Below are 57,192 nucleotides of genomic sequence, written 5' to 3' on the forward strand. Positions count from 1 at the left end.
TAACCGGCACCCGTCCACCGGGCACGGCACTCCACCCCGGTGCGTGCCGGAAGTAACCGGCACCCGTCCACCGGGCACGGCACTCCACCCCGGTGCGTGCCGGAAGTAACCGGCACCCGTCCACCGGGCACGGCACTCCACCCCGGTGTGTGCTGGAGGTGATCGGCGCCGGTTCGGCGGGTCGTGGTACGGCGATGCCGGCGCCGACTACGGTGCCCGACCGGGCGCACGTGCGACGGACAGCCCACCAGCAACCCCCCTGACCCGCTCGACGCCGGGCTTGGCCGTGAAAGGCCGCCGACCCGGTGCCCAGGGGCCCGCCGCGATCGCGACGGGCCCCCTGGCCGGGTGGTTCAGACGCCCAGGGCCTCCGCTGCCAGGGCGGTGCCCTCGACCCGGGCCGCGATCTTGGCGAACGCGGTGTCGCGCGAGGTGGAGGTGTCGTCGGCGAACGGCGCGAACCCGCAGTCGTCGCAGGTGCCGAGCCGTTCGGCGGGCAGCCGCCGCGCGGCCTCCAGCACCCGGTCGCGCACCTGTTCCGGGGTCTCGACGGCCGGGTCGATGGGGTCGGTAACGCCGACGAAGATCCGGGCCTGCGCGGGGAGGTGCGCGGCGATGAGGTCCAGCACCCGCCCCGGGTCGGCCTCGCCGGCGAGCTCGACGTAGAAGTTGCCGGCCCGCAGGGTGAACAACGTGGGCAGCAGAGCGGCGTAGTCGACGTCCGCGCTGTGGGTGGAGTCCTGGTCGCCTCCGGGACAGGTGTGCACGCCGATGCGGGCGCGCTCGTCGTCGGTGAAGCGCTCGAGCACCTGGTTGTTGAGGGCCACGAACTGCTCCAGCAGCCCCCCGCTCGGGTCAAGCTTGAGCGACAGCCGCCCTTCGGTGAAGTCGAGCTGCACCACGTGCGCTCCGGCGTCCAGGCAGCCCCGGATGTCGGCCTCGGCCGCGGCGACCAGGTCGTCGACGAAGGCCTTGCGCGGATAGCCGGCGATGCCGTCGGCCGGGTAGAGCAGGCTGAGCGCCGATGGGGCGATGACCGCCTGCTTGACCGGCAGGGCGGTGTGGCGGCGCGCGGCCCGCAGGTAGGTCGCGGCGCGCTCGCCGTAGCGGAACGGCCCGGTCGTCAGGCGGGGAAGCTGCCGGGTGTGGCCGTCGGCGAACGGGATGACCGCCCCGTCCGCGGCCAGGCCGTCCAGCCCGGCGATCGGGTAGGTGGCGAAGCTCGGCTTGGACTGCTCGCCGTCGACCAGGACGGGGCTGCCGATGCTCTCCAGCCTCGCGAGGGTGTCGGCGACGGCCGCATCCTGCGCCGCAGCCAGGTCGTCATCTCCTAAGCGGCCCGCCGCGTGGTCCGCCATCGCGGTCAGCAGGGCGGAGGGCCGGGGAATACTGCCAATGGGTTCGGTGGGGATGCTCATTTCGCGAGCGTAGATAACGATCGCCCCGCCGATCAATGATCGGTCCGGAACCGGACGCCCGCCGACACCCGCCCCGCCCGCCACCCATCGGCGCCCTGAACGGCGGCCCCGGCGAAGACCGCGGGAGCCCCTGATGCGCCGTCCAGGAACGTTCACCGGCTCGGGCGCCGTAACCGGCGCCGGCATCGCCGTACCACGACCCGCCGACCCGGCGCCGATCACCCTCAGCACATGGCCAGGGGTGGGAAAGCGTCCGGTGCGGGGCACTACAGGGACGGGGCAGGACGTCGGGGGCCAGGGGTGGGAAAGCATCCGGTGCGGGGCACTACAGGGATGGGGGCAGGACGTCGGGGGCGAGGGGGAGGGTCACGCGGAAGGTGGCGCCGGCGCCGGGGGCCGTGCGCAGGGCCACGGTGCCGCCGTGCGCCGCGACGAGGCCGGCGACGATCGCGAGGCCGAGGCCGCTGCCACCCGCGGTCGCACTACCGTGCGACGCGCCGTTGCCGGCCGCGCGGGAACCCGCCGCGCCCTCGCCGTCCGAAGACCCGGCACCGTCCGAAGACCCGGCACCGTCCGAAGACCCGGCACCGTCCGAAGACCCGGCACCGTCCGGAGACCCGGCACCGTCCGGAGACCCGGCGCCGTCCGGAGACCCGGCGCCGTCCGGTGAGCCGGCGGGCGTGTCTTCCCGGGGGCCGGGTGGGAGGGGGGTACGGGTTCTGGCGGGGTCGGCGCGGTAGAAGCGTTCGAAGACGCGTTCGGCCTGTTCGGGGGCCAAGCCGGGGCCTTTGTCGGCGACCTCCAGGAACGCGGCGGCGCCGTCCGTCCCCGCGCGCACGGTGATCGGCGTGCCGGCGGGGGTGTGGGTGAGGGCGTTGCCCACGAGGTTCCCGATGATCTGGCGCAGCCGCACCTCGTCGCCGGAGACGATCGGGGCGACGTCACCGGCCACCTCCAGCACCAGCTCGCGGTCGGCGGCGAGGATGCGGGCCTCCTGCACCGCGTCGGCGGCCAGGGCGAGCAGGTCGACCGGGCTCATGGTGAGCGGCCGCTGCTGGTCGAGGCGCGCGAGCAGCAGCAGGTCCTCGACCAGGACGCCCATGCGGGCGGCGGCGTCCTCCACCCGGCGCATGAGGCGGGCCGGGTCGCCGGCGGGATTCTGCCGGTAGAACTCGGCGAAGCCGCGGATGGAGGTGAGCGGCGTGCGCAGTTCGTGCGAGGCGTCGGCGACGAAGCGGCGCATGCGCTCCTCGGAGGTGCGGGCCGCCGCCTCGGAGATCTCCCGCGCGTGGAACGCGGCCTCGATCTGGGCGAGCATGCCGTTGAGTGAGGCGGCCAGGCTGCCGACCTCGGTGCGCGGGTCGCGGTCGGGCACGCGGCGGGCCAGGTCCCCGGCGGCGATGGCGGCGGCGGTGTGCTCCATCTCCACCAGCGGCCGCAGGCTCCTGCGGACGATGACCACGCCGAGGACGGCCAGGACGACCATGACCAGGCCGCCGCCCAGCAGTTCGGTGAGCGCGAGGCGGGCGGTGATCTGGGCGACCGAGGACATGTCGATGGCCACGACCACGCTGCCCACGCCCGCCACCGAGGCGGCGCGCAGCCGCCACTCGCCTCCGCCCGACTCGGCGGGGACGGTCTGCGGGCGCCACGCCGAGGCGGCGAGGTCGGGCAGCACCGGCCCGGGCCGGTGCTCGGCCTCCAGTCCGGCGAGGGTGGCGACGACCCGCCCTTCGCCGTCGCGGAGCTGGATCAATCCGTCGGGGGGCACGCGACTGCCGAGGCCGGGCCCGCGTTGCAGGCGGTGGGCGACGTCCTGGACGAAGGTGGCGAGCTGCTGGTCGACCCGGTCGACGAGGTAGCCGCGCAGCACCGACACGCTGCCCGCGCCGATGCCGGCGAGCGCGATGGCGACGAGCGCCAGCATGGTGGCGATCAGCTTGATGCGTAGCGGGGTCCGGGCGAACAGGGACGCGACGACCGCCCGCCGCCGGGCGAGCGCGGACGCCACCGCCCCGCCGCCGCGGACGGCCCGCGAGAGGGGCGGCGAGGAGACGGGCGGAGGAGAGGCGGGCGGAGGAGACGCGGGCGGTGAGGAGGCCGGCGGAGGGGAGGCGGGCGCGGTCATGGGGGCGGGGTGCGCAGGACGTACCCGACGCCGCGCAAGGTGTGGATGAGCCGGGGGGTGGTGTTGTCGATCTTCCTGCGCAGCACGGAGACGTACGACTCGACGATGCCGGCGTCGCCGCGGAAGTCGTAGTCCCACACGTGGTCGAGGATCTGCGCCTTGGACAGCACCCGTCCGGCGTTGGCCATGAAGTAGCGCAGCAGCTTGAACTCGGTGGGCGAGAGCGGGACGACCGTGCCCTGCCGCCACACCTCGTGGCTCTCCTCGTCCAGCTCGATGTCGGCGAAGGTCATCCGGGGCGGCGGCGCGGCCGGGTCGCCGGCGGTGCGGCGCAGCACCGCCCGGATGCGCGCGACCACCTCCTCCAGGCTGAACGGCTTGGTCACATAGTCGTCGCCGCCGAGGGTGAGCCCTCTGATCTTGTCCTCGGTGGCGTCCCGCGCGGTGAGGAAGACGACCGGAGTGTGCGCCCCGCCGCCCCGCAGGCGCCGCACGACGTCGAAGCCGTCCATGTCGGGCAGCATGACGTCCAGCACGATGAGGTCCGGCCGGCGGCGCTGCGCCGCCTCCACCGCCTCGGCGCCGTTGCCGGCCGGGGTCACCGAGAACCCGGCGAAGCGCAGGCTGGCGGACAGCAGCTCCAGGATGTTCGGATCGTCCTCGACGACCAGCAGGCGGGCTTCAGGCGATTCGCTCACCTTCCTATAGTGGCCTGCCCGGATTAAGCCGAGATGAAAGAAACGATGTGCCGGGCGATGGCCAGGCTGGACGTGGCGGCCGGCGAGGGGGCGTTGCGCACGAGGATCACTCGGCCGTGGACGTCCACGACGAAGTCGTCCAGCAGGCTCCCGTCCCGGCCGACGGCCTGGGCGCGCACCCCGCCGGTGGTCCGCACCAGGTCGTGCGGCGCGAGGACGGGCACGTAGCGGCGCGCGGCGGTGAGGAACGCCCGCTTGGCGAGCGAGCCGTAGACCTCGGCCAGGCCGGTCCTCCAGTGCCGGGCGGCCATCCGCCGGGTGCCCGGCCAGGTGAGGATGTCGCGCAGGTCGCCGGGCGACACCTGCCGCCAGGAGTAGCCTTCGCGGGCGAGCGCGAGCACGGCGTTCGGCCCGACGAGCACCTCGCCGTCGATGCGGCGGGTCAGGTGCACGCCGAGGAAGGGGTAGCGCGGGTCGGGCACCGGGTACACCAGCCCGCGGACCAGGCCTTTGGCGGTGCCGGCGAGCTTGTAGTACTCCCCGCGGAAGGGCACGATGCGCACGTCTCCGGCGTATCCCCCCATCGCGGCGACGGCGTCGGACTGCAGGCCCGCGCAGGCGATCAACCGGTCGAAGACCAGCCGCGTCCGGCCCGCCAGCACCTCCACGCCGCTCGCGGTCTCGCGCAGCGCCCGCACCGGCCGCCCCAGGCGCACGCTGCCGCCGCTCGCGGCGACGTCCTCGGCCAGGCGACGGGCGACGGCGGGGAAGTCGACGATGGCGGTGCGCGGGGAGTGGACGGCGCCGACGCCCACCGCGTGCGGCTCGATCTCGCGCAGTCCGAGGGCGTCCAGTTCGGCGACGTCCGGCACGCCGTTCTCCCTGGCGCGGGCGGCGATGCGCCGCAGGCCCGCGCGCTCGGCCGCGGTGGCGGCGATGACCAGCTTGCCGATCTCCTCGTAGGGGATGTGGTGCTCGGCGCAGTACTCCCGCAGCAGCGCGGCGCCCTCGCGGCAGAGCCTGGCCTTGAGCGAGCCGGGCGTGTAGTAGATGCCGGCGTGCACGACGCCGCTGTTGCGGCCGGTCTGGTGAGCGGCGACGCGGTCCTCCTTGTCCAGGACCGTCACCGTGGCACCGCGCGCGGCAAGCTCACGGGCCACCGCCAGCCCGAGGATGCCCGCACCGATGATTCCGATTCGCTCGCTCACAAGCGGATATTTTGCTCTGTTCGCGCAGGCCGCGCCAGACGACCGGCGTCCGGCCGGGGCCGGCCTCCGGACATGACGCGGGCAAAGGTTCGGGAAGGTCCAGGAAAAGCGGCATAACGGCCAGCAGACTCTCGAACAGACATTCGATACACTTTCTGGCGTGTACCTACCACCGGGATGGCCGCCCGAGGTCCGCCCGCCGGGGAGCCCCGACTGGGAGACCTCGGCCGTGGCGTGGCTGCTCGACGCGGTCCCCCCGGACTACCGGGCCTACGGCGTGCTGCGCCGCCACCCCGTGGCGCTGGCCCGCATGGCGTCGCACCACGTGAACGCCACGGTGGAGGCCGCGCGCACCGGCTACCGGCGCGCGGCGGTCGAGCTGAAGGAGTACCTGCCTCCGCACGCCGTCGAGGCCGTCCTTGCGGCCTACCGCCGCGAAGGCCCTCGGCTCGTGAGCCTGGCCGCCTCGATCGAGCTGGTCGAGCACGCCCTGCGCGGCGAGCCGTTCGTCGCCCGCATGGACACCTCGGGACAAACAAGATCGTCCAGGTAAAACCCTGGGGCGCCGCGGCCCAAGAGTCTTCCCCTCCCCTCGGTTCGGTGTTTCCGCAGGGCATACCACGACAGGCACGCCGGCGTGATCCGCACTGATGTTCCGGCGTGCCCTCCGGCCCCGACCTCCCGGGGCATGTCATCGGATCGAGGGGAAGTTCATGAATTCAGCCCATGCTCTGGCGTCCCTGCCACAGCGTGTCCTCCTTGCCGGCGCCACGGCGCTCCTCACCGTCCCCGCCCTGGGGATCTCCTCCGCATCGGCGCAGTCGTCCCCCTCCGCGCCCGCGGCGCTCCCGGCCACCCCGCCGGCGCCCGCCCCCGCCTGCGTGATCAGCAACGGAGGGTTCGAGGAGCCCACCGGCCTGCGCGGCGCCGGCAACATGCGAACCGACATCCCGAACTGGCGGACCACCTCCACCGACCGGACCATCGAGGTCTGGGGGCCCGGCAACGCGCAGGCCACCGGCAGCGAGGTCCCCGCCGACTCCGGCACCGGTTTCGCCGCGATCAACGGCGCGCAGGCGTCCAGCCTCTACCAGGACATCGCCACCACCCCGAAGACCGTCCTGGTCTGGCGGCTGGCGCACCGCGCGCGCAGCGCCGGTCCCGACCAGAAGGACGTCATCCGCGTCAGGATCGGCACGCCGGGCGGCACGACGGCCCAGATCCCGCTGGGGCAGACCGGCACCGACATCGCCGACGGCGGCGACTCGTGGGGCCACCACACCGGCATCTACCGCGTCCCCAAGGGCCAGAAGCTCACGCGGTTCTCCGTCGAGGCGGTGTCGTCGGCCGAAGGCACCCCGAATCTGGGCAACTTCCTGGACTCGGTGGAGGTGACCTGCAGCCCGCCGTGCCCGAAGGGCCGGCTCCTGCACCGGGCGTGCGACGCCTGGGGCCTGCCGCTGTACCGCACCCCCGTCGCCCGGCCCTGGCACACTCACCACGGGCGCCCGTCGCGTCCCGAGCCCGTCAGCCCCGTTCCCGGGCCCATCGGCGCCGACTCGATCCTCCCGCGCCCGGCGCGGTGAGCCGGCGCCGCTCCGCGACGGCTCCATGGACGCGTAGCGGCTGATCCCGGCGCGAGAGCCGGGGGCGCCCTCCGGGACCGCGTGCACCGGCCCCGGCGGGCGGCCCCAGGGCACGGGCCCGCGCGGCGGGTGCGGCCCGCGCGGGCCGCGGCGAGTTCTCCCGACGCGGCGAGTTCTCCCGACGTTGCGAGTTCTCCCGACGTTGCGACTTCAGCCGACGCGGCGGGTTCGGCCCGACGCGGCGGGGTTCAGCCGACGCGGCGGGCGATGACCGCGATGATGCCGGTGGCGCCCAGGGCGACGCCGAGCCACAGGACGATGAGCTCCGTGGGCACTCCCCCGTCGTCGCCGTCGCTCGCCGCCGCGTGGGAGGCGGCGACGTCGGGCGCGGTCGCCGCCTCGGACGGCGTGACGCTCGCCCGGGGCGACGCCGTGCGCGCGGGCCCGCCCGCTGCCCTGCCCGGCAGGGCCGCCGCCGGGAGCGGCACCTGGTACACCGGGCTGCCGGCCCCCTCGGTGCCGGTGAGCAGCGACTTACCGTCCCTGGTGTAGGCGATCGACTCGGCCTGCTGCAACGACGGCATGGAGACGCGGGTGATCAGATCGCCGGGCGCGCGGTAGACCGACGCCGAGAAGTAGGTGCGGATCACGAAGCTCGACCCGTCGGGCGCGTAGGCGGCGTCGGTCGCCATGATCGGCGCCGGTGCGACCCGGCGCAGGATGTTCACCCTGTCAGTGCGCAGCTTGGCCGGCGCGGCGTACACCGAGCCGGCGAACTCCTTGCTCACGACGTACAGCCGGCCCGTGGTGGGGTGGACCATGATGCCCTCGGCGTTGCGGTTGCCGTCCTTGTACCGGAAGCGGTAGCGGGTCGCCGGCAGGGTGGCGTCCCGCAGCACCTTGGGCTCCTCGACCTTGTAGATCGAGTAGTCGGGCCAGCCGCCGTTGAGGTTGTCGCCGATGTCGGCGAACCACAGCACGCTGCGCCCGGTCGCCGGGTCCACGGAGGCGGCCATGGCCTCCCAGTCGCGGGCCGCGGCGCCGGCGACGGTGAACGTCGCCAGCGTGCGGCCGTCGGTCCCGACGGCGTAGAACTGCGGCCCGGCCCCGCTGTCGTTGTGGGTGTAGACCACGTTCTTGTGCGTCGGGGAGACCGCGAGGCCGCTGGACTCGCCGATGCGCGGGTCCTTGAAGCGGAACAGCAGGCGCGGCCTGCCGTCCTCCGGCCGGTCGCCCCCCGTGCCGCGCGGCCGCGCGGCGCCGTGCTCCGCGGTGTCGGTGGCGGTGGAGGTGGAGGTGGTGCCGGTGGTGGCGGCGGCGGACGCCGCGAACGGCCCCGCCACCGACATCCCGAACGCCGCCAGGACCGGAACCACCGCGGCCACCCGTCTGCTGCTCCCCATTGGCACATCATGCCCCGCGGTTCCCACCGGCGCGCCGCAGCGACCGCGCGGTTCGGTACTGAGTTGGGATAGGTCTGGTCGGGACACCGTCTAGGCCCGAGCACGGCACAGGGCACGGGCACAGGGCACGGGCACAGGGCACGGGCACAGGGCACGGGCACAGGGCACGGGCACAGGGCACGGGCACAGGGCACGGGCCCGAGCACGTCACGGGGCACGGGGCTGGGCTGGAGTGCACTCCAGGTGTTTAGGGTGAGTGATATGGAATACGTACACCTTGGACGCGCCGGACTGTCCGTGAGCCGACTCTGCCTCGGCACCATGAACTTCGGGCCGGTCACCTCGGAAGAGGACTCGTTCGCCATCATGGACAGGGCGCACGAGCTGGGGATCAACTTCTTCGACACGGCCAACGTCTACGGCTGGAAGAAGGGCGAGGGCGTAACCGAGCAGATCATCGGACGCTGGTTCGCCCAGGGCGGCGGCCGTCGCGAGAAGACCGTCATCGCCACCAAGCTGAACGGCGCCATGGGCGACTGGCCCAACGACGGCAAGCTGTCCGCGCTCAACATCCGGCGGGCCTGTGACGCCTCGCTCAAGCGGCTCCAGACCGACTACATCGACCTCTACCAGATGCACCACGTCGACCGGAACACCCCGATCGACGAGATCTGGGAGGCCATGGAGGTCCTGCGCCAGCAGGGCAAGATCGTCTACGTCGGGTCGTCCAACTTCGCCGGGTGGCACATCACCCAGGCGCAGGAGGCCGCCAAGCGGCGCCACTTCACCGGTCTGGTCTCCGAGCAGTCGCACTACAACCTGCTCACCCGGACCGTCGAGCTGGAGGTGCTCCCCGCCTGCGACGAGTACGGACTCGGGGTGATCCCGTGGAGCCCGCTCGCCGGCGGCCTGCTGGGCGGCATCCTCCGCAAGATCGACAAGGGCCGCTCCGCCTCCGAGCAGGTCACCGCCGCGCTCGAGAAGCACCGCGACAAGATCGAGCGGTACGAGGCGTTCTGCGACGAGCTGGGCGAGCAGCCGGCCGACGTGGCGCTGGCCTGGCTGCTGCTGCAGCAGGCCGTCACCGGGCCGATCATCGGGCCGCGGACGGCCGAGCAGCTCGACGGCAGCCTGCGCGCGCTGGAGATCGAACTGGACGACAAGGCGCTCGCCACCCTCGACGAGATCTTCCCCGGCCCCGGCGGCCCGGCCCCCGAGGCCTACGCCTGGTGACCATCGGGGAGCGCGCCACGGCGCCGCTCACCATCACGGGCCTCCGGCGCCGCGCGCCGGGGGCCTGTCGCCGTTCCCCCACCGAGGACTCTCGCCGTACCGCCCACCGAGGCGGAGGACCGCAGGCCCCGGACCGGTGCCCGCTAGGACAGCAGCGCGCCGATCACCACGATGACCACGAGAAGCGCGAGCACGGTGGGCAGCAGCCAGCGACGGGGACGGTCCACGCCTTGGAGCCTAGCCGCGTCCGGTGAGTGGCCAGGCCCCGAGGGGCTCGTAGCGCACCGACGGCCCCTGGTGGCTGCGCATGAGATGGACGGCGTCGGCGCGCCACGGCGTCCCGGCGAAGGAGGCGAGCGCCTCGACCAGCGGACGGACGTCGGCGCCCGTGCGCGGACGGGCCCGGGCCAGGGTGAGATGAGGGCGGAAGGGCTTGTCGTCGGGCGGCCCGGCCCCGGCGCGCCGGGCGCCGGCGGCCAGCGAGGCGGCCAGGCGCGACAGGCCGGGGCCGCCGCCGTGCACGCCCAGCCACACGACCTTCGCCCGCGCCGGGGAGGAGAACGCGCCCGCGGCCCCGAACGACAGCCTCATCGCCGGGTGGCGTCCGGCGGCCCGCGCCAGCCGCGCCGACAGCTCGGGCACCACCTCCCCGGAGACCTCGCCGAGGAAGCTCATCGTGATGTGCCACAGCTCCGGCGCGACCCAGCGCAGCTCGGGCCAGCCGTCCCGGTGAGGCTCGACGGCCGCGGCGACCTCAGCGAGCGCCTCCGGGGGCGGCGACAACGCCACGAACAGCCGCATCGCGCGTCCTTCCCTCGGCGAACCGGGTGAGCAGCATCGCCAGACCGACGCCCAGCAGGCACATCACTCCGCAGATCACCACTCCGAGGCGGGGCCCGGCGAGCTCGCCGACCCAGCCGATCAGCGGTGCGCCGATGGGGGCGCCACCGGTGAACACCAGGACATAGATTCCCATGACCCGGCCGCGCATCTCCGGTGAGGCCGCGAGCTGGACCGAGGAGTTGGCGGCGGTGTTCGTCGTGATCATCGCCATGCCCGCCGGCATGAGCAGGAGCAGGAACACCGGGTAGGCCGGCGCGAGGCCCGCGGCGATCTGGGCGACACCGAAGCACACGGCGCCGCCGATCAGCAGGCGGCGGCTCGGCCGGGCCCGCCGGGCGGCGAGCAGCGCCCCGCCGAGGGCGCCGACCGCGAACACGCTGGAGGCCACGCCGAAGGAGGAGGCGTCCTGGCCGAACACCTGCTTGGACATCAGCGCGATGCTCATGGAGAAGCTCGTCGCGAACATCGCCACGAACGCCACCAGCAGGATCGGCATCAGCAGCTCCGGCCGGCCCCAGACGTGCAGCAGTCCCTCGCGCAACTGCCCCTTGGCCCGGGCGAGCGGTTCGGGGGTGCGCAGCTCCGAGCCGCGCATCATCACCAGGCCGGTGATCACCGCGGCGAAGGACGCCGCGTTCACCAGGAAGATCGGCCCCGTCCCGCCCAGCGCGTAGATCAGCACGCCGGCGATCGCGGGCCCGACGACCCGGGCGAGGTTGAAGGTGGAGCTGTTCAGCGCGATCGCGTTGGACAGGTCCTGGCGGCCGACCATCTCCACCACGAACGACTGGCGCGTCGGGACCTCGACGCACGAGACGCAGCCGAGCATGAAGGCCATCACGTACACGTGCCACACCTGGGCGTGCCCGGTGATGGTCAGCACGCCCATCGTCAGCGCCAGCAACCCCAGCAGGGACTGGGCGACCATGAGCAACGGGCGCTTGGGGTAGCGGTCGGCCAGCATGCCGCCCCACAGTCCGAACAGGACCACCGGCAGGAACTGCAGGGCGGTCGTCACGCCGAGCGCGGCCGAACTGCCGTGGGCCAGTTCCAGCACCAGCCAGTCCTGGGCGGTGCGCTGCATCCAGGTGCCGACGTTGGACACGACGCTGCCGGAGACGAACAGCCGGTAGTTGTGGTTGCGCAGCGAGCGGAACATGCCGCCGCCGGTCCGCGGCACGGTCTCGGCGCCGCGGGTCTCCTCGGCCTGGACCTCGGCGAGCTCCGAGCGGCGTACGGCCTCCGCCCGGGAGCCGGCTTTCGACCGGCGTACCGCTCCCGACCGGCGCACGACCTTCGCCCGGAGGCCGGCCGCGAGGCGATCGGGCGCCGCGGCCGGCGTGCCGGGTTCCAGAGGGTCGGCGGACCCGTCGTCCGCGGCCTTGGGTTCGATCACATCTGCGAGAGCTTCTCCAAGATCGGCGCCGCGGCCCGCAGAGCCGCCCGTTCCTCCGGCGTCAGCTCCATCAGCCGCTGGGCGAGCCACGCCTCCTTGCCCCGGCGCTCCTGCTTGAGCAGCCCTCGCCCGGCCTCGGTCACGCTGACGGTCACCTGCCGCCGGTCGGTCTGCCGCGGAGCCCGGGCGACCAGGCCCCGCTCCTCCAGCGCGGCGATCACCCGGGTCATCGAAGGGGGTTGCATCTTTTCGAGCTCGGCCAATTCGCCAGGGGTGATCCCTGAGTGTCGTTCTACGGCGGCGAGCGTCGCGGCCTGCGTGGGGGTCAGCTTGTGGGCTCCGCCCTGACGCCGGAGCCGCCTGGTCAGCCGCGCCAGTGACACGCGTAGCGCGGACGCCAGTCCGGCGTCGCTGCGCAGGTCCAACTGGCGCTCCGTCTTTGGGGTGTTCGTTAGCATAGGTCATTACCTTCGCTAACTATATACGACAACACATGATTCCCGATGGCTAGGAGGGATTTCGAGACGCGCGTCACCACGGAGAGCGCCGAGCGGCCGTGGCCGCAGGTCAGAGGGAGCAAGGACGGCCGACCGCCACGGGGTGGTGAAGGCGGGAGCGGCCGGCCATCACGGCGCGGTGGAGGCGGGAGCGGCCGCCAGATCCTCCGCCGCGATCCCCTCGGAGGCGCGCATGGTGCGCACCTGGCGCGAGAGCAGGGTGAGCGCCGAGGCCACGACGATCAGCGCCGCGGCGCCGTACTGCGTGGGCGACAGCCCGATGTGCTCGGCGATCGGCCCGGCGAGCAGCGCGCCGAGCGGCATCGCCATGACCGAGCCCAGCGCGTCGTAGGCCGAGACACGGGCCAGCCGCTCGGTCGGGATCCTGCGGGCCAGGGCGACGCTCCACTGCACCATCATGACCTCCATGCCGAGGCCGAGGAGCCCCGCGGCCACGCACACCACGGGCAGCGGCCAGTGCATGGCCAGCGACAGCGGGGCGACGGCTATCGACGCGCCGATGATGGCCACCGCCAGGATGGGACGCCGCGGGGTGTAGCGCAGGGACACCACGCCGCCGAGGATCAGGCCGAGCGCCTCGGCCGAGTTGATCAGCCCCCACGCGGCCGGACCGCCCATCTCGGCCTTGGCCACGGCGGGGCCGAGCACCATGAAGCCGCCGTACCAGGCCATGAGGACGACGCAGAACTGCACCACGATGGCCCACAGCCAGGTGTGCGAGACGAACTCCGACCAGCCGTCCCGCAGGTCGCCGATCATGCTGCCGCCCCCCGCGCGCCCGTGCCCGGTCGCCCGGATGGAGAGCAGCATGGGGATCGTCCCGAGCAGCCCGACGCCGCAGACGGCGAGCGCCCACCCGGGCCCGGCGACCGCGACGACCACGCCCGCGACCGCCGCGCCGCCCATCTGGGCGAAGTTCATCGCCAGCCTGCTCACGGCGTTCGCCTGCTGGAGAACCCCATCGGGCACGATTTTGGGAAGCAGTGCCTGCGAGGCGGGGTAGAAGACGGCCAGCCCCACGCCGGTCAGGGACTCCAGCACGATCATGTGCCAGAGCCGGACCTGGCCGGTGAGCACCAGGATGCCGAGCAGTCCTTCGGCCACCGCGATCATGACATTGGCCGCGACGATGACCCGCTGTGGCGGGACGCGGTCGGCGATCACCCCGCTGATCAGCGTGAAGACCAGCGACGGCGCGATCTGGGCCGCGAGCACGTACGCCAGGTCGGCGGTGGACCCGGTGAGGTCCAGCACGGCGAACGAGACGCCCACCAGCGAGAACGCCACGGCGGCCGGCGCGAGGAAGCGATCGGCGAGCAGCAGCCGGAAGTCGCGGATCTCGAACACCGGAAAGCGGCGGGCAAGGGCGCGCCAGAGCATGACCACGGTCCGATCGGGTTGAAAGCGACTTTCGACGGTAACCGGGCCCGCGCGCGGCGGGCAATCGATTTACCGCCCGGTGCGTCAGCCCAGCCGGGCGGCCCGCGGACCAGACGATTCACCGCCCGGCACGCACGTCAGCCCAGCCGGGGGGCCCGCGGACCAGGGTACGCGCCCCGCATGAGCAGCGGTTCCTCATGGTGCCGGTCTCCGTCACGCGGCCGTCCCGCATCGGGCGGGCGTCCAGTGCGGCGCCCGCGCGGCCGGCGGGCGGTTCCGCCGGCTCACTCCTCCCCGCGAGCCATCGCGCGGAGACCGGCCAGCATGACCGCCAGCCCCTCGCCGAACTCCTCGGCGACCGGGACGCGGCGTCCCTCGACGGCCGTCTCCGCCAGCAGGGGGAACTCCTCGCGCGGCAACCCGGCCATCCGCGCGGTGCCGGCGCCGGACAGCGGCCCGAGGTGCTCCATCTGGATGGAGCCGATCAGGTAGCCGAGCAGGGCGCGCAGGGCGACGACGCGGTGGCGGCCGGTGAACCCGGCGCCGGCGAGCACGGCGAGCACCGCCTCCGACCAGCGCAGCACGGCGAGGGAGGTGTGGCGGTGGGTCAGGGTCAGCGGCACGACCTCGGGGTGGGCGCGGACGGCCGCGCGCACCCGTTCCACCAGGGCGGTCAGCTGCCGCGTCCACGAGCCGTGCGGCGGCCGGACGTCCACGCCGGACAGCACGAGCTCGACCACCAGCCCCTCCAACTGCTCGCGGTCGGCGACGTAGCGGTACAGCGACATCGTGCCCATGCCGAGGTGCACGGCGACCGCGCGCATGGAGAGCGCCGCGAGGCCGTCCCGGTCGATCACCGCCAGAGCGGCGGCGGCCAGGTCGTCCTGGGTCAGCGAACGGGGTCGGGGCACGGCTTGACAGCGTACAACATACGCTCATAGCGTCGTAGGCGTACACCGCACTCCTACGATCCCCGGCCTTCCCCTCGGCGCTCGCCTCGCCCCCCAACGGCTACTCGGCCACCTCAAGGGCCCTCGGGCCCGCATCCCGCTTCTGAGAAGGTGCACCATGTCCCGACCCGCGAACCCCCGGCGCGTCACGCCCGGCATGTCGATCACCGGGCGCCGCCTGGCCACGGTCACCGGCGGACCGGTCGCCGTCCCGGACGCCGGACGGCTCACCCACCTGCAGTTCCGCCGCTTCGCCGGCTGCCCGGTGTGCAATCTCCATCTGCGCTCGGTGGTCGCACGGCACGACGAGATCCTCGCCGCGGGGATCCGCGAGGTCGTCGTGTTCCACTCCTCAGCCGAGGACCTCCGCCCCCACGTGGCCGACCTTCCCTTCGCCGTCGTCCCCGACCCGGGAAAGCGGCTCTACGCCGAGTTCGGCGTCGAGGCCGCGCCGCGTTCGCTCCTGCACCCCCGCGCGCTGTGGGCGATCATCCGGGGGGTGCTGCGCGACCTCGGCCCCGTCCTGCTCCGGCGCCGCCCCGCTCCCTCCCTCGTCCCGTCCGGCGGAAACCTGGGCCTGCCCGCCGACCTCCTGATCGACGGCGAGGGCCGCGTCCTGGCCGCCAAGTACGGCGACCACGCCTACGACCAGTGGCCCGTCGACACCCTCCTCACCCTCGCCCGCGCCCACTCCACCACCCCTCCCTCCAGCGCGCGGCCGAACCGGTGACCCCTTCCCCGCGCACGGCCACACCGGTGAAACCGCTCTCCTAGCAGGGCCGCACCGGTGAACCGTTCACCCGCGACCAGCGCGTCCGCCGCCGCGACCGGTCCGGCCCTTTACGCCCCGCCGAAGCCGCCTCACGCTCGGTGCTGACACCCACGGGCCGTCCTTGACCGACAGGGGAACGATGAGATTCCGCACACCGCCCTTGTGCGCCGCCCTCGCCGCCGTATTCCTCACCGCCGTCCTGGCGGCCACCCCCGCGGTACAGGCCGCCGCCTTCACCAGGACGTCCGCCGAACGCGCGGCCGCCACCTCCGCCGAGAGCGCGGCCGGCGCCCTCACGGCACGCGCGGCCGACACCACGCCGCCGTCCCGGCCGACCGGGCTGGTCAACTGCCCGGTGCCGAGCGCCACCACCGGGTACGTCGCGGTGTGCTGGACCGCCTCGACCGACGACCAGGGAGTCACCGGCTACGACATCTACCGGCTGGAGACCGGCGGTTTCGTGCGGGCGAGCAGCACGACCGGCACGGTGGGCGGGTTCTCCGGGGTCCTCGGCCGCGCGTACACCCTGTACGTCGTGGCCAAGGACGCGGCGGGCAACATCAGCCCGCCCTCCAGTCTGATCACCGTCGGGGCGAGCACCGGCATGACGCCCAGCCCGGGGCCCTCGCCGAGCCCGACGCCCACCGGCGACGTCGTGCCGCCGTCCCGGCCGACCGGGCTGCGAGAAGGTTGCCTGGCCGACTTCCCCGGCGTGGCGTTCTGCTTCGACCCCTCGACCGACAACGTCGCGGTCACCGCCTACGACGTGTACCGCGAGACCGCGACCGGGTACCTCAAGGCCGGGACGGTCAACCCCTCGTCCTACCTGATCTTCACCGAGGGCGGCCTGGTGACCGGGACGCGCTACACCTATGTGGTGGTCGCCCGGGACGCGGCGGGCAACCTCAGCGCGCCTTCGGTCCCGATCGTGGCCACCGCCCGTCCGGGCCTCCCAGCTCCGACCCCCACGCCCACGCCCACCCCGAAGCCCACCCCCACACCGACGCCGACGCCCACCCCGACGCCGAGTCTGTCGTGCGCCGTGACCTACGCGGCCACCGTGTGGAACACCGGGCTCAGCGCCTGGCTGTCGATCAAGAACACGGGCGCCACGCCGATCGACGGCTGGACGCTGACCATCGAGTACGCGGCGCCCGACCTGACCCTGACCACGGCCCATTCGGCGATCTGGGCCCAGACCGGCTCCCGGATCACCGCGACGAACCTGCCGTGGAACAAGGTCATACCACCGGGCGGCTCGGTGCTGATGGGATTCAACGCCACTCACAACGGACATCCCCCGGTCCCCACGCGATTCCTGGTCAACGGCGTTCCCTGCGCCACCGTCTGACCGGCTCCGGCCCGGCCGTCGCCTCCCGGAGGTCCCCCCGGGAGGCGACGGACCGCCGCTCAGTCGACCAGGTCCGCCTGGTCGTCCAGCCCGCCTGTCAGAGGGAGCGGAGGCGCAGGGACGTCCGCGCCCGGGTACCGGTCCTCCTCCGCCGCCTCGGCGAGCGAGCGGCCGACCCTCTCGACGTTCTCGACCGACTCCTCCCGCACCGCGACGCGCAGGATCGACCGGGCCCGCCTCAGCAGATCGTCCGGCCTCAGCATGAACAGCCCGACACCGGCGACGGCCGCCATCTCCTCGGCGAGTTCGTACCGGGGACCCCGCGGCTCGCCGCCCTCCCGCCGCCACCAGTCCTCTTTCAGGTCGCCGGTGACCAGAAGCACGTCCACGCGCCGGCGTCGCGCCTCGCGGAGCGTCTGGACCCAGATCAGGTAGTCGCCGGCCGCCGCCTCGGGGTCCTTGGCCGCGTCCATGTACCCCGGCGGGATCCTCGCCTGCCCGCGCCGCCGGGCCTCGGCCAGCGCCTCGGCGTGCTCATCCTCGCCCAACGGGGCGCCCACACGGCCGCGCAGGATCTCCTCCAGAGCGCTGAGCACCCAGTCGTCGCTGGTGTTGCCGACGAACGCGGCGGCCTCGGCGTCGTCCAGTTCCCCCACCGCGGCGATCACCGTGCCGAACGCCCGCGAGAGCCCGTCGATGAGTTCCGCGCAGCGCTCGTGCGGCAGATCGACCCGCCCGGCCCAGCCGCGCAGGACGCGAAGAGCGCCCTCCCGCCTCTGCTCCAGGTCCTCCGTGGTCTTGGCGGACTCGCGCGGGTCCGCCAGCACGGCCTCGCGGTTGCGCCAGAACTCCACCACGACCTGCCGGGGCACCCACAGGGTCTTCCCCAGGCCGCGCAGCACGTCCAGCAGATCGTGCCGGGTGCGGTCGTTGTACCGGTACAGGTTGAGCAGGACATTGGTGTCCGGCACCACCAAGCCGGTCGTGAGCAGGTCGCGATGATCCTGCTCGGTCGGAGTGCGGTAGGCCTCGAAGCCGTCGAACAGACCGAACGGCGTGCCGACGTCGGCGGAAGGCGCCTCGGCCTTCCCGGCGGTGCTCTCGGGAGTGGTCACCGAGCCATAATGACCTCCTGCCCGGCTCAGCCGCCGGTGTTCTGCGCGTACTCCTTCGGCTCGACGAGCACCAGCCAGTTGCCGGAGTTGTCGCGCATGACGGCCTCCACGCCGTACGGGCGCTCGGACGGCTCCTGGAGGAAGGTCACGCCCTTGGCGGTGAGCTCCTCGAAGGTCTTGCGGCAGTCGTCGACCCGCAGGCCGAGGCCGCCCATCTGCCCCTTCTCGAGCTGGCGGCGGACGAAGTCGGCGGCCTCGGTGTCGAGCGGGGGGCCGGGCTTCATGAGCGTGACCTGCAGTTCGGGGTGGTCGGGGTGGATGACGGTGACCCAGCGGAAGTCGTCGCCCATGGTGACGTCGGCATTGGCGGCGAAGCCGAGGACGTCCACGTAGAAGTCGCGGGCCTGGTCCTGGTCGAGGCAGTAGACGGTGACGAGATTGACGTTCGTAATCATGCCGAGAAAGTTACTCCCTGCCCCTCACCAGGGACTTCTCCAATATTGCACAAATCGCGATCTTGCTCGCGCGGGGCCACGGTGCCGGCCGGATCGAGCGCTCCGGACATGAACAGGTAGCACCCAGGGACCGTCGGGGCCCCGTGGGCGGCCCACCGGTCGCGGTAGGCGCTCGGGCTCTCGCCGACCACCTGGGTGAACTTGGAGGAGAACGAGCCGAGGCTGGTGAAGCCCACGGCCATGCAGATCTCGGTCACCGTGAGGTTGGCGAAGCGCAGCAGATCTTGCGCCCGCTCCAGCCGGCGGCGCAGGACGTAACGGTTGGGCGTCTCACCGTAGGCCGACTCGAAGCAGCGGACGAAGTAGAACTTGGAGATGCCGGCGACGGCCGCGAGCCGGTCGAGGTCGAGCTTGGACTGGTAGTGACGGTCGATGTGGTCGCGCGCCAACCGCAGCCGGGGCAGCAGTTCCACCGGCACCGTCCGTTCCCCCTTGGCGGCCACCCGCCGACACTAATCGACGGCCCCGACACTTTTCGTCATGGCATGGTGCGACCGGAACGTCACCGGACGCGCACGCCGGTCGCCTTCGGCGCTCCCACCCTCGGCTGTTGATCGACCTCGACCGCCACGTGCATCCATGTACACAATTAATTGACTATGAAACGGGACAAGTAATCAACTGCGCGTTATCGTGATGCCATGTCGTTGCGCCACGCGGTGATGGCCGCGCTTCTCGAAGGCGAAGCGTCCGGGTACGACCTGGCCAAAGGGTTCGACGCGTCCGTGGCCAACTTCTGGATGGCCACCCCGCAGCAGCTGTACCGGGAACTGGACAGGATGCAGGTCGAGGGCCTGGTGCGAGCACGCGTCGTCCAGCAGGAACGCCGCCCCAACAAGCGGCTGTTCTCCCTCACCGAGGCCGGGCGCCGGGTGCTGCGCGAGTTCACCGCCGCGCCGCCGCGCCCCGGCGCGATCCGCGACGAGCTGATGGTCAAGGTGCAGGCCGTGGACGCCGGCGAGACCGGCGCCGTGCGCACCGCCATCGAAGAGCGCATGGCCTGGGCCGAGGCCAAGATCGCCCGATTCGAACGGCTCCGCGCCCGGCTGCTCGACGGCCGCGACGAGGAGGAGTTCCTCGCCCACGCCGAGCGCATCGGCCCCTACCTGACGCTGACACGCGGCCTCGCCTTCGAGCGCGAGAACGCGCAGTGGTGCCGGTGGGCCATGGCCGTGCTGGAGCGGCGCTCGGCCCCCGCCACCTGACCCGCCTTTCCCGGCATCCCACCCGCGTTCCGTTTCTGACGATGAAAGTGGACTGATGAGGTACCTGAGATACGTCGCGGTCGGCGACAGCCAGACCGAGGGCCTCAACGACGGCGACGAGCGGACCGGCTACCGCGGCTGGGCCGACCGGCTGGCCGAACTGCTGGCCGCGCAGGAGCCGGAGTTCCGCTACGCCAACCTGGCGGTCCGCGGCCGGCTCGCCGCGCGGATCCGCGCCGAGCAGACCGGCGCCGCCCTCGCGCTGGAACCCGACCTGGTGACCGTCATGGCAGGGATGAACGACCTGGTGCGGCCCGGGTGCGACGCCTCCGCCGTCGCCGCCGACGTGGAGGCGATGCTGGCCGCCTTCACCGCCTCCGGCGCCCGCGTGGTCACCTTCACCTTCCCCGACGTCGCCGCGATCTCCCCGCTGACCCGGCACCTGCGCCCCCGGGTCGTGGACTTCAACCAGCGCGTCCGCGACGCGGCCCGCCGCCACGGCGCCCTGGTGGTGGACACCTTCCCCCACCCGGTGACCACCGACCCCCGGCTGTGGAGCCCCGACCGTCTGCACGCCGGCCCGCTGGGGCACGCGCTCATCGCGGCGGCGGTGGCCGAGGCGCTGGCCCTGCCCGGCAGCGACTCCTCCTGGACCGCCCCGCTCCCCCCGTTGCCTCTCCCGCCGGCCTGGCGCCGCGCCCACACCGAACTGACCTGGGCCGCCGGCTTCCTCGGCCCGTGGCTGGTCCGCCGCCTGCGCGGCCGCTCCTCGGGCGACGGCCGCACCGCCAAACGCCCGGACCTCCACCCCGTGTACGGCCCCGGCCCCGACCGTGCGGCGGAGCCACAACCCACAGAAGGCGCTTGACCGAAAACCTACGGGAGACGGCGGGACGAAGGCCGCCATGAACCGATCAGGCCGGACGCAGATCTCCACAGGATCTCGACAAAGGCCCCACCCGGTCGCCATGCCGTCCGTTCATGCTTGGCCGCATGCGCGTGAAGATGATCCTCCCTGCGCTCACGGAGGCGACCAGTCCGCTGTTCCGCCCGGTCAAATACTCGCTGTTCCCCCCGCTCGGCCTGGCCACCCTGGCGGGTTACCTCGGGAACGAGGACGAGGTCACCCTCGTCGACGAGCACGTGGAGAAGGTCCGCACCGACGACGAGCCCGACCTGGTCGTCATCCAGGTCTACATCACCTCGGCCAGGCGATCCTACGAACTGGCCGACCACTACCGGGCCCGCGGCGCCCACGTCTGCCTCGGCGGCCTGCACGTCACCTCGCTGCCCGCCGAGGCCGCCGAACACGCCGACACGATCTTCACAGGGCCGGGCGAGGACACCTGGCCGCGGTTCCTGGCCGACTACCGGGCCGGACGGCCGCTCGCCCGCTACGACTCCCGGGAACGGACGCTCGCCGCCCTGCCGCCCGTCCGGCGCGACCTCATCAGGCGAGGCCGCTACCTGGTGCCCAACTCGATCGTGGTGTCCCGAGGATGCCCCCACGTGTGCGACTTCTGCTACAAGGAGGCGTTCTTCGAGGGCGGCAAGTCCTTCTACACCCAGACCGTCGACGCCGCGCTGTCCGAGATCGACCGGCTGCCCGGACGGCACCTGTACTTCCTCGACGACCACCTGTTCGGCAACGCCAGGTTCGCCTCGGCGCTGTTCGACGGCATGCGCGGAATGGGCAGACTGTGGCAGGCCGCAGGCACCGTCAAGTCCGTCCTGGCCCCCGACCTGCTGGAGAAGGCCGTCGAGTCGGGGCTGCGCAGCCTGTTCGTCGGCTTCGAGACGGTCAACGCCGGCAACCTGGCCGCCCAGCGCAAGTGGCAGAACATCGACCGCGACTACGACGCGGTGGTGCGGCGCCTGCGCGACCTCGGGGTCATGGTGAACGCCAGTTTCGTGTTCGGCATGGACTCCGACGACGCCTCGGTGTTCGAGCGCACCGTCGAATGGGCCGTCGGCCAGGGCGTGGAGACCGCGACCTTCCACATCATGACCCCGTACCCCGGCACCCGCCTGTACGAGCGGATGGCCGCCCAGGGACGCCTGCTGCACAGCGACTGGGATCGCTACGACACCCGGCACACCGTCTTCCAGCCGGCCCGGATGACCCCCGCCGAACTGGAGGAGGGCTACTGGCGGGCGTACCGCGACTTCTACCGGTGGAAATCGATCTGGAAGGGCGCGAGCGTCAAGCCGACCCTCCGCGGCCAGGCCAGGCACCTGGCCTACGCCGCGGGATGGAAGAAGTTCGAACCCCTGTGGGACCTGCTCATCCGCGCCCGCCGAACCAACCAGGCCCTCCCCCTCCTCGAAGCCATCCTCTCCCGCCGCTCAGCGATTCGACCGACCCATGTCGGCATGCCCAGCGCTTCAGACGGCGGCGTCCGCTCCCGGTGACCGGACCATGTAGACGTCGATCGGGTCCTGCGTCTCCACGGTGAACCCGTGGCGCTCGTACAGCCGGCGGGCGGCGCTGCCCTGCAGAACCTGCAGACGGACGGGCACGCCGTCGGCGTCGGTGCGGCTCAACAGGCCGCGCAGGACGGCCGAACCGAGCCCCCTGCCCTGGAGGTGCGGCGCGAGATAGAAGTGCTCCAGCCACCATCCGTCCTCGGCCGGTCGCAATGTGACACACCCCGCGAAAAGGCCATCGGCCGAGACGACCGAGGTGTACTGCGGGGTGAAGGCATCCCGCAGCCGCTGCCGCACCCGGTGCTCGTCGAACCGGCCCAGCCGCTCCAGATCAGGACGCATCACCATGGCCCGCAGCTCCGCGATCACCTCGACATCCCCCGGCTCCGCAGGCCGCATGGCCCATCCCGTGGACCGACCCGACCCGCGGCCGGCCACCACTCCCCCGGCCGGCACCCCGTCCGCCCGCGTCCTCACATCCACGATCGAATCATCTCAACAAGCCATCGCGATGACGCCACAGCGCTGCGAGATGACCGAACCGGTCAGGAATGGAGAAGCGCCGGATCAGGGGGCCTTCGTAGCCTGAGCCGCATGTGCACGATCCCTTATGCACCAAGGAGACAAGGCATGAAAGCACACGTCAGCTCGATTCTTCTCGCTGTCCGCGACATGGACCGGGCCAAGCGCTTCTACACCGAAGGGCTCGGCTGGAAGATCCAGAACGACTACGGCATCTCGGTGTTCTTCGAGTCGGACGGAGCCTCGCCCGTCGGCTTCTACGGCCGCGAGGGCCTGGCCGGTCAGGTGGGAACGAGCCCGGAAGGCAGCGGCTTCAGCGGGCTCGTCCTCACCTACGTCGTCCGCAGTGAGGCGCGGGTCGACGAGATCCTCGCCGAGGCCGAGAAGGCCGGCGCCACGATCCTCAAGCCCGCCGGCGCTCTGCCGTGGGGCGGCTACGGCGGCACCTTCGCCGACCCGGACGGCTACATCTGGAGCCTCGGATACAGCGCCCAGGGAAAGGACCAGCCCTACGCCGAGTAGCCGCCGGAGGTCGCGGGGCCGTCGTCGAGCGTGTGCGGGTGCTCACTCGGAGAAGGTGAACAGGCGGTAGCGCGTCACCGTCTCGAAGCCGATGTTCCGGTACACCGGTTCCCCTTCGCTGCTCGCCTGGAGAGTCGCGACGCGCCGGCCCGACTCGCGGACGATCCGGAGCGCCTCCCGGGTCAGTGCGGTCGCGATCCCACGCCGGCGGTACGCCGGGTCGGTGGCGATGCAGTACAGGGCGCCCACGTCGGCGGTTCCGAGCGAGACGGTGCAGGTGCCGACGGTCTCGCCGTCGACGATGCCGGCGAGGCGGATGACGTTCGGGTAGCTGAACCTCAGTTCCCGGTCGACCACCAGGTCGAGGTCACCCTCGAGGCCGAGGGGGCCGGCGTAGGCGTACACGTAATCGTGCACCTCGGAGTCGCCGGCCGCGGGCCGGATGGTCAGCCCCTCCGGCATCCGGGCGTCGCGAACGGTCGTCACGTCGATCGCCATGACCGGCATGTCGCTGATCAGCTCGCCGCCGCGAGCGACCAGGCCGTCGGCGGTGCCCTCGTCGCTGTCCGCGCTCACCCACCAGCTCCACCGGGTGCCGGCCAGGTGCTTCTTCGCCTTCTCGACCGCCTGGTCGAGCGGTTGGTCGCATACTCGCAGCACTCCATTGAAGAGCACGTGATCGACGTCGGTGCGGTAGAGGGTCAGATCGGTGTCGGGCCGGTCACCGGCCCAGCCGCACCAGAACCGCCGGTTGGCGGCGAGCTGCGGTTCCAGATCATGGATGGAAAGTGTCGTCATACCCTCAGGACTTGGGGCGGCGGGCGAAAGTTCGATCCGGCGGACCACCGATTTCCGGACAGGCCGGGCGCGGCGCGTGGAGCAGGCGCACCTCGCTCACCAGCCCCTTGTTCTCCCGCAGCAGGAAGGTACCGCCGGGCGGGCAGTGGTCGGGGTCTTCCGGCGGGTTGACGAAGACGTTCTCCCACACGGTGATGCCACGCCCGGCGACCAGCCCGGTCAGCCGGGCGAGCACGCCCGCGTCGTAGTCGCGTCGCATCACGGCGAACAGCGACGCCAGTCCGGTCAGCCGCGCGCCGCTGGGCCACCAGATGGTCACATCGTCGGCCCAGCGTCCGCTCACCTGGCCCAGCGGCACGCCGTTCACGATCGCGGACAGGATCGTCGTCGCCTCATCGCGGCGTTCAGCGACCAGGGCCGCGGCGCTGTCGTGCCGCTCGTCCCGCACCCGGGGCAGGACGACGGCGAGCTGCCGCCGCGCTTCGCTCAACCGGCTGCGCACGGTGCCGACCGGGATCCCGCACAACATCGCGATCTGCTCGTAGGAGTTCTGAACCGTGAAGTAGCGCAGCAGCGCGACGGTCCGCGCGGCCGGCGAGAGCTGCTGGAGGCCGTGCCAGATCCAGTCGCGCTGGGCACTGCGCTCGACGTACGCGGCCGGGTCGTCCAGCTCCGGGGCGAGGAGATCCATTCCGGCCACACCGACCGGGATGGGCCTTCGTGTACTCAGCATCGTGCGGCAGTTGTTGCGGACGATCGCGTGCAGCCAGGGTCGCACCGCGGCGAGGTCGCGCAGTTCGCCGATCCGGCCGAACGCCGTGATCGCCGCGTCCTGGCAGGCGTCCTCGGCGTCGGGCCCGTAGCCGAGGATCCGATAGGCGACGGCCAGCATCCCGGCATAGTGCTGCTCGAACAACTCGGCGAAGCTTGCGCGATCGCCGAGCTGGGCGGCCCGGACCGATGCCTGAGTCTCCCATTTCGATTCGAGCGACGGCATGGCACGACTCTAATCCGCCCGCTGGACAGGTTCTTCCGCGCCACGAACATGAGTTCGATCACTCACCGCCCAGTCGTCAGCGCGAGAGTCATCGCATGCGGCTCAGCGTAGGCAGCCCTAGCCTCACAGTCACTCCGAGCACTCATATTTGAGTACTCTCTCTTGACCGTCAGATGGTGCTCGTGTTTGAGTACTCATATGCGAGCAACACGCCTATTCATTCTCGGCGCCCTGGCCGACGGCGGCCCCATGCACGGGCACAAGATCCGGGCCGCCGCGCAGATGGACCGGGTGGAGCTGTGGGCGGACATCAAGCCCGGATCGTTGTACGGCGCGCTGCGCCGGATGGCGGACGAAGGCAGCGTCGAGGTGGTCCGCACCGAACAGGAAGGCAACCTCCCTGCCCGCACCGTGTACGGCATCACCGACAAAGGCCGCACCGAGTTGGTCTCGCTGATCAGATCCATCCTCGCCGACACCAGGCTCCGGCCGGATCCGATCCAGGTGGTGCTCCTCCACGGCGGCGCGATCGGCCCCGGCGAACTGCACACGGCCATCCAGCAGCGCCGCGATGCCTACGCCACGCAACTCCACTTCTGGCGCACCTTGCGCGTCGAAGCCCAGCCATACCTGACCAGGCTGGAGGCCATCGCCTTCGACTACACCCTGATGCGGCTGGAGACGGAGCTGACCTGGCACGACCGCCTGCTCGCGGAACTCGCGGACACGGCCGAGCCGGCCTGACAGCACGGGCACCGCGAAGAGGCGCCCTCTACCAGAAAGCGGAAACCAATGTCACCTGGGCGTTTACACGTCGCCGTCATCGGCGGCGGCGTCGGCGGGCTCTGCTTGGCACATGGCCTGAGGCAGGCCGGCGTCAACGTCACCGTGTACGAACGGGATCTCACTCCCGACTCCCGGCTCCAGGGCTTCCGGCTCAACATCGAGCCGGCCGGGAGTCTCGCCCTGCACGCCTGCCTACCGCCCGCGCTATGGGAGGTGCTGGTGGCCAGCGCCGGCGACCCTGGGCCTGGGATCAGCTTCCTCGACGAGCGGATGCGACCGCTCGTCCGCATCGGCCAGGACGGCCGGGTCCCGGACCCGCTGGACCCCGCGACCGGCCGGCACGCGGTCAGCCGCGTCACACTGCGCAAGCTGCTGCTGGCCGGCCTGGGGGACGTCGTCCGCTTCGGCAAGGAGTTCACCGGTTTCACCCGGGTGGACGACGGGACGGTCACGGCGGACTTCGCCGACGGCACCACCGCGACCGCCGACGTGCTCGTCGCGGCCGATGGCGCCAACTCCCGGGTGTGGGCGCAACTCCATCCCTCGGCCGGCCGGACCACACTGCCGGCGACGGCCGTCGCCGGCAAACTCTTCCTCACCGAGGAGAACCGGCGATGGCTGCCGGAGCGGTTGCTCGCCGGCATGAACGTCTTCTGGCCACAGCAGGACTTCCTGTTCACCGCGATCTTCCGCAGACGCGAAGACCCGGCGGCGATCACCGCCAGGCTCGGTGACCGGTTACGTGCGCTCGGACTGGAGCCGGAGCGACTGCTGGCGAACTCGCATGACGACGACTACGTGTTGTGGGCGTTCATCGCACACCGTGACTCCCTTCCGGGCGACTTCACCACCAAAGCCCAGGCCGACCCGGCCGCGGTGCGGCGGATGCTGGCCGAACGGACCGCCGGGTGGCATCCCGACCTGCGCCGGTTACTCACCGAATCAACACCGGACACCCTCTACCGGACCGAGTTCACCGCCGCCGAACCACTCCGACCGTGGAAGACGGGCAACGTCACCGGACTCGGGGACGCCGTCCACCACATGCCCCCGGTCGGCGGACTCGGCGGCAACACGGCGCTGCGCGACGCGCACCGACTCTGCGCCGCGCTCACCGCGGCCGACCGCGGCGAGGAGCCGTTGCCACAGGCGTTGCACGCCTACGAGGCGGACATGCTGCGCCACGGGTTCCGCACCGTCCGCGACGTCGTCCGGAACACCAACGCCGCGATCATCCGCAGCCCTCTCAAGCGGTCGGCGACCCGGTGGTTCTTCCGCACCTGCGGAGCCATCCCACCCCTCGGCCGAGCGGTCTTCGGAGAGCGCTGAGGGGGTAGTGGGCATCCGACTGATCGCGGATTTCTAGGTATTGAAGCGAGAGGCCGTCACGCTTCCGAGTCCATTACTCCCCCCGTCTGTCAGGTACGCGGTTATCCCATCGCCGTGGAGGTTGATCCACGAGTAACGGTGTTCGGAGGTGTCTTTCGCATATATGAATTCGGTGTACACGGCGCCGGTTTTCACGCCGTTGAGGCTGGCCATGTCTGCGAAAAGAGCGCCCCGATTCTGCGAGTCTCCTGTCCGCCGTACGGTCACCCCGCCCTGGAGGAAGGCGATCCCTCCCTCGCCGCTGTTCGGTCCCACTACCAATGGGGTGATGACGGCGACCTTGGCGGTGAGGGATTCCAGGACAGGGTTGCGCACCTGAACGGTCGTGGTGAGGACGTGTTCTCGCTTGGGCGTGGTGCGGGAGGTGGCGACCAGGGTGTAGGTGGTGGCCCGCTTGGGGGCGTCGTCGGCGGCCGGTGACCAAGAACCGCCCGAGAGGTTGGTCGCCTGCCCGTCCGGGAACAGGATCTTGTAGTCGAAGTCGTCGGACCCCTCCCAGCGCAGCGTGATGTTCGCTCCCGCGGCCACCATGGCGTCATCCGCGCGGAAGTCGCGCGGCGCCGGGATCTCCTTCGGGGCGGTCTTCACCACCGCCAGCGCGGCCGAGCGATCATCGAGGCGCAGGTTCCCTCTTTTGGCATGCTCTTTCACTCCTAGCACGGCCAGCCCGGCGGTGGCGGCTACGGTGATGTTCTCCAGCGTCAGCACCAGGTGGTCCCCGGGCGCGAAACTCGCACCGGCGGGCGCGGTGACCAGGAAGGCGTCGGGGTCCTGCCGCTGGACGTCCACCGGCTTGGTGCCTGACGAGGTGGTGTACCGGCCCTGGGCCGTGACCGTAGTGATGTTCGGGGTGAGGTGGCCGGCGCCGTCGCCAACGGGCACCTGCACCCGGAACGTTCGCCAGGAGACCGATACCTGCCCGGTGTTGGTGACGACCAGATACACCGTCCCCGTGGACGGGGAGCGCCCGGCCGCTGACGCCTCCAGGGGCGCCGGGTCCGTGAGGAGGGTGTAGGTCAGCAGGGTCATGGTCACGACTCCTTCTCTTGCAGGACGGCGCACACCGATGAACGGCGCACAACGAAAGGACCGGGCCGGACAGGCGGTGACAGAGGAGATGCATCCGAGACCTGACGCCTGTGCCCCGCCACAGAAGTTCGCCTCCCTAGATCCAAAGCGCCGACATAGGGGCATTACAAGAGCACTAAAGGAGGCCAATTGGCGATATTCTCACCGTCTTGACAAACATTCGGACCACGCGTCACCGGCCGCCCAGCACCACCGCGGTAGGGTCCTCGCGGCGTTGGGTCCGGGCCTGGCAGGGGCGACGATGAAACGACGTGAGGCCGTCGCGGGTGACCGTTCAGGTCATCGCGACGGCCTCACGGGCATCGTCAGGCGAGCCCCAGCAGGATCTTGACGGGGCCGATGGCGAAGTAGATGACGAAGAGGGCGGCCACCAGCCAGAGGAGAGGGTGGACCTCGCGGGACTTGCCCTTGACCAGCTTGATGAGGACGTAGGTGATGAAGCCGGCGCCGATTCCGTTGGAGATGGAGTAGGTGAAGGGCATCAGGACGATGGTGAGGAAGGCCGGGATGGCGATCTCGTAGTCGTTGAAGTCGATGGCCCTGATGGCGGTCATCATCAGGAAGCCGACGACGACGAGGGCCGGGGCGGCCGCCTCGTAGGGGACGATCTTGACCAGCGGCGACAGGAAGGCCGCGAGCAGGAACAGGGCGCCGGTCACGACGCTGGCCAGGCCCGTGCGGGCGCCCTCGCCGACGCCGGCCGCCGACTCGATGTAGGTGGTGTTGGAGGAGGTCGACGCCGCGCCGCCCGCCGCGGCCGCGATCGAGTCGACCAGCAGGATCTCCCGGGTGCGCGGCAGCGTCCCCTCCTCCGACACCAGGCCCGCCTGGGCGCCGACGCCCACCACGGTGCCCATCGTGTCGAAGAAGTCGGTGATGAGCAGCGTGAACACGAACAGGACGGCCAGCACGGCGCTGATCTTGCCGAACGACCCGAACAGGCTGAACTGGCCGATCAGGCTGGTGTCGGGCACGCCGATGATCTGGTCGGGCATCGCCGGGACGACCAGGCTCCAGCCCGTGGGGTTCTTGCCGCCCATGGACGGGCCGACCTTGGCGATCGCCTCGACGATGATGGCGATCACGGTGGTGCCGATGATGCCGATCAGGATCGCGCCCTTGACCTTGCGGGCCACCAGCAACGCGGTGATCAGCAGGCCGATCACGAAGACGAAGATGGGCCAGCTGGTCAGCGCGCCGCCGATGCCGAGCTCCAGCGGCGTGCCGGCCGCCTTGCGGACGAAACCGGAGTCCACGAAGCCGATCAGGGCGATGAACAGGCCGATGCCCACGCTGATCGCGGTCTTCAACTGGCTTGGAATGGCGTGGAAGACCGCCGTGCGAAAGCCCGTCAGCACGAGGATCGTGATGACGATGCCCTCCAGGACGATCAGGCCCATCGCGTCCTCCCACGACATCTGGGAGGCGATGCCGAAGGCCACGAAGGCGTTCAGGCCCAGGCCCGCGGCCAGCGCGAACGGCACCTTGCCGACGAAGCCCATCAGGATGGTCAGCACACCGGCCGTCAGGGCGGTGGCCGCGGCGATCGCCGCGATGTTCGCCGAGCCGGTGCCGTCGCCCAGGAACTGGCCGTCGGCGTCCTTGGCCCCGCCGAGGATCAACGGGTTCAGCACGACGATGTACGCCATCGTGAAGAACGTGGCCAGGCCGCCACGGATTTCACGGTCGAGCGTCGAACGCCGTTCGGAGATCAGGAAATAGCGGTCGAGCCAGCCGAGCAGGCCGGCCGGCCGGGTCACAGGTGCGGTTATCTCGCTCACGCGGGCAGATTGACAGGCGGTATCACAGTCGGAAAGACCCCTGAGGCGCTCGTGGTCCGAATGAGACCAACTTGTGTGCAGTTCGGATTCGGAAGGAGGTTATCCGACCCGCCGAGCCTGGTGGAACCGTGTCTCGCCTAGGCTGGAACGCGTGAACGAGCCGCGCCCCCCGGATCCCACTCCGCTGGAGACCAAGGACGCCGTGACGATCATCGCGGGCACGGGCCTGTGGGTGGTCGCGCTGGTCGTGCTGCTCATCCTCCGCCCGTCCCCCGACCACCAGTGGTGGATCTGGACGTGCGTGGCCGGCGTGGGCCTGGGCATCTTCGGGTACTGGTTCGTCCGCCGTCGCGACCGGCGCGCCGCACGCGCCGAGACGGCCCCGGACGGCGCCCGCGACGACGCCTCCGTCCCCGGCCGCACCCCGTCCTGAAAGCCCCGGCCGGAGACCGAAAGACCGGAAGCCGGACGGACCGGCCTGGCCTGACCGGAAACCAGACGGACCGGCCTGGCCTGGCCGGAGGGTGGACCGAACGACCTGGCTGCGCCCGTCCTGAGAGGCCGGACGGGAAGCCTGCGGCCGGAGGAAAGCCCCGCCCCGGGCACGAGAGCCCGAGGCCGGAGGCCGTTCTGAGGCCGACGTCTCCTACGGCCCGGGCTGGGGGTCCCCTGGCCGCGCCCCCGTCGAGGAGAGTCAGGGGGCGCGGCGCAAGGGTGGGGCCGTACGGCGGGGGTCAGCCGTCGAGGTCGGCCTCGGCGAGGAGAAGCGGCACGGCCTGCGGGTCGCGCAGCAGGGCGGCGACCGCGAGCCGGTCCCCCCACTGCCCGCTCGCCCAGGCCAGCCCGCGGGCGAGGCCCTCGACCCCGCTCGCGTGGACGACGCCCTCGTGGAACCGCCACGGCACCGGCACGCCGTCCACGGTCAGCTCGGCGTGCTCGACGTAGCTCGACGGCGACGAGGGCAGCAGCGAGCGCACCTGCGCGGGCACCGGCCGTTCGACCCCGGACGAGGTGATCTCCGCTGCGACCTCCTCGCCGATCACCGGCAGGTCGAGCAGTTCCGACAGCGCTTCTGCCAGGTCGAACGGGGCCAGCACCAGCGGGCGGGAGGCCACCAGCGGCAGCAGGTCGGGCGCCTCGACGACGACCGGCCCGCCCGTGGCGGTCAGCCCTTCGGGAACCGGGCCGCCGTTGCCGCCGACGGGATGCCCGTCCTCGGCGTCGGCGACGACGATCTCGCCGTTCAGCACGGCCCGCACGGCGGTGGGCGGCGCCACCCTGGCGGGCTCCACGGCCGCGAGGGCCATCCACAGCGACCGGAGCTGGGCCCGGTCGACCTCCAGCGACGGGTCGGCCAGCAGGTCGAGCAGTTCGTCAGGACCGCCGTGGGAGGCCAGCAGCTCGGCCAGCGTCGTGCGCACGCCGATGAGCGCGAGCGCCGTTTCGTCCATCCCCTGGGGGGCGTCGCCGTACAGGCCGTACAGCAGCGGGTCGCCGGAGGGCAGGCGCAGCGAGGTGGGCCGTCCGCCGTCGAGCACGGGGTGACGTGACAGCCACCAGGCGGTGTAGGAGGGCACCTCGACGACCTCGCCGGCGACCAGCGCGCGCAGCGGCTGGAGCGCGGCGCGCAGCGGCGGACGCGACAGCAGCGCCAGCGCCGAGGGCCAGTCGGCGACGTACTCCAGGTCGCGGATCGCGGCGAACTCGCGCGCGACCGGCGGCACGTCGGCTTCGGGCAGCAGGTCGAGCACGGCCTCCAGCCATTCGTCCTCGGCGTCGAGGTCGTGGTCGCACTCGTCGGGGTCGAGCAGCACGTCGGAGTCGTTGACCACGGCGAAGCCGTCCAGCACGCCGGCGGCCGACAGCACGCGCGAGCCGTAGCGCTCGACCAGGTCGGGGGCGGCGACGCCGAACGGGACGTCCTGGTCGATCAGCTTGGCCAGCGACCCCTCGCCGAGCAGCAGCTCTCCCGCGGGGTACAGCTCGCCGTCGGCTCCGCGCAGGGCCAGCGCCGACAGCCACGGGGCCTCGCCGGCCGACAGCCCGGCGGCGTCGACCAGCGCGAGCACGGCCTGCGCCACGGGCTCGGGGTCGGCGCTGTCGAGCGACTCCGAGACGGTGGCGCGGGTCAGCGGGTCCTCCAGCACGCTTCTCGGGGTCGCCTCGGCGGCGCCGAGCCGCAGCAGCAGCGGGTGGGCGGCCTCGGGATGGACGACGCGCAGCCCGAGCGGGCCGAGGAGCGCGGGGTCCAGGGAGGACCCCTCGCTGAGCAGCAGCGTGCCGCGCGGGCCGCGCACGAGGCGGCCGTCGGCGAGCGGGACGGGTACGGCGCCGAGGGCCTCGCGGTCGTCGGCGGGCACCACGTCGTACAGCGACCGCCACCAGCCCGGGGTGGTGTCCTCCACGGCGTCGCCGGACAGCAGGTCGATCACGTCGGACAGCTCCAGGCGCCGGACGCCCAGGGCGTTCAGGGCAGGGTGCCGCGACGCCCACCCGGCCGGCAGCAGGCCGGGCACCACGTACGCGATCTTGTCGAGGAACTCGGCGGGACCGGCCACGACCGACGCCTGCCGGCCGGACACGACGTACGGCGCCTCGCCCTCGGCGGGCGCGGCCTGCGCGGCCGGTATCCGCGTCCCGGCGTCCTTGGCGTCCCCGGTGCCGCCCTGGTCGGCGGGCGGGGAGAGCGCCGGGAGCAGCGGGGTGTCGGGCAGGCGGCGCAGGATGGCCCGCCGGATCGCCGCGTCCAGCTCGGCCTTGCCCATCAGGCCGGGAACCAGGTCGAGCAGGCGGGGGGTGCGCGGCAGCGTGGCGAGCAGCCGCAGGTAGGTCTCGGCGGCCCGCTCGACCAGGAAGTCGGTGAGCGGTCCCGCGGCGACGTGCCGCCGGTCGGTGGCCAGCGGGAAGGTGGCGATGAGCAGCGCCGGCAGGTCCAGGGGCTCGTCGCTGGGCGTCGGGGCGTGCACGACCGGGGCGACGTCCTTGGGCAGGTCGCCGTGGGCGGCGGGGACGGCCCAGCGGACCAGCCAGGTGGGGCGGGCGCGCTCTTCGGTGGGACGTCCGGCGAACAGCTCGGCGACCTGCTCGGGGGTGAAGCGGCCGGACTCCTCGACCACCTGCCAGCCGTCGGCGGTGACCGTGCGCGTCTCGCCGCCGGCCTCGATCTCGATCACCGTGAGCGCGGGCATGGCGAGCATCAGCGCCGGGCCGGTCTCGTCGAGCATCTGGCGCACGGCCGGTTCGACGGTCGGGTCGCGCAGGGGCAGGCGCACGACGGTGTCGAAGCCGTCCGGCACGGGCACCGGCCCGGCCTCGAACGGCAGGCGCAGCAGCGGCACGTGCCCGCCGCGGACGCCCAGCTCGGTGGCCAGGGCGGGCTCGGCGGCGACGAGCGCGGCGGTCTCGGACCGCGACCAGCGAACCGCGCCGGTCGCCCGGGAGGCGATCACCGGCTCGTCGCAGACCGACACGACGGCCGCGAAGCCGACGCCGAACCGGCCGATGGAGCCGGTCTCGTCGCGCTTGGCGGACACCCGGAGCGTGGCGAGTCCTTCGACGCCGGACTCGTCCAGCGGGGCTCCGGTGTTGGCGGCGCTCAGAACGCCGTCGCGGAGGGTCAGCCGCAGCCGCCCGGGGACGCCCGCGCGCGCGGCGGCGTCGGCGGCGTTCTGCGCCAGTTCGACGATCAGCCGGTCGCGGTAGCCGCCGAGGGCGAAGTCCTCCTCGGCGTTGGCGTCCTCGCGGAAGCGCGCGGGCGAGGCCGTCCACGCGGCGAGGACGGTGTCGCGCATGCGTTCGGTGCCAAAGATGTCAGTCACCAGTCATGTCCAAAGGTGGAGGAGACGGGCCGGCCGCCCCCGTGCCGGCGATCGGATGGTTCGCGGCCTGCGACCCCGGGGACGACCCCCCAAGACCACGGCCCTGTGCAACGTCCCCCCGAAGCCCATGACGCGGGGAACGGCATCCCCGGATCTACGACCCTGAGGAACGACACCCCCGGACCTACGACCCTGTGGGACGGGACCTCCGGGCCTGTGGCCCTGAGGAATGGCGTCCCCGGGCCACGACCTTGAGGGATGCCGGTAGCCCCGCGGCCGGCCGGTGAGGGGGCCGGACGGCGCGCCCGGTGACCGGCCGCCTTCACCGGGACGCGGCCGGCGGTCAGGAATGGCCGAGCGGCTCGGCGCCTTCGTCGTCGACCGACCCCGCGGCGGGGACGCTCTCCTCGGGCATCAGGTCGTAGCCGAGATCGTCCAGGATGGGCATCGGCTGCTCGACGGAGGCGGGAGCGATCACGGCGGCCTCGGAGTGCGCGCCGCACCCGTGGTCGGCGGCGACGACCTTGCCGTCGTCGGGCGCGTACTCGTTGGCGCAGACGCCGAAGCCCAGGCGCAGCGCGCCGGCGAGCGGCCAGTAGAAGCCGCAGGTGGAGCACTGCGCGGGCGCGGCATGGGCGAGCGGGGTGTGCGGGCCGGAGTCGCCGGCGTGCCAGCGGTGCACGGCGCGGTCACGCCCGATCGCCGACAGGACCCGAGCCCGGCCGAGGCCGTACTCGAAGATCATCTGCCGGTCGGCGTCGTCGTCGGTCTCGGTGAACCCGGGCGCGAGGCGGTCGTCGTCGTCGGAGGTGGGCAGCAGGTCGCCGACGCCGAGGTCGCCGGGGAGCAGTCGCTCGCTCCACGGCACCCAGGCCGGCGGGAGCAGCGCGCCCGCGCCCGGCAGCAGCACGGTCTCGCTGATGGTCACGTTACGCGCGCGGGAGGCACGGGTCACGGTGATGGCCCAGCGCCAGCCGCGGTAAGCGCGGTCGAGACAGGCGAAGTAGTGCGTGACGACGCGCTCACCCTCGGCCTGGAAACCGAGATGCTCGCCCACCTCGCCGGGGCGGGCGATCTCCTCGGCGGCGGCCCGCGCCGGCTCCACGGCTGCGGCGCAAGCCTGGTCGGCGGTGAAGGTGCGGGAACGAGTGCGGTTCACATGTCAATTCTCACCCATGCGGCGAGCGGACATCACGCGTATGGGTCGGGTAAGACTGGAAACCGAAGCGGCACGCCATCAACCGGAAGATCCACCGCCAAGGAACCGCCCGCACCGACTCGCCGGCCCGGGCCACGGGCACCTGAGTAGACAAGAACGCGGACGGGCCGGGCGGCGGAGATCCCCGGCGGCGACGAGCGAGCAGGAAGGGGAAACGCGTGCGACGTCCGGCCACCGGTACGAGCACCGGCGCTTCCCCCGCAGGCGTGTGATGGCGGCGTCCTGGCATCGTGGGCGGGCATCGCTGGGGCGCGCGGGGCGCGCCGTGGCGGACGCGGGCCGCGGCGCCGTCCGTGCCGGTCGCTCGGCCGCCCGTAACACCGCGGGCGCGGGACGGTCGGTCGCCCGGGGGACGGCGCGCGCCGGCCGTGGGGTGGGGCGGGCGACGCGCAAGCTGACCCACGCCCAGGGCGCCGGCCGCACCGGGCTGGGCCGCCTGATCGAGCTGACGGCGGCCCACAGCGCCGGGGACGCGCTCATCACGGTCGGCCTGGCCGGCACGCTGCTGTTCGGCCTGCCCGTGGACCAGGCGCGCGGCCAGGTCGCGCTGTACCTGCTGATCACGATGGTGCCGTTCGCCGTGGTGGCGCCGTTCGTCGGGCCGGTCCTCGACCGGTTCCGGTCGGGGCGCCGGTACGTCATGGCGGGCACGCTGTTCGCGCGGGGGCTGCTCTGCTGGGCCATGGCGGCGGCGATCGGCCCGGCCGACGGGCTGACGCTGTTCCCCGCCGCACTGGCCGTCCTGGTGCTGTCGAAGGCCTACAACGTCTCGCGGGCCGCCATCATGCCGAGCGTGCTGCCCGCCGACATCACGCTGGTCACGGCGAACGCGCGGGTGGCGCTGTTCTCGCTGGTGAGCGCCGCGCTCGCGGCGCCGGTGGCGGTCGGCCTGACCGCGTGGCCGGGCGCCGCCTGGCTGCTGCGCGTCACCATGGTGATCTTCCTGGTGGCGGGGGTGGCCGCCGTACGGCTGCCCCGCCATGTCGACGCCCCCGATCTCGGGCTGGACGACGAGGCCGCCGAGGAGATCGCGGACGGCGCCGCGAGCGAGCCCCCGGACGGCCGCGCCGCCGGCCACCCGGAGGGTCAGGCCGGTGGGCCGCCGGACGATGACGGCGACAGGGCCAGGCTCAGGGGCGGCGACCAGGGCGGAAGCAGGGCCGGGCGTGGCAGGGGGCGGGCGCGCTGGCGCACGCTGCTCAACGTGGGGCCGGTGGTGTCCGAGGCGATGCAGGCCAACGCCGCCATCCGCGTCCTGTCCGGCTTCCTGATCTTCTTCCTGCTCTTCCTCGTGCAGGACGGGAACCTGCGGGGGACCGGCCTGCCCGAGCAGGTCATGATCGCGATTCTCGCGGGCGGCGCCGGGGCGGGCGGCCTGCTCGGCGCGGCGGTCGCGTCCTGGACGCGCGGTCGCTCCCCGCAGCTCATCGCGCTGATCGCGCTGGCGTTCTCCACGGTCGCGGTGGGGGCGGCGGCGTTCTTCTTCTCGTTGTGGACGGCCGTCGGGGTGGCGCTGGTCGCGGGTCTCGCCCAGGAGATCGGCAAGCTGGCGTTGGACGCGACCGTCCAGCGGGAGATCGGCGAGGAGGTCCGGTCCTCCACCTTCGGCGTCGTGGAGGCGCTGCTGCAGATCGCCTGGGTGGGCGGCGGCCTGGCCGGGCTGATGTTGTCGCTGCTCTCGGGCCCCTCGGCCGGTCCCGTGGGCCTGGCGGTGGTGACGGCCGCGCTGGCCGCCGCGCTGCTCTGGCTGGTCCTCACGCGGCGCCGGCGGCTGCGCGCGCACACCGAGCGCGTCCTCGCCGAGCACGGGCCCGGCTCACCCGGCGCCAAGCTTGGGACGACCAAGCCGTTGACCGATCCCCATCACTGAGGCGCGCCTGTGGGCGGGCATGACGGTGAGGCCCCATCGTGACCTTGATGAATGGGGCGGGGAGAGGAGCGCGGACGCCTGCGCTCAGGCGTCGATGTCGTCGGCGACGGCCCGCAGCACCGTCGCGATCTTCTTGGCGTGCGCGGCGTCGGGGTGCTTGCCCCTTTGGTACGAATTAGAGACGTCATCGAGCAGTTTGATCAGGTCCTCGACGATGACGACGAGTTCGTCCGGCTTCTTGCGCTTACCTTTCGGCTTCACGGTCTTGGCGAGCGTCGGCGGCTGCTCCAGTACGCGGACCGAAAGCGCCTGCTGGCCACGGCGGCCCTCGGCCACGCCGAACTCGACCTTCTGACCCGGCTTGAGCGCTTCCGTGCCTTTGGGAAGCGCTGATGAATGTACGAACACCTCTCCGCCGTCGTCGCGGGTGAGGAATCCGAAGCCCTTGTCAGCGTCGTACCACTTGACCTTGCCAGTAGGCACAGGGGTGACCTCGTTCAGACTGTCATGAATGGTAATGGATGTAGGTTATGCCCACCGGGGGCATCACATGACCGTCGAAACGGCCCTGATTTCCGGGCTCCGCGAGACGCACCACGCGTTGTACCAGCTTCCGAAGCGCGTCAGATCGGGCAGCACCACATCAGCTCCGTGATCTTGCAGCGCCTGCTCGGTGTACGGGCCCGTCGCCACGGCGACGCTCACCGCGCGCCCCGCCCGGGCCGCCTCGATGTCGGCCACGTGATCTCCGACATAGGCGGCGGCGCCGAAGCGGGAGATCGCCACGCCTTTGGCCGCGCCGAACACCGACCCCACCACCTCGTCGACGTCCAGGCCCAGCGTCTCGACGGTCCGGCCGGCCCCGACGATGTGCTTGCCGGTGACCACGATGACCCGCCCGCCGCGCCGGCGGACCTCCGCGACGGCCTCGGCGGCGCCGGCCATCGGCGTGGTCATCGCGACAGCGACGTCCGGATACAGGGAGCGGTACAGGGCCGCGGCGGCCGGGACCGCCTCCGCCGGCAGCCAGTGCGCCAGCTCCTGCTCCAGCGGCGGGCCGAGCCGTTCGACAACGGCGGCGGTGTCGATCGCCACGCCGAGACGGCGCGCCACCTCCTCGTACACCGCCGCGATCCCGGCGCGGGTGTCGGCGAGCGTCAGGTCAAGGTCGAATCCCACGGAACACACCCTTGAAGGATGCCAAATGGACGGCACCCCGCGAACCCCTACGGCTCGGGCGACCCGCGACGCCGATTCGACGGGAACTGACACACTTTGACCACATAAAGTCGGGGCCGGAGGTGACCACGGGCAATGACCAGATCGACGCGCGCACGGATCATCGACGAGTCCCTCAGGCTCTTCGCCGAGCGCGGCTACGCGGCGACGTCGGTCGCCGAGATCGAGGCCGCCTCAGGGCTGTCCCCCGGGGCCGGCGGCCTGTACCGGCATTTCAGGTCCAAGTACGAGGTGCTGGCGGCCGCGATCAACGAACACGCCGCCCGCACCCGTTCACAGGTCACCGAGGCGCTGGTCGAGGTGGAGGCCGTCGGCACGTCGATACCGATCGAGGAGCGGCTGGACCGCCTGTGCCGGGCCGGGCTGGCCAAGGTCCGCGACGAGAGCCGGCTCACCCGCGTCTTCTTCCGCGACCTCAGCCAGTTCCCCGAGCTGGTCGCCGTCGTCCGCGAGGGCCTGCTCCAGCCCATGTTCGACGCGATCACGACGTGGTTCCGCACCCAGCCGGAGTACGCGGACGCCGACCTCGACTGGCCGGCGATCGGCGCCGTGCTGGGGGGCGCGGTGGTGCACTACCGGCTGTTCCAGGAGACCGTCGGCGAGCCTCCGGGACGCGCCGACCGCGACCGTTTCGTCGCCTCGTGGGTGCGCCTGTCGCTCGGGCTGATCAGCGCAGGACGCCCAGCGTCTGCCGCCGGGGTGGCGGAGGTGGCGGGTTGAACAGGCGATAGGCCAGCCAGGCCACGCCGCCTGCCGCACCCAGCATGAACATCAGCCCGCTGACGTGCCAGAACGAGGTGACGAACGCCGTGAAGCCGTCGCCGGGGGTCTCAGGGGCCCGCAGGGCCCCGAGCAGGACGCCGCCCACGACGTAGGCCGTGATCGGCGTGAACAGCCCCGTCATCCGGTCTTTGAACACCCACGCGTCGCAGGACAGCACCGTCAGCGCGGCCAGCGCCCACACCAGCACGGGCACGGGGAAGATCGCGATGGACGGCAGGGGAAGCGGCACCAGCAGGCCCGACAGCAACAGCAGGGCCATGCCCACGACGGCGCGGCGGTCGTTGGCCAGGACGGTCCGCGCGTCGCGCCCGTCGGCGGCCTTGGGCACGGCCATCGCGCCCCGGCCGAACCGGCCCAGCAGCGGAGCCGGCGCGTCGCGCGGCACGGGACGGCGCGCTCCGGGGGCGGCGCCGCGCGGCAGCGGGCGCGCGGGCCTCGGCGGGCGGAGCGGCCGCACGGGACCCACCGGCCGGCCGTCGTCCACCACGGCGGGAAGGACCTCGGTCGCCGAGTCGCCGAACTCGTCGCCGGCGGCGGAACCGGCGACAGGACCGGTCGCGGGGCCGGAGACCGGCACCGGGGGGAAGACCGACGTGGAGGCCTCCTCCACCGGCGCGACCGGCGGGCCCTCGGCTCCGTCCGGGCCGGGCCCCCCGCCCTGGGGCGACACGGAGGAGGCGGACGACGGGGAGCCGGGCCGTACGGAACCGGGCCGCGCGGACCCGGCGGCCGGACGCGACAGGGACGAAGGAGGGGACAGAGACGAAGGCCGGGACACGGCCCCAGGACGGCCGCCGCGGACGCCGCCGGGACGCCGCACGCCGGCGGCCCGCCGGGCGGGCTCGGGCTCGGCGCCGGTCAGCCGCGCGACCTCCCGCTGCAGCAGGACCGCGGGATCGCCGAACCGGGCGAGCACTCTGCGCACGGCCGCCGGGTCTTCGCTGCCCCGGCGTTCCTCCTCGATGCGTGCGCGCAACCGCTGCACGAAGTCGAGGCGCTGATCGGTGCGGAGCACGCCATGGGCGGCGTCCGCCACCTTGGCGACGTACTCGAGGACCAGCTGATCGGCGCGCTCGATCACTCTCGCCATACTGCCCCAGCGCTCCGGCCCGCGCACCGTTTCGCGGAAATGACTATCCTCACCGCTCCCCATGCCTCGCCCTCGCGCCTCCCGTCCGGACGCCGCCGCGGCCCGGCGCGGGCGAACACCGGTGATCAGGCTGGCGTACGACGGCCCATGGGCTCCTACCATGGAGGGGACGCTCCCACGGCGTGGGGCGTGCGGCGGATGCCGGTGGACAGGGGGTTCGGTGGAGCGATGAACACCGAGTTCACCGATTGGCTGCGCGGCCTCGGCGACGACCGGCTGCGGGCCCTGGTCGCGGCCCGTCCCGAGCTCATCACCCCGGTTCCCGCGCACGTGGAGGGCCTGGCGATCCGGGCGACCAGCCCGTCGGCCACCGGCAGGGCCCTGGACCGGCTCGACCGCTTCGCCCTGGCCGTGGTCGAGACGCTGCTGGTCATGACCGCCGAGGACGGTCCCGGCCTGTCGCAGGACGACCTGCGCGCGGCGATGGCCGGCGCGGTGCCCGAGCAGGATGCCGCGCGGCTGGACGGGCCGCTGCGCGAGGCCGTCGACGGGCTGCTGTCGCTCGGCCTGGTCTTCGGCCCCGCCTCGGCCCTGCGGCTCGCCCCCGGCGTGCGGGACGTCTCCGAGTCCCCTGCCGGGCTCGGGCCGCCGGTGGCCGAGGTGTTCCGGCACCACCCGCCCGAACGGCTGCGCGAGCTGATCCAGGCCATCCACCGCGGCGACACCGGCCGCGAGGAAGCCGTCCCCGAGCGCCTGGCGGGCCTGCTCGCCGAGGGCGGCATCGTCGAGCGCCTGCTGGGCGACGTCGGCCCGCAGGCCCGCGCCGCGCTGGAAGAGCTCGCGTGGGGCCCGCCGACCGGCCGCCTGCCCAACGCCCGGCGTGAGGTCACCGTGGCCACCGCGCAGTCGCCGATCGAGCAGCTGCTCGCCCGGGGCCTGCTCGCCGCGACCGGCGAAGAGAGCGTCGTCCTGCCTCGCGAGGTCGCACTGGTGCTGCGCGGCGGGCGGGTGCACCGCGACCTGCGCCCCTGCGCCCCGCCGCTGGAGGGCGCCGAACGCGACCGGTCCCTGGCCGACCGCACGGCCGCCGGCCAGGCGTTCACCTTCGTGCGCATGGTCGAGGAGCTGTGCGAGCACTGGAGCGTGGACGGGCCGGGCGTTCTGCGCGCGGGCGGCGTCGCCGTGCGCGACCTGAAGCGCACCGCGCAGCTTCTCGACCTGCCCGAGTGGACGGCCGCCCTGGTGGTGGAGGTCGCCTACGCCGCGGGCCTGGTGGCCTCCAGCGCGCCGGTGGACGGCGAGTGGCTGCCCACGACCGGCTACGACGTCTGGCGGGTGAAGGCGACCGAGGATCGCTGGGAGGTGCTGGCGTCGAACTGGCTGGCCGGCGACCGCGTGCCCGGCCTGGTCGGCGAGCGTGACGACCGCGACCGCCTGCTGAACGTCCTGCATCCCGAGCTGCGCCGTCCGGCCGCGGCGGAGGTGCGGCTGCGGACGCTGCGGGTGCTCGCCTCGGCCGCCGCGGGGCTCGCCCCCTCCGCCGCCTCGGTGCGCGAACGGCTGGCGTTCGAGCAGCCCCGCCGCCGGGGCGCCTACCGCGACCGGCTGGTCGACTTCACCCTGCGCGAGGCCGAGCAGCTCGGGCTCACCGGGCTCGGCGCGCTGTCCCGCTTCGGCCGCGCGCTGCTCCCACCGGCCACCGCGGGCGAGCCCGCCCGGCTGCTGGCGCCGCTGCTGCCCGAGCCGGTCGACCACGTGCTGCTCCAGGCCGACCTGACGGCCGTCGCGCCGGGTCCGCTCACCAGCGAGCTGGGACGCTGGCTGTCGCTGGCCGCCGACGTCGAGTCGAAGGGCGGAGCGACGGTCTACCGGTTCGGCGAGGAGTCGGTCCGGCGGGCGCTGGACGCCGGGTCCAGCGCGGACGAGCTCCTCGCCACGCTCGAGAGGCATTCCACGACGCCGGTGCCGCAGCCGCTGCGCTACCTGGTGGCCGACGTCGCCCGCAGGCACGGCCGCGTCCGGGTCGGCACGGCGGGCTCCTACGTGCGCTGCGACGACCCGGCCGTGCTGGACGAGGTGATGGCCGACAAGCGCGCCGTGCCGCTGCGGCTGCGCCGGCTCGCGCCCACGGTGATCGCCTCGCGCAGCTCGCGGGCCGTGGTGGTCGACACGCTGCGGGCTCTCGGGTACTCCCCGGTCGCCGAGTCCTCCGAGGGCGACGTGCTGGTGACCCGGGCCGACGCCAAGCGCACCGAGCGCCCGCCGGCGGCCCGCCCCGCGCCGGGCGCGGCCGGCCCCGAGGCCGACGTGGTGGCGGCGGCCGTCCGGGCGATCAGGGCCGGCGACGACGCCCACCTGGCGCGCAGGCGGACGGTGGCGGCCCCTGACGGGCAGGTGCCGCGTTCTCCTTCGACGGGCACGGTGATGGCGCTGCAAGAGGCCATCCGGCAGGGCACGCGCGTCTGGATCGGCTACATGGACTCCCAGGGGCACGCCACCAGCCGCATCCTGGAGCCGGCCCGCATGGAAGGCGGCTATCTGACGGCCTACGACGAGACGCGCGCGGCGGTCCACCGGTTCGCGCTGCATCGCATCACGGGCGTCGCCGACGTCAACTGACGGGCGCACGCGCCGTCCACGGGGATCACGTTCCCGGCATTGCCAGGGCACGACAACCCCATGGCGTGGTAAATGTTGATCAGCTCCACCATCATCAGAATTGAGACGATCTTGAGCAGCGGCACTCCCGAGCCCGCCGGGCACTCCCCGAACGGCTGGCAGAGTCCCCACGGATCGCAGGACGGCAACGGCGGCCCGTCGTCGCCTTACGACCAGGGATACGGCCGGCAGCAGTACGGCGGACCGACGCCGTACGACCAGAGCGGCCCCGCGCAGCAGCCCTACGACGCGTACGGCAGGCCGGGGCAGGGGTCCTACGACCAGCAGCCCTACGGCTCCCCCGGGCAGCAGCCCTACGGCGCGCCCGCGCGGCAGCCCTATGACGCCTACGGCGCCGGGGGACAGCCGTACGACCAGCAGTACGGCGCCTCCGGGCAGCCGTCGTACCCGGCCGGCGGGCAGCAGCCCTACGGCCAGCCCGGCTACGGCCAGCCGGGCTACGGCGACCCCGGTTACGCCCAGCAGGGTTACGGCCAGCCCGGTTACGGACAGCCCGGGTACGACCAGCAGTACGGGTACGCGACCCCCTACCCGCCCTACGGTCACCCGGCCAGGCCGGCGGGCGACGGGCCTCGCACCCATGCCATCGTCGCCCTGATCATCAGCATCCTGCTCGCCATGAGCTGCTACGTCTCGCTGGGCGGCATCGCCGGGGTCGTCCTGTCCGGCATCGCGCTCGGCAAGGCCGACACCGAACCCGACCGCGCGCGGTCGCTGCTGAAGTGGGGCTGGGTCGCCATCGGCGTCAACATCGGCCTGGTGATCATCGGCGTCGCCGTCCTCATCGTCGTCGGCGTCACCTCCAGTTGACCGCGAGGCGCCCTCGCCGCACGACGGCCGGGCGCCCGCGGCCCCGGACATCTCCCGCGCAACGCCGGAGCGGCGTCAAGGCGCGGGAAAGCGGGACTGATCCGGGCCGCCGTCTTGTTGGATAAGCGGACGGGACCGCCGGCACGGTGGCCGTACGCGAACCCCAGGAGATCGAAACGTGTCTGATGGCCCGCTGATCGTCCAGTCGGACAAGACGCTGCTGCTCGAGGTCGAGCACGAGAGGGCGGACGACTGCCGCAAGGCGATCGCGCCGTTCGCCGAGCTCGAGCGGGCGCCCGAGCACGTCCACACCTATCGCGTCACCCCGCTCGCGCTGTGGAACGCCAGGGCCGCCGGGCACGACGCCGAGCAGGTCATCGACGCGCTGATCGGCTTCAGCCGCTACCCGGTGCCGCACGCCCTGCTGGTCGACATCGCCGAGACGATGTCCCGGTACGGCAGGCTCCGGCTGGAGAAGAGCGACCACCACGGCCTGACGCTGACCAGCACCGACAGGGCCGTGCTAGAAGAGGTGCTGCGGTCCAGGAAGATCCAGCCGATGCTCGGCGAGCGCGTCGGCGAGGACGTCGTGGCGGTGCACCCGAGCGAGCGCGGCAACATCAAGCAGGCCCTGCTGAAGATCGGCTGGCCGGCCGAGGACCTCGCGGGGTACGTCGACGGCGAGCACCACCCGATCACGCTGGCCGAGGAGGGCTGGCACCTGCGCCCCTACCAGCGGGAAGCGGCCGACGCCTTCTGGCACGGCGGTTCGGGGGTCGTGGTGCTGCCGTGCGGCGCCGGAAAGACCCTCGTCGGCGCGGCGGCGATGGCGCACGCCGAGGCGACCACGCTGATCCTGGTGACCAACACCGTCTCCGCCCACCAGTGGAAGCAGGAGCTGCTCAAGCGCACCTCGCTCACCGAGAGCGAGATCGGCGAGTACACCGGGACCAAGAAGGAGATCCGCCCGGTCACCATCGCCACCTACCAGGTGATGACGACCCGCCGCCAGGGCGTGTACCGGCACCTGGAGCTGTTCGACGCCCGCGACTGGGGCCTGGTCATCTACGACGAGGTGCACCTGCTGCCCGCGCCGATCTTCCGGATGACCGCCGACCTGCAGGCCAGGCGGCGGGTCGGGCTGACCGCGACGCTGGTCCGCGAGGACGGCCGCGAGGGGGACGTGTTCTCCCTCATCGGCCCCAAGCGGTACGACGCGCCCTGGAAGGAGATGGAGAACCAGGGCTGGATCGCGCCGGCCGACTGCGTGGAGGTGCGGGTCACCCTCACCGACCAGGAGCGGCTGGCCTACGCCATGGCCGAGCCCGAGGAGCGCTACCGCTTCTGCGCGACGACCCCGTCCAAGGCGCACGTCACCGAGACGCTGGTGCGGCGGCACGCGGGCGAGCAGGTGCTGGTCATCGGCCAGTACATCGACCAGCTGGACGAGCTGGCCGAGCATCTCGACGCGCCGGTGATCAAGGGGGAGACGCGGGTCAAGGAGCGCGAGCGGCTGTTCCAGGCGTTCCGCGACAAGGAGATCAAGGTGCTGGTGGTCTCCAAAGTGGCGAACTTCTCGATCGACCTGCCGGAGGCATCGGTGGCCATCCAGGTGTCGGGGACGTTCGGGTCGCGTCAGGAGGAGGCGCAGCGGCTCGGCCGGGTGCTGCGCCCGAAGGCGAGCGGCGGGGGCGCGCGCTTCTACTCCGTGGTCAGCCGGGACACCGTCGACCAGGACTTCGCGGCGCACCGCCAGCGGTTCCTGGCCGAGCAGGGGTATGCGTACCAGATCATCGACGCGGACGACGTGCTCGCCAGCGAGTGATCTTCGCTGAGCGGCACGCCGCCGACCCCCCAACCCGTCCCAGGAAAGGCTCCCCCCAGGCGACGGGCATTCAGGTCCAGGAAATACCGTGGGCCCTGTTCAACCACATCACCCCCTCGCTTATTGGCTGCCTCGGCGCCAACTGCGACATACCCCCATGATTCAATCGAATCACAAGGTTTGTCCCGCTTTTTCAGGATTTTGAGAGAAGCTAACGCAACGTGTCGGCCAGATCACCGACCGACTAACCCGCCGACGTAAAGCACGGCCAGGGCTATTAGCCAGGAAGCGGTCGCGATTCCCACAAGTATCAGCGACTTTTCTGGATATCTGCGCATTAGGGGTGGCAGAAGACCGCCCGCCGTGCCGATGGCCCCGAGGAACGCGAAGAGGCCGGACAGCATCGACACCAGGGTCAGGCGGTCCATGCACGCGTCCGGCATCTCGCCGGTCCCGCAGAACGCCGCCAGCCCCCAGCCCGCGAAGACCGACAAGGTCCACAGGCCGCCGAGCAGCATGTTCGCAAGAGCGGGAATGACCGGGGACACCGCCACCGGGGCTCGCATCGTCACCCTCACTCGAGTACCCAAAGGTCAAGACCAGGCAAACTCCGCACAAGCGTCGCATCGTACGCCCGTCGCTCCGGCGCGGCCGATGAGCACGCACCCCGAGCGGCGTAAGCATATAAGCTTGTGGGTTCGCTGCCTTTGTCAACCACCTCCGTCCCTCAAGGAGCGCTTCGGCATGCCCGGACACCAATTGGCCCCCGACATATCCGGCGACGACTCCACCAGCCACCCAGACGATCCCGCCGGCGTGCTGCGGGCGGAACGCGACCACCTGACCGCCTCCCGCGCCGCGCTGCGCGCCATGCGCGAACACGCCCAGTCGCTGTCCGCCGACGCCGCCGGCGACTGGGTCTCCCAGCAGGTGCTGCAGGGCCTGCTGGACCAGCGGGTCGCCGCCCTGGCCGACCACCCCGACACCCCGCTGTTCTTCGGCCGCCTCGACCGGGCCGGCGACGACGACCTGCCCCTGACCATCCACGTCGGCCGCCGCCACGTGCACGACGACCACAGCCGGCCCCTGGTGATCGACTGGCGTGCGCCGGTCTCCCGCGCCTTCTACCAGGCGCGCCCGTCCGACCCGATGGGCGTGCTGCGCCGCAGGCGGTTCGGCTTCCACGGCGGCGAGCTGACCGCCTACGAGGACGAGCCCCTCGACCAGGGCGCCACGCTCCAGGAGTCGCGCATCCTCACCGAGGAGATCGAGCGGCCGCGCACCGGCCCCATGCGCGACATCGTCGCCACGATCCAGCCCGACCAGGACGAGATCGTCCGCGCCGAGGTCACCCAGACCGTCTGCGTGCAGGGCGCGCCCGGCACCGGGAAGACCGCCGTCGGCCTGCACCGCGCGGCCTACCTGCTGTTCACCCACCGCGAGAAGCTCGCACGGTCCGGCGTGATGATCATCGGCCCGAACCGCGCCTTCCTCTCCTACATCTCCTCCGTCCTGCCCGCCCTCGGCGAGGTGAAGGTCGACCAGACCACCGTCGCCGGCATCCTCGGCGACCACGCCGCTCCCGAGGCGCCGGCCGTCGCGGCGCTCAAGGGCGACGCCCGCATGGCGCCGGTGCTCCGCCGGGCGTTGTGGCTGCACATCAGCAAGCCCGAGGAGGGCCTGCTGATCACCCGGGGCGTCAACCGCTTCCGCGTCCCCGACCACGAGGTGCGCGAGATCGTCGCCTCGCTGCGCGGCACCACCCGGTACGGCCCGGGGCGCGCCGCCCTGGCCCAGCGGCTCGCGCACGCGGTGCTGGTGCGCATGGAACAGCGCGGAGAGTCCCCCGACGACCGGGTGCAGGACGCCGTGGCCAGGTCCAAGCCCGTCAAGCAGCTCATCGACCAGATCTGGCCCCGGGTGACGCCCCAGCAGGTGCTGTTCCGGCTGCTCTCCGACGGCGACTTCCTCGCCGCCGCCGCGAAGTCCGATCTGACGCCGGAGGAGTGCCAGAGGCTGCTCTGGGCCAAGCCCGCCCGGTCGTGGAAGTCCGCCCGATGGTCCGCCGCCGACGCCGCCCTGCTGGACGAGCTGGCCGACCTCATCGAGCGCACCCCCACCCTCGGGCACGTGGTCGTGGACGAGGCGCAGGACCTGTCGGCCATGCAACTGCGCGCGCTCGGCCGCCGCTGCCGCACCGGCTCGGCGACCGTCCTCGGCGACCTCGCCCAGGGCACCACCCCGTGGTCGGCCCGGTCCTGGGAGGAGGTGCTCGGCCACCTCGGCTTCACCGAAGGCGCGGTGACCGAGCTGACCCTCGGCTTCCGCGTCCCCCGCGAGGTGCTCGACTTCGCCGCCCGCCTGCTCCCCTCGGCCGCCCCCACGCTCGCCGCCCCGAGGTCGCTGCGCCCCGGCGCCGGGTCGCTGTCCCTGCGCCGCACCGCCGACCTGGACGCCGGCCTGGCCGCGGCCGCCCGCGAGGCCGCCGAGCGCGAGGGCTCCATCGGCGTGATCGCCGCCGACGCCGCGACCGATGCCGTGGCCGCCGTCCTGGCCGCCGCGGGCCTTCCGCACGACCTGCTCGGCCCGGACGGGGTCCCCGAGCAGCGCGTCTCGGTGATCCCGGCCTCGCTCGCCAAGGGCCTGGAGTACGACCACGTCATCGTCGTCGAGCCCGCCGACATCGCCGAAGCCGAAGACCGCGGCCTCGCCCGCCTCTACGTCGTCCTCACCCGGGCCGTCACCTCCCTCACCGTCCTGCACACCCGCGACCTGCCCGCCGAACTCACATAATCCCGACGCCGATTAGTGTGGCCCTCGTGACGGACGCGACTAACGGGGCTCCGACGGTACGGACCGGGACGGCGCAGGACCTGGAGGCGGTGCTGGCGTTCTGGTCCCACGCCGCCGAGGGCACCGACCGGCGTGACAGCGAGCCGGCCCTGCGGCGGCTGATCGAGCGCGACCCCGAGGCCCTGCTGATCGCGGAGCTGGACGGGCGCATGGTGGGCACGGTGATCGCGGGATGGGACGGATGGCGCTGCCACCTGTACCGGCTGGCCGTCGATCCCGCCCACCGCCGCAGAGGCATCGCCCGCTTCCTGCTGGACACCGCCGAGAAGCGCTTCGCCGAGCACGGCGGGATGCGGGTCGACGCGATGGTCCTGGACGACAACACGCTCGCCCACCACGCCTGGACCGCGGCCGGCTACGTCCGCCAGCCGCAGTGGGGCCGCTGGGTCAAGCCACTGTGATCCCGCCGCGGTCACCCCTGGTGACCCGGCCGCACGCCCCGGCGAACGTGGGGCGGCCCCATAGGTGGTGCCGCCCCATTTTCCGTGCCTAGGATCGGGCGCATGGAAGAACGGCTCGGCCTGCGCGAACGCAAGAAGCGCGAGACGCGGCAGCGCATCGCCGACATCGCCATGGGCCTGTTCATGATGCGCGGGTTCGACAACGTGACCGTGGCCGAGGTGGCCCGGGTGGCCGACGTCTCCGTCAACACGGTGTTCAACTACTTCAGGACCAAGGAAGACCTCTTCCTCGACCGCCAGGACGCCTTCGTCGAGCAGCCCAGCCGCATCGTCCGCGAGCGGCGCCCCGGCGAGTCGGTGATCGAGGCGCTGCGCCGCGACTACCTCCAGGCGCTCGACGAGGGCGACTGGCGCTCCGGGCTGAACGAGGGGGCCGAGGTCGTCACCCGCATGATCGACCAGAGCCCCTCGTTGCTGGCCCGCATGCGCGAGCTGTCCGAACGCCGGGAGGAGCGCCTGGCCGAGACCCTGGCGGAGGTGACCGGCGCCGCCGAGGACGACGTCATGCCGGTGCTGGCCGCCGCCCAGATCTGCGCGGTCACGCGGCGGCTGGCGGCGGACGGCGTGCGCCGCAAGGCGGCGGGGGAAGGCCACGAGCAGGTCGTCGCCGGCGTCCGCGCCCAGGCCCTGCTCGCCTTCGACCTGCTGGAGAAGGGCCTCGGCCGCTACGGCGCCGGCTGAGCCTCGCGGCTCACCGGCGCCGCCGTTCCGCGTCCCCCGGTTCGCGTACTCCGTCCCCCGGTTCACGTACCCCTTTCCCCGTGCCCCGGTTCCGTACCCCGTTCCCCGTGCCCCGGTTCCGTACCCCGTTCCCCGTTCCCCCGATTCCGTGCCCGTTCCCCTCGGTGCGTGTTCCCCGTCCTCGCCGGATTCGCGTGCCCGGTTCCGCTCCCCGGTTCCCTTCCTCGCCCCGTGCGGCTTCCCCGTGTCCCCGTGAGTGCCGGGCGGTCAGCTGGTGCAGGTGGCCAGCGCGGTCAGGCCGCTCCACACCGCGGAGCCGTTCTGCGCGGTGATGGTGAGGATGTGGCGGTGGAAGGGGTCGGAGGAGGTGTCCAGCGAGGTGCCGGTCACGGTGACCCCGGCCTTGGGGGTGAAGGCGACGGTGCCGAGGAGCATGGTCGGCGCGTAGGACGGGCAGACCAGGAGCATCGACGTGGTGGCGCCGGGGGCGATCGAGGCGTAGTTGGCGATCTTCGCGGTGGTGGCGGCGAAGGCGGGGCCGGTGACGGCCAGCAGCCCTCCGGCCAGAGCGGTGGCGGCGGCGACGGCGCGGAGGCTGTGACGGATCTTCATGACGTTCTCCTTGGATCGGTGGTGTCCCTGGACGCGTGCCCGCCGCTCTTCCGGCCGGTCGCCGCGTCCCGATGAACCAAGAGTGTCCGGGCAGGCTGGGAGGCCGCTTAAGGTCGCCTTGGCCGTATCCCGCCAGGTCGCCGCCGCGCTGGGAATCGGCTAACGCCGCTGGTCGCCGGCGTCCGCGGCCGGTGCGCCGAGCCAGGTGGCCAGGGCCTTCTCCAGCGCGCCGCGGTCGTCCCGGTCCTGCTCGCCGGCCCAGGCGACGATCCCGTCGGGCCGCAGGAACAGCCCGGTGAGCTCGGGACGCTCGTCCGCGCCCGCGGCGAGCACGGTCATCCGGTCGCGGTGGCCCTCGGCCAGGTCGCACAGCTCGCCCTTGGGGTCCAGCAGCAGCGCCTTGCCGTCGTGCAGGTGGTCGGCCAGCCGCGATCCGTCGGACAGTTCCAGGTCGGGGGCACTGGCGCCGACCAGCGCGTGGTCGCCCGGCAGGTCGTACCGCTGCCAGACGCCGGAGATCTTCTTGGCGAAGTAGGTGGTGCCGGTGACGGTCTCGACCAGGTCGTTCACGACGCTCCGCAGGGCCCTGGCGCGGGGATCGGGGCGCATCAGCGCGACCTGGGCGCGGGTCCAGTCCAGCACCCAGGCCCCGATCGGGTGCCGTTCCGCGGTGTAGGTGTCGAGCAGGTCGTGCGGCGCCCAGCCGCGCACGGTCGCGGCGAGCTTCCAGCCCAGGTTCACCGCGTCGCCGAGACCGAGGTTCAGCCCTTGGCCGCCGAACGGAGAATGCACGTGCGCGGCGTCGCCGGCGAGCAGCACCCGGCCCAGCCGGTAGGTGGAGGCCTGGCGCGCGTTGTCGGTGAAGCGGGTGGCGGTCTTGATCGCGGTCACGGTCACCTCGATGCCGGTGACGTGCCGGATCGCCTCCTGCAGTTCCTCGCGGGTGACGGGGGTGTCGCGGTCGGCGCGTGGACCGGTGAACTGGACGGTGAGGATGCGTCCCGGGACGGGACCATGCGCGTACACGCCGGTCGGGGTGGCGTGCCAGCCGACGCCCAGGGCCTCGGCGCCCTCCATCTCGCCGAGGACCTGGTAGGCGGTGATCTCGGGGTCGGTACCGGGGAAGTCGAAGCCGGCGAGCTTCCTGACGACGCTCCGCCCCCCGTCGCAGCCGACCAGCCAGCGGGCCCGCACCCGGCCCGCGCTCGTCGAGACGGTGACGCCCTCGTCGTCGGCCGACAGATCGGTCAGCTCGACGCCCCGCCGCACCTGGACGCCCAGCCGCGCGGCGTGCTCGCCGAGGATGCCCTCGATCTGCTGCTGGTTGACCAGGCCGATGTCCCCGGCCGGGCCGTGACCGGCGAGGTCGGGGTCGGCGTCGTCGAGCCGGGCCGCGTCCAGCATGATGCCGGCGAAGTGCCCGGCGAACTTCGGCGGCGTCCGCGGCGCCCGCGGGGGCGGTGCCTCCTCGGAGGCGCCGGCCGTTGCCGCCCGTCCGTCCCCGGCGTCCTCGCGATGGGCGGCCTGCTGCCGCATGAAGGCGGCGAAATGCTCAAGGTTGCGCTCCTGGGCCTCGCGGAGCGCCGGGAGCATGCCGCGCCGGTACAGCGCCTCGACGCTCGGCAGGTTGAGCGCTCCGGCCTTGATCGTGGGGTCCACCTCCGTGAGCCGCTCGACCACCATGGCCGAGACGCCCCCGAGCGCGAGCTCGCAGGCCAGCATCAGCCCCACCGGACCGCCCCCGGCCACCACCACGTCCACGTCGTACGACATGCCGCCTCCACTTCGGTTCCTTGGCTAAAAACTTACTGTAGCAGTAGTTTTTAGCCACTATATTGGACGGCGTGGACACCGACCTCGGGCTTCGTGAACGCAAGAAGCGGCAGACCCGGCAGCTGATCTCGGACGTGGCCTCCGGCCTGTTCCTCATGCGCGGGTTCGACAACGTCACGGTGGCCGAGGTGGCGGAGGCGGCGAACGTCTCGGCCAAGACCGTGTTCAACTACTTCCCGCGCAAGGAGGACCTGTTCCTCGACCGGGTCCCCGAGGTGGTCGAGCTGGTCACCCGGGCGGTCCGCGACCGGCCAGAGGGCCGCCCGCCACTGGCGGCGCTGCGCCGTCTGATCTTCGAGCTGCTGCGGAGCGGTCATGCCCTGTCGGGCATCAGGGAAGGCCAGCAGGCCTTCTGGCAGGTCATCCTGGACTCCCCGGCGCTGCGGGCCAGGGTGCGGGAGGCCCTGGAGGACCTGGAGGCGCTGATCGCCGCCCTGCTGGCGGAGGCGACCGGCGCCGGCCCCGGCGACGCCGACGCCGGCCCTGGCGACGCCGATGCCGGCCCTGGCGACGTCGAGGCCGGGTCCCGTGACGTCCACGGCGGCGCCGGCTCAGGGAACGTCGGTGGCGGCCCCGGCTCAGGGGACGTCGATGCCGAGCTGGCCGCCGCGCTCTTCCTGGCCGCCTACCGCACGGTGTACATCGCGAGCGCGCGGCGGATGATGGCCGGGGAGCGCGCGGCCGAGGTCATGCCCGACCACCTGGCCCTGCTGGAGCGGGCCTTCGACGCCGTCGAACGGGCCTGCCCCGGCTTCTGAGGGGAGCCCGCGCCGAGAGGGCGCGCCTGCTCGGACGCCGAAAGGGCCGCCCCCGGACGAATCCGGGAGCGGCCCTTTCGATGTGGCGTGAGCCGGAGGCTCAGAAGTCCATGTCGCCGCCGCCGGGCATGGCGGGAGCGGCAGGGGTCTTCTCGGGCTTCTCGGCGATGACGGCCTCGGTGGTGAGGAAGAGCGCCGCGATGGAGGCGGCGTTCTGCAGCGCCGAACGGGTGACCTTGGCCGGGTCGATGATGCCGGCCTCGAGCATGTTGACGTACTCGCCGGTCGCGGCGTTGAGGCCGACGCCCGTCTCGAGGTTGCGCACACGCTCGACCACGACGCCGCCCTCAAGGCCGGCGTTGACGGCGATCTGCTTCAGCGGCTCCTCGAGCGCCTTGCGGACGATCGCGGCGCCGGTGGCCTCGTCGTTGAACAGCTCGAGCTTGTCGAAGGCCTTGGCGCCCGCCTGGAGCAGGGCCACGCCACCGCCGGGCACGATGCCCTCCTCGACGGCCGCCTTGGCGTTGCGCACGGCGTCCTCGATGCGGTGCTTGCGCTCCTTGAGCTCGACCTCGGTCGCCGCGCCGGCCTTGATGACGGCGACGCCGCCGGCCAGCTTGGCCAGACGCTCCTGGAGCTTCTCGCGGTCGTAGTCGGAGTCGGTGTTCTCGATCTCGGCGCGGATCTGGTTGACCCGGCCGGCGATCTGCTCGGGGTCGCCCGCACCGTCGACGATGGTGGTCTCGTCCTTGGTGATGATGACCTGGCGCGCGCGGCCGAGCAGGTCGAGGGTGGCGGTCTCGAGCTTGAGGCCCACGTCCTCGCTGATCGGCTGGCCACCGGTGAGGATGGCGATGTCGCCGAGCATGGCCTTGCGGCGGTCACCGAAGCCGGGGGCCTTGACGGCCACGGACTTGAACAGGCCGCGGATCTTGTTGACGACCAGGGTGGCCAGGGCCTCGCCCTCGACGTCCTCAGCGATGATCACCAGCGGCTTGCCGGCCTGCACGACCTTGTCGAGCAGCGGGAGGAGGTCCTTGTTGGCCGACACCTTGGAGTTGACGATCAGGAGGTAGGGGTCGTCGAGGACCGCCTCCATGCGCTCCGGGTCGGTCACGAAGTAACCGGAGATGTAGCCCTTGTCGAAGCGCATGCCCTCGGTGAGCTCGAGCTCCAGGCCGAAGGCGTTGCTCTCCTCGACGGTGATGACGCCTTCTTTGCCGACCTTGTCCATGGCCTCGGCGATCATCTCGCCGATCTGGGTGTCGCCGGCGGAGATGGAGGCGGTGGAGGCGATCTGCTCCTTGGTCTCCACATCCTTGGCGATCTTGGAGAGCTCCTCGCTGACGCGCTCGACGGCGGCCTCGATGCCCTTCTTCAGGGACATCGGGTTGGCGCCGGCGGCGACGTTGCGCAGGCCCTCGCGTACCAGCGCCTGGGCGAGCACGGTGGCGGTGGTGGTGCCGTCACCCGCGACGTCGTCGGTCTTCTTCGCGACCTCCTTGACGAGCTCGGCCCCGATCTTCTCCCACGGGTCCTCGAGCTCGATCTCCTTGGCGATGGAGACACCGTCGTTGGTGATGGTGGGAGCGCCCCACTTCTTCTCCAGCACGACGTTGCGGCCCTTGGGACCCAAGGTCACCTTGACGGCATCGGCGAGCTGGTTCATACCGCGCTCGAGACCGCGCCGGGCGTCCTCGTTAAACGCGATCATCTTGGCTGCCATACGGCTAGACCTCCCAGATACAGGGTGGCTTGCAGCGGATCGAGCCGACGCCCGCGACGGCATGAAACCCGCGCCTCCACGGCACCTGTCGCCGTGGATCGCCAGGCCCCATCGCCTCGATCCAGGTTTGTCACTCTCGACAGGAGAGTGCCAACGAACTGTTTAGCACTCTACCCGGTCGAGTGCAAGCGACAACCCCTATGACCTGGGCGGCACAAGGATTTCTCCGACCGTATGCCGAATATTGGGCCCGCCTCCACAGGGTAGGCGGTACGACCCCGCAGGCTGACATGAAGGAAGGCCCGGCCCGTCTTGGTGCATGACAGACCGAACCTTCCAGCTACTGACGGGGAGAGACTAGTGGATCTTCGTCTGGCCGGGCGACGCCGGCCACGTCACACAGTGCGAACGGACTCCGCCTGCGGGCCCTTCTGCCCCTGCGTGATCTCGAACTCCACCCGCTGACCCTGCTCTAGGGACCGGTATCCCTCGGACAGGATCGCTGAGTAGTGGACAAACACGTCCTTACCACCGTCTACCGCGATGAAGCCGTAGCCCTTGTCCGCGTTAAACCATTTGACGGTGCCCTGCGCCACTTTCCGACTCCTCTTGCTGGGCTCCGGACCCCGCCCACTCCTCCGCGAGGTCCGTGACCTTCGGAGCCGAGACGCATGCGAACTCCTCGGCTACGTCGATCGTTCTCGACCATACCTGTGGCAAGGGTTGAAGCAACAGAGTCAATCGGGAAACTACTACTTGACGTTCGCTCTCAGCGGCACTCGGCTATTTCCCGCTCGCGTTTAGTTAGTTGACAATTACACTAACGGAGGGCTCGGTAATCACTTCTATTATGATAGTCGTCCCGCTACCGGGCCCCCCTTGCGGACATGGCGACGCCCATGCGTCCAGCTAGGACGCATGGGCGTGATGTGACTGATGGGGCCGGTGAGACTTGAGCACGCCTCACAAAGGCCAGAAGGGCGCGGAGGTCAGCCCCCGGCGACGGCGGGGATCACCGAGATGTTGGTTCCTTCGGGGGTTGCGGTGTCGAGACCGTCGACGAATCGGACGTCCTCTTCTCCGACATACACGTTGACAAAACGGCGGATCTTGCCCGTTTCGTCCAGAATACGGGCCCCGATTCCCGGGAAGTCGGCGTCGAGCTTCTGGAGCACCTCGCGCAGGGTCGCCCCGTCACTGCTCACCTCCGACGCGCCGTCGGTGTAGGTGCGAAGAATCGTCGGAATCCGCACAGAAACGCTCATTTATCGGGCCCTTTCAGGAGTGGTCGGCGACAGCCGTACGAAATGCGTCGAGCGAAGGACGGATGACCGCGGTGGGCCTCGCCTCGGCGGAGACCGCGTCGAGCGTCTTGAGGCCGTCCCCGGTGTTGAGCACCACCGTCTCGGCCTCCGGGTCGAGCAGGCCGTTGGAGACGAGTTTGCGCAGCACGCCGACGGTCACGCCGCCGGCGGTCTCGGCGAAGATGCCCTCGGTGCGCGCCAGCAGCCGGATGGCGTCCACCACCTCGGCGTCGGTGACGTCCTCCACCGCGCCGCCGCTGCGACGGGCGATGTCGAGCACGTACGGGCCGTCGGCCGGGTTGCCGATGGCGAGCGACTTGGCGATGGTGTCGGGCTTGACGGGACGCACGATGTCGTGGCCCGCCTTGAAGGCCGCCGACACCGGCGAACAGCCCTCGGCCTGCGCGCCGAAGACCTTGTATGGGCGGTCCTCGACCAGGCCGAGCTTGATCAGCTCCCGGAACCCCTTGTCGATCTTGGTGAGCTGGGAGCCGGAGGCCACCGGGATGACGATCTGCTCGGGCAGGCGCCAGCCGAGCTGCTCGGCGATCTCGAAGGCCAGCGTCCTGGACCCCTCGGCGTAGTACGGCCGGAGGTTCACGTTGACGAAGCCCCACTTGTCGCCCAGCGGGTCGCCGATGAGCTCGGAGCAGAACCGGTTGACGTCGTCGTAGGTGCCCTCGATGCCGACCAGCCGGCCGCCGTACACCGAGGCCATGACGATCTTGGCCTCTTCGAGGTCGGACGGGATGAACACGCAGGCGTCCAGCCCCGCGCGCGCCGCCGCGGCCGTCACCGCGCCCGCGAGGTTGCCCGTGGAGGAGCACGACAGGGTGTGGAAGCCGAAGTTGCGCGCGGCCTCCAGCGCGATGGCGACGACCCGGTCCTTGAACGAGTGGGTCGGGTTGCCGGAGTCGTCCTTGACATGCAGGCTGCGCAGGCCCAGTTCGCGAGCCAGGTTGTCGGCCTTGACCAGCTTGGTCCAGCCGGGCGCCAGGTTGGGCCGGGAGGCGACGTCGGCGGGAACCGGCAGCAGCCCGCGGTAGCGCCAGATGTTACTCGGACCCGAGGCGATCTGCTCACGGGTCACCGCCGTCCCGGTCTCGCCGGGAGAGCTCCAGGTGTAGGCCACTTCGAGTGGCCCGAAACACTCGGCACAGGCGAAGATCGGTCCCAGGTCGAACCTGGTGCCGCATTCGCGGCACGAAAGAGCGACGGCGGGGCCGAAGTCGAGCGTGGTCGTTGTCTCAGCTGTTGCGAGCGCCATGAAGCGAGGCCTTTCCCTCATCTTCGCCCGGACCACCTTGGTCACAGGCCGGAATTGGCACCTGTCCCGGCCGGTCTCACTGGTCTTTGAGTGCCGCGTCGTTCGGCAGACGCGGATGACCACAGCCGGGAGGGTTGCCGGGGCTTCGCAGGGCCGGTCCCTCCACCCCTCTGGATGAGCAATATGAAGTTGTGATCCCGCTTGTATCACAAGCAGGCCTTAAGAACTGTACCTCGCCCACCGGCGCGGACGGCCGTCCGTCTCATTCTCCGAGACGTGAGAGCACGATGGAAGAAACCGAAGCCGCAGGTGAGCACGTTGCAAGAAGCGTGGC

At 72.0% G+C, this 57,192-nt stretch carries 51 protein-coding genes and 1 riboswitch; of the genes, 21 read left to right on the forward strand and 30 right to left on the reverse strand.

Annotated elements, in window-relative coordinates; genetic code table 11:
- Positions 1-353: 353 nt before the first annotated feature.
- The 4 genes from ABZU32_RS33015 to lhgO all read right to left on the reverse strand — a co-directional run bounded on the left by ABZU32_RS33015 (position 354) and on the right by lhgO (position 5,452).
- Positions 354-1,418 (reverse strand): cobalamin-independent methionine synthase II family protein, encoded by a 1,065-nt coding sequence (locus ABZU32_RS33015; RefSeq protein ID WP_354928447.1) that lies wholly within the window; start codon positions 1,416-1,418, stop codon positions 354-356.
- A 325-nt stretch (positions 1,419-1,743) separates the two neighbouring features.
- On the reverse strand, positions 1,744-3,546 hold the full coding sequence (locus ABZU32_RS33020; protein ID WP_354928450.1) for an ATP-binding protein: 1,803 nt from the start codon (positions 3,544-3,546) through the stop codon (positions 1,744-1,746).
- Entirely contained in the window at positions 3,543-4,244 is a 702-nt protein-coding gene (locus ABZU32_RS33025; protein WP_354928453.1) for a response regulator transcription factor, read from the reverse strand. Before ABZU32_RS33025 ends, ABZU32_RS33020 begins: the two co-directional genes overlap by 4 nt.
- A 23-nt stretch (positions 4,245-4,267) precedes the next feature.
- On the reverse strand, positions 4,268-5,452 hold the full coding sequence (gene lhgO, locus ABZU32_RS33030) for an L-2-hydroxyglutarate oxidase (RefSeq protein WP_354928456.1): 1,185 nt from the start codon (positions 5,450-5,452) through the stop codon (positions 4,268-4,270).
- A gap of 160 nt (positions 5,453-5,612) precedes the next feature.
- Between lhgO and ABZU32_RS33035 the strand changes: the two genes are divergently transcribed.
- The gene (locus ABZU32_RS33035; RefSeq protein ID WP_354845485.1) at positions 5,613-6,005 is read left to right on the forward strand and encodes a hypothetical protein; all 393 of its coding nucleotides are present in this window, start codon (positions 5,613-5,615) and stop codon (positions 6,003-6,005) included.
- Between the two features lie 160 nt (positions 6,006-6,165).
- Positions 6,166-7,038, forward strand: a complete 873-nt coding sequence (locus ABZU32_RS33040) for a hypothetical protein (RefSeq protein ID WP_354928459.1) — start codon at positions 6,166-6,168, stop codon at positions 7,036-7,038.
- A 248-nt stretch (positions 7,039-7,286) separates the two neighbouring features.
- Here the strand turns inward: ABZU32_RS33040 and ABZU32_RS33045 are convergent, their stop codons facing one another.
- Positions 7,287-8,441 (reverse strand): hypothetical protein, encoded by a 1,155-nt coding sequence (locus ABZU32_RS33045; protein WP_354928462.1) that lies wholly within the window; start codon positions 8,439-8,441, stop codon positions 7,287-7,289.
- Positions 8,442-8,702: 261 nt separating this feature from the next.
- Between ABZU32_RS33045 and ABZU32_RS33050 the strand changes: the two genes are divergently transcribed.
- A complete protein-coding gene (locus ABZU32_RS33050; protein WP_354928465.1) occupies positions 8,703-9,674 on the forward strand; it encodes an aldo/keto reductase in 972 nt (323 codons plus the stop codon).
- Positions 9,675-9,911: 237 nt separating this feature from the next.
- Here the strand turns inward: ABZU32_RS33050 and thpR are convergent, their stop codons facing one another.
- The 5 genes from thpR to ABZU32_RS33075 form a co-directional block, all read right to left on the reverse strand.
- Positions 9,912-10,475 (reverse strand): RNA 2',3'-cyclic phosphodiesterase, encoded by a 564-nt coding sequence (thpR, locus tag ABZU32_RS33055; protein WP_354928468.1) that lies wholly within the window; start codon positions 10,473-10,475, stop codon positions 9,912-9,914.
- Entirely contained in the window at positions 10,429-11,913 is a 1,485-nt protein-coding gene (locus tag ABZU32_RS33060) for an MFS transporter (RefSeq protein WP_354928471.1), read from the reverse strand. Before ABZU32_RS33060 ends, thpR begins: the two co-directional genes overlap by 47 nt.
- Complete coding sequence (locus tag ABZU32_RS33065; protein WP_354928474.1) at positions 11,910-12,371, reverse strand: MarR family transcriptional regulator; 462 nt, start codon at positions 12,369-12,371, stop codon at positions 11,910-11,912. The genes ABZU32_RS33060 and ABZU32_RS33065 overlap by 4 nt, the downstream gene beginning before the upstream one ends.
- A gap of 168 nt (positions 12,372-12,539) precedes the next feature.
- A complete protein-coding gene (locus ABZU32_RS33070) occupies positions 12,540-13,811 on the reverse strand; it encodes an MFS transporter (protein WP_354928605.1) in 1,272 nt (423 codons plus the stop codon).
- 284 nt (positions 13,812-14,095) lie between these two features.
- Entirely contained in the window at positions 14,096-14,722 is a 627-nt protein-coding gene (locus ABZU32_RS33075) for a TetR/AcrR family transcriptional regulator C-terminal domain-containing protein (protein ID WP_354928477.1), read from the reverse strand.
- Positions 14,723-14,879: 157 nt separating this feature from the next.
- Here ABZU32_RS33075 and ABZU32_RS33080 point away from each other — a divergent pair, with 157 nt between their 5' ends.
- On the forward strand, positions 14,880-15,491 hold the full coding sequence (locus ABZU32_RS33080) for a peroxiredoxin-like family protein (RefSeq protein WP_354928480.1): 612 nt from the start codon (positions 14,880-14,882) through the stop codon (positions 15,489-15,491).
- Between the two features lie 181 nt (positions 15,492-15,672).
- Positions 15,673-16,884 (forward strand): cellulose binding domain-containing protein, encoded by a 1,212-nt coding sequence (locus tag ABZU32_RS33085; protein WP_354928483.1) that lies wholly within the window; start codon positions 15,673-15,675, stop codon positions 16,882-16,884.
- A gap of 59 nt (positions 16,885-16,943) precedes the next feature.
- On the opposite strand, the gene ABZU32_RS33090 is transcribed toward ABZU32_RS33085, so the two are convergent.
- From ABZU32_RS33090 to ABZU32_RS33100, 3 genes are read right to left on the reverse strand one after another with little or no spacing between them, the layout of a single operon-like run.
- A complete protein-coding gene (locus ABZU32_RS33090) occupies positions 16,944-17,999 on the reverse strand; it encodes a PIN-like domain-containing protein (protein ID WP_354928486.1) in 1,056 nt (351 codons plus the stop codon).
- Positions 18,000-18,025: 26 nt separating this feature from the next.
- Positions 18,026-18,454 carry a VOC family protein gene (locus ABZU32_RS33095; RefSeq protein ID WP_354845454.1) on the reverse strand — a complete coding sequence of 143 codons (429 nt, stop codon included), beginning with the start codon at positions 18,452-18,454 and terminating at the stop codon, positions 18,026-18,028.
- On the reverse strand, positions 18,451-18,957 hold the full coding sequence (locus ABZU32_RS33100; protein WP_354928490.1) for an AraC family transcriptional regulator: 507 nt from the start codon (positions 18,955-18,957) through the stop codon (positions 18,451-18,453). The genes ABZU32_RS33095 and ABZU32_RS33100 overlap by 4 nt, the downstream gene beginning before the upstream one ends.
- 198 nt (positions 18,958-19,155) lie before the next feature.
- Here ABZU32_RS33100 and ABZU32_RS33105 point away from each other — a divergent pair, with 198 nt between their 5' ends.
- From ABZU32_RS33105 to ABZU32_RS33115, 3 genes are all read left to right on the forward strand, one after another.
- Entirely contained in the window at positions 19,156-19,719 is a 564-nt protein-coding gene (locus ABZU32_RS33105) for a PadR family transcriptional regulator (protein ID WP_354928493.1), read from the forward strand.
- Between the two features lie 55 nt (positions 19,720-19,774).
- Positions 19,775-20,587, forward strand: coding sequence for an SGNH/GDSL hydrolase family protein (locus ABZU32_RS33110; RefSeq protein ID WP_354928496.1), 813 nt, complete (start codon positions 19,775-19,777; stop codon positions 20,585-20,587).
- A 125-nt stretch (positions 20,588-20,712) separates the two neighbouring features.
- A complete protein-coding gene (locus ABZU32_RS33115) occupies positions 20,713-22,131 on the forward strand; it encodes a radical SAM protein (protein ID WP_354928499.1) in 1,419 nt (472 codons plus the stop codon).
- Here the strand turns inward: ABZU32_RS33115 and ABZU32_RS33120 are convergent.
- A complete protein-coding gene (locus tag ABZU32_RS33120; RefSeq protein WP_354928502.1) occupies positions 22,105-22,545 on the reverse strand; it encodes a GNAT family N-acetyltransferase in 441 nt (146 codons plus the stop codon). The genes ABZU32_RS33115 and ABZU32_RS33120 overlap by 27 nt on opposite strands.
- Positions 22,546-22,776: 231 nt before the next feature.
- On the opposite strand from ABZU32_RS33120, the gene ABZU32_RS33125 reads away from it, so the two are divergent.
- Positions 22,777-23,190 carry a VOC family protein gene (locus tag ABZU32_RS33125; protein ID WP_354845437.1) on the forward strand — a complete coding sequence of 138 codons (414 nt, stop codon included), beginning with the start codon at positions 22,777-22,779 and terminating at the stop codon, positions 23,188-23,190.
- A 42-nt stretch (positions 23,191-23,232) separates the two neighbouring features.
- On the opposite strand, the gene ABZU32_RS33130 is transcribed toward ABZU32_RS33125, so the two are convergent.
- Together ABZU32_RS33130 and ABZU32_RS33135 are read right to left on the reverse strand one after the other, a co-directional pair.
- Positions 23,233-23,988: a GNAT family N-acetyltransferase gene (locus ABZU32_RS33130; RefSeq protein ID WP_354928505.1), complete on the reverse strand. Its 756-nt coding sequence runs from the start codon at positions 23,986-23,988 to the stop codon at positions 23,233-23,235.
- A 4-nt stretch (positions 23,989-23,992) separates the two neighbouring features.
- Positions 23,993-24,985: an RNA polymerase sigma factor gene (locus ABZU32_RS33135; protein WP_354928508.1), complete on the reverse strand. Its 993-nt coding sequence runs from the start codon at positions 24,983-24,985 to the stop codon at positions 23,993-23,995.
- Positions 24,986-25,183: 198 nt separating this feature from the next.
- On the opposite strand from ABZU32_RS33135, the gene ABZU32_RS33140 reads away from it, so the two are divergent.
- On the forward strand, positions 25,184-25,729 hold the full coding sequence (locus tag ABZU32_RS33140) for a PadR family transcriptional regulator (RefSeq protein ID WP_354845430.1): 546 nt from the start codon (positions 25,184-25,186) through the stop codon (positions 25,727-25,729).
- 48 nt (positions 25,730-25,777) lie between these two features.
- The gene (locus ABZU32_RS33145; RefSeq protein WP_354928511.1) at positions 25,778-27,100 is read left to right on the forward strand and encodes an NAD(P)/FAD-dependent oxidoreductase; all 1,323 of its coding nucleotides are present in this window, start codon (positions 25,778-25,780) and stop codon (positions 27,098-27,100) included.
- Between the two features lie 33 nt (positions 27,101-27,133).
- On the opposite strand, the gene ABZU32_RS33150 is transcribed toward ABZU32_RS33145, so the two are convergent.
- Both ABZU32_RS33150 and ABZU32_RS33155 read right to left on the reverse strand, forming a co-directional pair.
- On the reverse strand, positions 27,134-28,189 hold the full coding sequence (locus ABZU32_RS33150) for a hypothetical protein (RefSeq protein WP_354928514.1): 1,056 nt from the start codon (positions 28,187-28,189) through the stop codon (positions 27,134-27,136).
- 365 nt (positions 28,190-28,554) lie between these two features.
- Entirely contained in the window at positions 28,555-30,030 is a 1,476-nt protein-coding gene (locus tag ABZU32_RS33155) for an NCS2 family permease (RefSeq protein WP_354928517.1), read from the reverse strand.
- A gap of 151 nt (positions 30,031-30,181) precedes the next feature.
- Here ABZU32_RS33155 and ABZU32_RS33160 point away from each other — a divergent pair, with 151 nt between their 5' ends.
- A complete protein-coding gene (locus ABZU32_RS33160; RefSeq protein ID WP_354928520.1) occupies positions 30,182-30,463 on the forward strand; it encodes a DUF2530 domain-containing protein in 282 nt (93 codons plus the stop codon).
- A gap of 301 nt (positions 30,464-30,764) precedes the next feature.
- On the opposite strand, the gene ABZU32_RS33165 is transcribed toward ABZU32_RS33160, so the two are convergent.
- Positions 30,765-33,821, reverse strand: coding sequence for a hypothetical protein (locus ABZU32_RS33165; protein ID WP_354928608.1), 3,057 nt, complete (start codon positions 33,819-33,821; stop codon positions 30,765-30,767).
- A gap of 370 nt (positions 33,822-34,191) precedes the next feature.
- The gene (locus ABZU32_RS33170; protein WP_354928523.1) at positions 34,192-35,007 is read right to left on the reverse strand and encodes a DUF3027 domain-containing protein; all 816 of its coding nucleotides are present in this window, start codon (positions 35,005-35,007) and stop codon (positions 34,192-34,194) included.
- Positions 35,008-35,332: 325 nt separating this feature from the next.
- Between ABZU32_RS33170 and ABZU32_RS33175 the strand changes: the two genes are divergently transcribed.
- The gene (locus ABZU32_RS33175) at positions 35,333-36,937 is read left to right on the forward strand and encodes an MFS transporter (RefSeq protein ID WP_354928526.1); all 1,605 of its coding nucleotides are present in this window, start codon (positions 35,333-35,335) and stop codon (positions 36,935-36,937) included.
- Positions 36,938-37,021: 84 nt separating this feature from the next.
- On the opposite strand, the gene ABZU32_RS33180 is transcribed toward ABZU32_RS33175, so the two are convergent.
- Both ABZU32_RS33180 and ABZU32_RS33185 read right to left on the reverse strand, forming a co-directional pair.
- Positions 37,022-37,420 (reverse strand): cold-shock protein, encoded by a 399-nt coding sequence (locus ABZU32_RS33180; protein ID WP_354845405.1) that lies wholly within the window; start codon positions 37,418-37,420, stop codon positions 37,022-37,024.
- Between the two features lie 63 nt (positions 37,421-37,483).
- Positions 37,484-38,116 (reverse strand): HAD hydrolase-like protein, encoded by a 633-nt coding sequence (locus ABZU32_RS33185; protein WP_354928529.1) that lies wholly within the window; start codon positions 38,114-38,116, stop codon positions 37,484-37,486.
- Positions 38,117-38,251: 135 nt separating this feature from the next.
- Between ABZU32_RS33185 and ABZU32_RS33190 the strand changes: the two genes are divergently transcribed.
- Positions 38,252-38,896 (forward strand): helix-turn-helix domain-containing protein, encoded by a 645-nt coding sequence (locus tag ABZU32_RS33190; RefSeq protein ID WP_354928532.1) that lies wholly within the window; start codon positions 38,252-38,254, stop codon positions 38,894-38,896.
- Here ABZU32_RS33190 and ABZU32_RS33195 read toward each other — a convergent pair.
- Positions 38,844-40,040, reverse strand: a complete 1,197-nt coding sequence (locus ABZU32_RS33195) for a hypothetical protein (RefSeq protein WP_354928535.1) — start codon at positions 40,038-40,040, stop codon at positions 38,844-38,846. The genes ABZU32_RS33190 and ABZU32_RS33195 overlap by 53 nt on opposite strands.
- 237 nt (positions 40,041-40,277) lie before the next feature.
- Between ABZU32_RS33195 and ABZU32_RS33200 the strand changes: the two genes are divergently transcribed.
- From ABZU32_RS33200 to ABZU32_RS33210, 3 genes are all read left to right on the forward strand, one after another.
- Positions 40,278-42,668: a helicase C-terminal domain-containing protein gene (locus ABZU32_RS33200; protein ID WP_354928538.1), complete on the forward strand. Its 2,391-nt coding sequence runs from the start codon at positions 40,278-40,280 to the stop codon at positions 42,666-42,668.
- A gap of 111 nt (positions 42,669-42,779) precedes the next feature.
- Positions 42,780-43,538, forward strand: a complete 759-nt coding sequence (locus ABZU32_RS33205; RefSeq protein ID WP_354928541.1) for a hypothetical protein — start codon at positions 42,780-42,782, stop codon at positions 43,536-43,538.
- Between the two features lie 178 nt (positions 43,539-43,716).
- Positions 43,717-45,363 (forward strand): DNA repair helicase XPB, encoded by a 1,647-nt coding sequence (locus ABZU32_RS33210; RefSeq protein ID WP_354928544.1) that lies wholly within the window; start codon positions 43,717-43,719, stop codon positions 45,361-45,363.
- Between the two features lie 233 nt (positions 45,364-45,596).
- On the opposite strand, the gene ABZU32_RS33215 is transcribed toward ABZU32_RS33210, so the two are convergent.
- Positions 45,597-45,935 (reverse strand): hypothetical protein, encoded by a 339-nt coding sequence (locus tag ABZU32_RS33215; RefSeq protein WP_354845387.1) that lies wholly within the window; start codon positions 45,933-45,935, stop codon positions 45,597-45,599.
- Positions 45,936-46,107: 172 nt separating this feature from the next.
- Here ABZU32_RS33215 and ABZU32_RS33220 point away from each other — a divergent pair, with 172 nt between their 5' ends.
- From ABZU32_RS33220 to ABZU32_RS33230, 3 genes are all read left to right on the forward strand, one after another.
- A complete protein-coding gene (locus ABZU32_RS33220; protein WP_354928547.1) occupies positions 46,108-48,156 on the forward strand; it encodes an AAA family ATPase in 2,049 nt (682 codons plus the stop codon).
- A 26-nt stretch (positions 48,157-48,182) separates the two neighbouring features.
- Positions 48,183-48,617, forward strand: coding sequence for a GNAT family N-acetyltransferase (locus ABZU32_RS33225; RefSeq protein ID WP_354928550.1), 435 nt, complete (start codon positions 48,183-48,185; stop codon positions 48,615-48,617).
- 102 nt (positions 48,618-48,719) lie between these two features.
- On the forward strand, positions 48,720-49,358 hold the full coding sequence (locus ABZU32_RS33230) for a TetR/AcrR family transcriptional regulator (RefSeq protein WP_354845379.1): 639 nt from the start codon (positions 48,720-48,722) through the stop codon (positions 49,356-49,358).
- Between the two features lie 267 nt (positions 49,359-49,625).
- On the opposite strand, the gene ABZU32_RS33235 is transcribed toward ABZU32_RS33230, so the two are convergent.
- Positions 49,626-49,970: a hypothetical protein gene (locus ABZU32_RS33235; protein WP_354928553.1), complete on the reverse strand. Its 345-nt coding sequence runs from the start codon at positions 49,968-49,970 to the stop codon at positions 49,626-49,628.
- Positions 49,971-50,129: 159 nt separating this feature from the next.
- Positions 50,130-51,743, reverse strand: coding sequence for an FAD-dependent monooxygenase (locus ABZU32_RS33240; protein WP_354928556.1), 1,614 nt, complete (start codon positions 51,741-51,743; stop codon positions 50,130-50,132).
- A 71-nt stretch (positions 51,744-51,814) separates the two neighbouring features.
- Between ABZU32_RS33240 and ABZU32_RS33245 the strand changes: the two genes are divergently transcribed.
- Positions 51,815-52,561 (forward strand): helix-turn-helix domain-containing protein, encoded by a 747-nt coding sequence (locus ABZU32_RS33245; RefSeq protein WP_354928559.1) that lies wholly within the window; start codon positions 51,815-51,817, stop codon positions 52,559-52,561.
- A 100-nt stretch (positions 52,562-52,661) separates the two neighbouring features.
- Here ABZU32_RS33245 and groL read toward each other — a convergent pair whose 3' ends face one another.
- The 4 genes from groL to thrC form a co-directional block, all read right to left on the reverse strand.
- Positions 52,662-54,287, reverse strand: a complete 1,626-nt coding sequence (gene groL / locus ABZU32_RS33250; RefSeq protein WP_354928562.1) for a chaperonin GroEL — start codon at positions 54,285-54,287, stop codon at positions 52,662-52,664.
- 395 nt (positions 54,288-54,682) lie between these two features.
- On the reverse strand, positions 54,683-54,883 hold the full coding sequence (locus tag ABZU32_RS33255; RefSeq protein WP_354845365.1) for a cold-shock protein: 201 nt from the start codon (positions 54,881-54,883) through the stop codon (positions 54,683-54,685).
- A gap of 393 nt (positions 54,884-55,276) precedes the next feature.
- Complete coding sequence (locus tag ABZU32_RS33260; RefSeq protein ID WP_354928565.1) at positions 55,277-55,552, reverse strand: MoaD/ThiS family protein; 276 nt, start codon at positions 55,550-55,552, stop codon at positions 55,277-55,279.
- A gap of 13 nt (positions 55,553-55,565) precedes the next feature.
- Entirely contained in the window at positions 55,566-56,858 is a 1,293-nt protein-coding gene (thrC, locus tag ABZU32_RS33265) for a threonine synthase (protein WP_354928611.1), read from the reverse strand.
- A 14-nt stretch (positions 56,859-56,872) separates the two neighbouring features.
- Positions 56,873-57,039, reverse strand: a riboswitch (SAM riboswitch).
- Positions 57,040-57,192 lie beyond the last annotated feature (153 nt).

The sequence above is a fragment of the Sphaerisporangium sp. NPDC005288 genome, from assembly GCF_040607475.1.
Lineage (GTDB): Bacteria > Actinomycetota > Actinomycetes > Streptosporangiales > Streptosporangiaceae > Sphaerisporangium > Sphaerisporangium rhizosphaerae.

Coding starts and splice junctions, on each gene's coding strand:
- ABZU32_RS33015 (WP_354928447.1), bottom strand. CDS start 1,418: ATGAGCATCCCCACCGAACCCATTGGCAGTATTCCCCGGCCCTCCGCC.
- ABZU32_RS33020 (WP_354928450.1), bottom strand. CDS start 3,546: ATGACCGCGCCCGCCTCCCCTCCGCCGGCCTCCTCACCGCCCGCGTCT.
- ABZU32_RS33040 (WP_354928459.1), top strand. CDS start 6,166: ATGAATTCAGCCCATGCTCTGGCGTCCCTGCCACAGCGTGTCCTCCTT.
- ABZU32_RS33045 (WP_354928462.1), bottom strand. CDS start 8,441: ATGGGGAGCAGCAGACGGGTGGCCGCGGTGGTTCCGGTCCTGGCGGCG.
- ABZU32_RS33050 (WP_354928465.1), top strand. CDS start 8,703: ATGGAATACGTACACCTTGGACGCGCCGGACTGTCCGTGAGCCGACTC.
- thpR (WP_354928468.1), bottom strand. CDS start 10,475: ATGCGGCTGTTCGTGGCGTTGTCGCCGCCCCCGGAGGCGCTCGCTGAG.
- ABZU32_RS33065 (WP_354928474.1), bottom strand. CDS start 12,371: ATGCTAACGAACACCCCAAAGACGGAGCGCCAGTTGGACCTGCGCAGC.
- ABZU32_RS33070 (WP_354928605.1), bottom strand. CDS start 13,811: ATGCTCTGGCGCGCCCTTGCCCGCCGCTTTCCGGTGTTCGAGATCCGC.
- ABZU32_RS33080 (WP_354928480.1), top strand. CDS start 14,880: ATGTCCCGACCCGCGAACCCCCGGCGCGTCACGCCCGGCATGTCGATC.
- ABZU32_RS33085 (WP_354928483.1), top strand. CDS start 15,673: ATGAGATTCCGCACACCGCCCTTGTGCGCCGCCCTCGCCGCCGTATTC.
- ABZU32_RS33095 (WP_354845454.1), bottom strand. CDS start 18,454: ATGATTACGAACGTCAATCTCGTCACCGTCTACTGCCTCGACCAGGAC.
- ABZU32_RS33105 (WP_354928493.1), top strand. CDS start 19,156: ATGTCGTTGCGCCACGCGGTGATGGCCGCGCTTCTCGAAGGCGAAGCG.
- ABZU32_RS33110 (WP_354928496.1), top strand. CDS start 19,775: ATGAGGTACCTGAGATACGTCGCGGTCGGCGACAGCCAGACCGAGGGC.
- ABZU32_RS33115 (WP_354928499.1), top strand. CDS start 20,713: ATGCGCGTGAAGATGATCCTCCCTGCGCTCACGGAGGCGACCAGTCCG.
- ABZU32_RS33120 (WP_354928502.1), bottom strand. CDS start 22,545: ATGCGGCCTGCGGAGCCGGGGGATGTCGAGGTGATCGCGGAGCTGCGG.
- ABZU32_RS33125 (WP_354845437.1), top strand. CDS start 22,777: ATGAAAGCACACGTCAGCTCGATTCTTCTCGCTGTCCGCGACATGGAC.
- ABZU32_RS33130 (WP_354928505.1), bottom strand. CDS start 23,988: ATGACGACACTTTCCATCCATGATCTGGAACCGCAGCTCGCCGCCAAC.
- ABZU32_RS33135 (WP_354928508.1), bottom strand. CDS start 24,985: ATGCCGTCGCTCGAATCGAAATGGGAGACTCAGGCATCGGTCCGGGCC.
- ABZU32_RS33140 (WP_354845430.1), top strand. CDS start 25,184: ATGCGAGCAACACGCCTATTCATTCTCGGCGCCCTGGCCGACGGCGGC.
- ABZU32_RS33145 (WP_354928511.1), top strand. CDS start 25,778: ATGTCACCTGGGCGTTTACACGTCGCCGTCATCGGCGGCGGCGTCGGC.
- ABZU32_RS33150 (WP_354928514.1), bottom strand. CDS start 28,189: ATGACCCTGCTGACCTACACCCTCCTCACGGACCCGGCGCCCCTGGAG.
- ABZU32_RS33165 (WP_354928608.1), bottom strand. CDS start 33,821: ATGCGCGACACCGTCCTCGCCGCGTGGACGGCCTCGCCCGCGCGCTTC.
- ABZU32_RS33190 (WP_354928532.1), top strand. CDS start 38,252: ATGACCAGATCGACGCGCGCACGGATCATCGACGAGTCCCTCAGGCTC.
- ABZU32_RS33200 (WP_354928538.1), top strand. CDS start 40,278: ATGAACACCGAGTTCACCGATTGGCTGCGCGGCCTCGGCGACGACCGG.
- ABZU32_RS33220 (WP_354928547.1), top strand. CDS start 46,108: ATGCCCGGACACCAATTGGCCCCCGACATATCCGGCGACGACTCCACC.
- ABZU32_RS33230 (WP_354845379.1), top strand. CDS start 48,720: ATGGAAGAACGGCTCGGCCTGCGCGAACGCAAGAAGCGCGAGACGCGG.
- ABZU32_RS33235 (WP_354928553.1), bottom strand. CDS start 49,970: ATGAAGATCCGTCACAGCCTCCGCGCCGTCGCCGCCGCCACCGCTCTG.
- ABZU32_RS33240 (WP_354928556.1), bottom strand. CDS start 51,743: ATGTCGTACGACGTGGACGTGGTGGTGGCCGGGGGCGGTCCGGTGGGG.
- groL (WP_354928562.1), bottom strand. CDS start 54,287: ATGGCAGCCAAGATGATCGCGTTTAACGAGGACGCCCGGCGCGGTCTC.
- ABZU32_RS33260 (WP_354928565.1), bottom strand. CDS start 55,552: ATGAGCGTTTCTGTGCGGATTCCGACGATTCTTCGCACCTACACCGAC.
- thrC (WP_354928611.1), bottom strand. CDS start 56,858: ATGGCGCTCGCAACAGCTGAGACAACGACCACGCTCGACTTCGGCCCC.